At 70.4% G+C, this 56105-nt stretch carries 52 protein-coding genes and 2 tRNA genes (1 of these 54 running past the window's edge); 28 read left to right on the top strand and 26 right to left on the bottom strand.

Annotation, left to right across the window (positions count from 1 at the left end; all coding sequences use genetic code 11):
* From IEY81_RS19180 to IEY81_RS19140, 9 genes are all read left to right on the top strand, one after another.
* Window positions 1–93, top strand: partial view of a hypothetical protein gene (locus IEY81_RS19180; RefSeq protein ID WP_189120095.1) — the end only. Its footprint begins 144 nt before the window's first position; the window shows 93 of its 237 coding nt (coding positions 145–237); its start codon lies beyond the left edge, outside the window; its stop codon occupies window positions 91–93.
* Between the two features lie 66 nt (window positions 94–159).
* Window positions 160–1212, top strand: a complete 1053-nt coding sequence (locus tag IEY81_RS19175) for a YlbL family protein (protein WP_189120094.1) — start codon at window positions 160–162, stop codon at window positions 1210–1212.
* On the top strand, window positions 1209–1793 hold the full coding sequence (locus IEY81_RS19170) for a PPA1309 family protein (RefSeq protein WP_189120093.1): 585 nt from the start codon (window positions 1209–1211) through the stop codon (window positions 1791–1793). The genes IEY81_RS19175 and IEY81_RS19170 overlap by 4 nt, the downstream gene beginning before the upstream one ends.
* On the top strand, window positions 1790–4690 hold the full coding sequence (locus tag IEY81_RS19165) for a UPF0182 family membrane protein (RefSeq protein WP_189120092.1): 2901 nt from the start codon (window positions 1790–1792) through the stop codon (window positions 4688–4690). The genes IEY81_RS19170 and IEY81_RS19165 overlap by 4 nt, the downstream gene beginning before the upstream one ends.
* A gap of 220 nt (window positions 4691–4910) precedes the next feature.
* Window positions 4911–4984, top strand: a tRNA-Met gene (locus tag IEY81_RS19160).
* A gap of 143 nt (window positions 4985–5127) precedes the next feature.
* A tRNA-Met gene (locus IEY81_RS19155) sits at window positions 5128–5201 on the top strand.
* A gap of 122 nt (window positions 5202–5323) precedes the next feature.
* Window positions 5324–5797, top strand: a complete 474-nt coding sequence (locus tag IEY81_RS19150) for a nucleotidyltransferase domain-containing protein (protein WP_189120091.1) — start codon at window positions 5324–5326, stop codon at window positions 5795–5797.
* Window positions 5797–6024 (top strand): HepT-like ribonuclease domain-containing protein, encoded by a 228-nt coding sequence (locus IEY81_RS19145; protein ID WP_189120090.1) that lies wholly within the window; start codon window positions 5797–5799, stop codon window positions 6022–6024. The genes IEY81_RS19150 and IEY81_RS19145 overlap by 1 nt, the downstream gene beginning before the upstream one ends.
* Window positions 6025–6108: 84 nt before the next feature.
* Window positions 6109–6897 carry an enoyl-CoA hydratase/isomerase family protein gene (locus tag IEY81_RS19140; RefSeq protein ID WP_189120089.1) on the top strand — a complete coding sequence of 263 codons (789 nt, stop codon included), beginning with the start codon at window positions 6109–6111 and terminating at the stop codon, window positions 6895–6897.
* A gap of 306 nt (window positions 6898–7203) precedes the next feature.
* Here the strand turns inward: IEY81_RS19140 and IEY81_RS19135 are convergent, their stop codons facing one another.
* A complete protein-coding gene (locus IEY81_RS19135) occupies window positions 7204–8160 on the bottom strand; it encodes a helix-turn-helix transcriptional regulator (RefSeq protein WP_189120088.1) in 957 nt (318 codons plus the stop codon).
* A gap of 55 nt (window positions 8161–8215) precedes the next feature.
* Here IEY81_RS19135 and IEY81_RS19130 point away from each other — a divergent pair, with 55 nt between their 5' ends.
* Together IEY81_RS19130 and IEY81_RS24315 are read left to right on the top strand one after the other, a co-directional pair.
* Window positions 8216–8623, top strand: coding sequence for a VOC family protein (locus tag IEY81_RS19130; protein ID WP_189120087.1), 408 nt, complete (start codon window positions 8216–8218; stop codon window positions 8621–8623).
* 45 nt (window positions 8624–8668) lie between these two features.
* On the top strand, window positions 8669–9259 hold the full coding sequence (locus tag IEY81_RS24315) for a hypothetical protein (RefSeq protein ID WP_229788000.1): 591 nt from the start codon (window positions 8669–8671) through the stop codon (window positions 9257–9259).
* Here the strand turns inward: IEY81_RS24315 and IEY81_RS19120 are convergent.
* On the bottom strand, window positions 9256–9606 hold the full coding sequence (locus tag IEY81_RS19120; protein WP_189120086.1) for an ArsR/SmtB family transcription factor: 351 nt from the start codon (window positions 9604–9606) through the stop codon (window positions 9256–9258). The two genes, IEY81_RS24315 and IEY81_RS19120, sit on opposite strands and share 4 nt — an antisense overlap.
* An 89-nt stretch (window positions 9607–9695) precedes the next feature.
* Here IEY81_RS19120 and IEY81_RS19115 point away from each other — a divergent pair, with 89 nt between their 5' ends.
* The 3 genes from IEY81_RS19115 to IEY81_RS19105 all read left to right on the top strand — a co-directional run bounded on the left by IEY81_RS19115 (window position 9696) and on the right by IEY81_RS19105 (window position 13474).
* A complete protein-coding gene (locus IEY81_RS19115; RefSeq protein WP_189120085.1) occupies window positions 9696–11018 on the top strand; it encodes an NAD(P)-binding domain-containing protein in 1323 nt (440 codons plus the stop codon).
* A 75-nt stretch (window positions 11019–11093) separates the two neighbouring features.
* Window positions 11094–12476, top strand: coding sequence for a cytochrome ubiquinol oxidase subunit I (locus IEY81_RS19110; RefSeq protein ID WP_189120133.1), 1383 nt, complete (start codon window positions 11094–11096; stop codon window positions 12474–12476).
* Window positions 12473–13474, top strand: a complete 1002-nt coding sequence (locus IEY81_RS19105; protein ID WP_189120084.1) for a cytochrome d ubiquinol oxidase subunit II — start codon at window positions 12473–12475, stop codon at window positions 13472–13474. Before IEY81_RS19110 ends, IEY81_RS19105 begins: the two co-directional genes overlap by 4 nt.
* On the opposite strand, the gene IEY81_RS19100 is transcribed toward IEY81_RS19105, so the two are convergent.
* Genes IEY81_RS19100 through IEY81_RS19075 form a run of 6 tightly spaced genes read right to left on the bottom strand, consistent with a single transcriptional unit; the run spans window position 13468 to window position 20449 of the window.
* Window positions 13468–14322: a PaaX family transcriptional regulator gene (locus IEY81_RS19100; protein ID WP_229787999.1), complete on the bottom strand. Its 855-nt coding sequence runs from the start codon at window positions 14320–14322 to the stop codon at window positions 13468–13470. The genes IEY81_RS19105 and IEY81_RS19100 overlap by 7 nt on opposite strands.
* Window positions 14323–14342: 20 nt before the next feature.
* On the bottom strand, window positions 14343–16712 hold the full coding sequence (locus tag IEY81_RS19095; protein ID WP_189120083.1) for a bifunctional salicylyl-CoA 5-hydroxylase/oxidoreductase: 2370 nt from the start codon (window positions 16710–16712) through the stop codon (window positions 14343–14345).
* Window positions 16709–18361, bottom strand: a complete 1653-nt coding sequence (locus IEY81_RS19090) for an AMP-binding protein (RefSeq protein WP_189120082.1) — start codon at window positions 18359–18361, stop codon at window positions 16709–16711. Before IEY81_RS19090 ends, IEY81_RS19095 begins: the two co-directional genes overlap by 4 nt.
* Window positions 18358–19275: an acyl-CoA thioesterase gene (locus IEY81_RS19085; RefSeq protein ID WP_189120081.1), complete on the bottom strand. Its 918-nt coding sequence runs from the start codon at window positions 19273–19275 to the stop codon at window positions 18358–18360. Before IEY81_RS19085 ends, IEY81_RS19090 begins: the two co-directional genes overlap by 4 nt.
* Window positions 19272–19757 (bottom strand): cupin domain-containing protein, encoded by a 486-nt coding sequence (locus IEY81_RS19080; RefSeq protein ID WP_189120080.1) that lies wholly within the window; start codon window positions 19755–19757, stop codon window positions 19272–19274. Before IEY81_RS19080 ends, IEY81_RS19085 begins: the two co-directional genes overlap by 4 nt.
* A gap of 23 nt (window positions 19758–19780) precedes the next feature.
* Window positions 19781–20449 carry a fumarylacetoacetate hydrolase family protein gene (locus IEY81_RS19075; RefSeq protein WP_189120079.1) on the bottom strand — a complete coding sequence of 223 codons (669 nt, stop codon included), beginning with the start codon at window positions 20447–20449 and terminating at the stop codon, window positions 19781–19783.
* Between the two features lie 58 nt (window positions 20450–20507).
* Here IEY81_RS19075 and IEY81_RS19070 point away from each other — a divergent pair, with 58 nt between their 5' ends.
* Window positions 20508–20942 carry a RidA family protein gene (locus IEY81_RS19070; RefSeq protein WP_189120078.1) on the top strand — a complete coding sequence of 145 codons (435 nt, stop codon included), beginning with the start codon at window positions 20508–20510 and terminating at the stop codon, window positions 20940–20942.
* A gap of 186 nt (window positions 20943–21128) precedes the next feature.
* Here IEY81_RS19070 and IEY81_RS19065 read toward each other — a convergent pair whose 3' ends face one another.
* Window positions 21129–21833, bottom strand: a complete 705-nt coding sequence (locus tag IEY81_RS19065; RefSeq protein ID WP_229787998.1) for a dienelactone hydrolase family protein — start codon at window positions 21831–21833, stop codon at window positions 21129–21131.
* Window positions 21834–21987: 154 nt separating this feature from the next.
* Between IEY81_RS19065 and IEY81_RS19060 the strand changes: the two genes are divergently transcribed.
* Together IEY81_RS19060 and IEY81_RS19055 are read left to right on the top strand one after the other, a co-directional pair.
* Window positions 21988–22839: an SDR family oxidoreductase gene (locus IEY81_RS19060; protein WP_189120130.1), complete on the top strand. Its 852-nt coding sequence runs from the start codon at window positions 21988–21990 to the stop codon at window positions 22837–22839.
* Window positions 22836–23384 carry a carboxymuconolactone decarboxylase family protein gene (locus IEY81_RS19055; protein ID WP_189120077.1) on the top strand — a complete coding sequence of 183 codons (549 nt, stop codon included), beginning with the start codon at window positions 22836–22838 and terminating at the stop codon, window positions 23382–23384. The genes IEY81_RS19060 and IEY81_RS19055 overlap by 4 nt, the downstream gene beginning before the upstream one ends.
* Before the next feature lie 21 nt (window positions 23385–23405).
* Here the strand turns inward: IEY81_RS19055 and catC are convergent, their stop codons facing one another.
* The 4 genes from catC to IEY81_RS19035 are packed head-to-tail and all read right to left on the bottom strand — an operon-like array spanning window position 23406 to window position 26652.
* On the bottom strand, window positions 23406–23684 hold the full coding sequence (gene catC / locus IEY81_RS19050; RefSeq protein ID WP_189120076.1) for a muconolactone Delta-isomerase: 279 nt from the start codon (window positions 23682–23684) through the stop codon (window positions 23406–23408).
* Complete coding sequence (catA, locus tag IEY81_RS19045; RefSeq protein WP_189120075.1) at window positions 23684–24568, bottom strand: catechol 1,2-dioxygenase; 885 nt, start codon at window positions 24566–24568, stop codon at window positions 23684–23686. The genes catC and catA overlap by 1 nt, the downstream gene beginning before the upstream one ends.
* A gap of 33 nt (window positions 24569–24601) precedes the next feature.
* Entirely contained in the window at window positions 24602–25705 is a 1104-nt protein-coding gene (locus IEY81_RS19040) for a mandelate racemase/muconate lactonizing enzyme family protein (RefSeq protein WP_189120074.1), read from the bottom strand.
* The gene (locus tag IEY81_RS19035; protein ID WP_229787996.1) at window positions 25702–26652 is read right to left on the bottom strand and encodes a LysR substrate-binding domain-containing protein; all 951 of its coding nucleotides are present in this window, start codon (window positions 26650–26652) and stop codon (window positions 25702–25704) included. The genes IEY81_RS19040 and IEY81_RS19035 overlap by 4 nt, the downstream gene beginning before the upstream one ends.
* A gap of 164 nt (window positions 26653–26816) precedes the next feature.
* Here IEY81_RS19035 and benA point away from each other — a divergent pair, with 164 nt between their 5' ends.
* The 7 genes from benA to IEY81_RS19000 all read left to right on the top strand — a co-directional run bounded on the left by benA (window position 26817) and on the right by IEY81_RS19000 (window position 37071).
* A complete protein-coding gene (benA, locus tag IEY81_RS19030; protein WP_189120073.1) occupies window positions 26817–28184 on the top strand; it encodes a benzoate 1,2-dioxygenase large subunit in 1368 nt (455 codons plus the stop codon).
* A 2-nt stretch (window positions 28185–28186) separates the two neighbouring features.
* Complete coding sequence (benB, locus tag IEY81_RS19025; RefSeq protein WP_189120072.1) at window positions 28187–28714, top strand: benzoate 1,2-dioxygenase small subunit; 528 nt, start codon at window positions 28187–28189, stop codon at window positions 28712–28714.
* 8 nt (window positions 28715–28722) lie between these two features.
* Complete coding sequence (gene benC / locus IEY81_RS24540) at window positions 28723–31056, top strand: benzoate 1,2-dioxygenase electron transfer component BenC (protein WP_189120071.1); 2334 nt, start codon at window positions 28723–28725, stop codon at window positions 31054–31056.
* 72 nt (window positions 31057–31128) lie between these two features.
* Window positions 31129–32430: an MFS transporter gene (locus IEY81_RS19015; RefSeq protein ID WP_189120070.1), complete on the top strand. Its 1302-nt coding sequence runs from the start codon at window positions 31129–31131 to the stop codon at window positions 32428–32430.
* A 20-nt stretch (window positions 32431–32450) separates the two neighbouring features.
* The gene (locus tag IEY81_RS19010) at window positions 32451–35120 is read left to right on the top strand and encodes a helix-turn-helix transcriptional regulator (RefSeq protein ID WP_229787995.1); all 2670 of its coding nucleotides are present in this window, start codon (window positions 32451–32453) and stop codon (window positions 35118–35120) included.
* Entirely contained in the window at window positions 35117–36346 is a 1230-nt protein-coding gene (locus IEY81_RS19005) for a benzoate/H(+) symporter BenE family transporter (RefSeq protein WP_189120069.1), read from the top strand. Before IEY81_RS19010 ends, IEY81_RS19005 begins: the two co-directional genes overlap by 4 nt.
* Window positions 36343–37071: an alpha/beta hydrolase family protein gene (locus IEY81_RS19000; protein ID WP_189120068.1), complete on the top strand. Its 729-nt coding sequence runs from the start codon at window positions 36343–36345 to the stop codon at window positions 37069–37071. Before IEY81_RS19005 ends, IEY81_RS19000 begins: the two co-directional genes overlap by 4 nt.
* A gap of 88 nt (window positions 37072–37159) precedes the next feature.
* On the opposite strand, the gene IEY81_RS18995 is transcribed toward IEY81_RS19000, so the two are convergent.
* Window positions 37160–37612 (bottom strand): MarR family winged helix-turn-helix transcriptional regulator, encoded by a 453-nt coding sequence (locus IEY81_RS18995; protein ID WP_189120067.1) that lies wholly within the window; start codon window positions 37610–37612, stop codon window positions 37160–37162.
* An 82-nt stretch (window positions 37613–37694) separates the two neighbouring features.
* On the opposite strand from IEY81_RS18995, the gene IEY81_RS18990 reads away from it, so the two are divergent.
* The gene (locus IEY81_RS18990; RefSeq protein WP_189120066.1) at window positions 37695–38030 is read left to right on the top strand and encodes a hypothetical protein; all 336 of its coding nucleotides are present in this window, start codon (window positions 37695–37697) and stop codon (window positions 38028–38030) included.
* 49 nt (window positions 38031–38079) lie between these two features.
* On the opposite strand, the gene IEY81_RS18985 is transcribed toward IEY81_RS18990, so the two are convergent.
* Complete coding sequence (locus tag IEY81_RS18985) at window positions 38080–39663, bottom strand: 4-hydroxyphenylacetate 3-hydroxylase family protein (RefSeq protein ID WP_189120065.1); 1584 nt, start codon at window positions 39661–39663, stop codon at window positions 38080–38082.
* 42 nt (window positions 39664–39705) lie between these two features.
* Window positions 39706–40281 (bottom strand): flavin reductase family protein, encoded by a 576-nt coding sequence (locus IEY81_RS18980; protein ID WP_189120064.1) that lies wholly within the window; start codon window positions 40279–40281, stop codon window positions 39706–39708.
* Window positions 40282–40472: 191 nt separating this feature from the next.
* On the opposite strand from IEY81_RS18980, the gene IEY81_RS18975 reads away from it, so the two are divergent.
* Window positions 40473–41417, top strand: a complete 945-nt coding sequence (locus IEY81_RS18975) for an AraC family transcriptional regulator (protein WP_189120063.1) — start codon at window positions 40473–40475, stop codon at window positions 41415–41417.
* Window positions 41418–41441: 24 nt separating this feature from the next.
* Here IEY81_RS18975 and IEY81_RS18970 read toward each other — a convergent pair whose 3' ends face one another.
* The 10 genes from IEY81_RS18970 to IEY81_RS18925 form a co-directional block, all read right to left on the bottom strand.
* Complete coding sequence (locus tag IEY81_RS18970) at window positions 41442–42341, bottom strand: LysR substrate-binding domain-containing protein (protein ID WP_189120062.1); 900 nt, start codon at window positions 42339–42341, stop codon at window positions 41442–41444.
* 319 nt (window positions 42342–42660) lie between these two features.
* On the bottom strand, window positions 42661–43479 hold the full coding sequence (locus tag IEY81_RS18965; protein WP_189120061.1) for a YceI family protein: 819 nt from the start codon (window positions 43477–43479) through the stop codon (window positions 42661–42663).
* 4 nt (window positions 43480–43483) lie between these two features.
* Window positions 43484–45874: an MFS transporter gene (locus tag IEY81_RS18960; RefSeq protein WP_229787994.1), complete on the bottom strand. Its 2391-nt coding sequence runs from the start codon at window positions 45872–45874 to the stop codon at window positions 43484–43486.
* A 98-nt stretch (window positions 45875–45972) separates the two neighbouring features.
* Complete coding sequence (locus tag IEY81_RS18955; protein WP_229787993.1) at window positions 45973–46425, bottom strand: MarR family winged helix-turn-helix transcriptional regulator; 453 nt, start codon at window positions 46423–46425, stop codon at window positions 45973–45975.
* Window positions 46426–46547: 122 nt separating this feature from the next.
* Window positions 46548–47303: a class I SAM-dependent methyltransferase gene (locus IEY81_RS18950; RefSeq protein ID WP_189120058.1), complete on the bottom strand. Its 756-nt coding sequence runs from the start codon at window positions 47301–47303 to the stop codon at window positions 46548–46550.
* Between the two features lie 76 nt (window positions 47304–47379).
* Window positions 47380–48837, bottom strand: a complete 1458-nt coding sequence (gnd, locus tag IEY81_RS18945) for an NADP-dependent phosphogluconate dehydrogenase (RefSeq protein ID WP_189120057.1) — start codon at window positions 48835–48837, stop codon at window positions 47380–47382.
* Window positions 48838–48924: 87 nt separating this feature from the next.
* Window positions 48925–49980 carry an AurF N-oxygenase family protein gene (locus IEY81_RS18940; RefSeq protein WP_189120056.1) on the bottom strand — a complete coding sequence of 352 codons (1056 nt, stop codon included), beginning with the start codon at window positions 49978–49980 and terminating at the stop codon, window positions 48925–48927.
* A gap of 78 nt (window positions 49981–50058) precedes the next feature.
* A complete protein-coding gene (locus IEY81_RS18935; protein ID WP_189120055.1) occupies window positions 50059–50724 on the bottom strand; it encodes a hypothetical protein in 666 nt (221 codons plus the stop codon).
* A 28-nt stretch (window positions 50725–50752) separates the two neighbouring features.
* Entirely contained in the window at window positions 50753–51931 is a 1179-nt protein-coding gene (locus IEY81_RS18930; RefSeq protein ID WP_189120054.1) for an MFS transporter, read from the bottom strand.
* The gene (locus tag IEY81_RS18925; RefSeq protein ID WP_189120053.1) at window positions 51932–53107 is read right to left on the bottom strand and encodes a 4-hydroxybenzoate 3-monooxygenase; all 1176 of its coding nucleotides are present in this window, start codon (window positions 53105–53107) and stop codon (window positions 51932–51934) included.
* A gap of 180 nt (window positions 53108–53287) precedes the next feature.
* Between IEY81_RS18925 and IEY81_RS18920 the strand changes: the two genes are divergently transcribed.
* Both IEY81_RS18920 and IEY81_RS18915 read left to right on the top strand, forming a co-directional pair.
* On the top strand, window positions 53288–55138 hold the full coding sequence (locus tag IEY81_RS18920) for an AMP-dependent synthetase/ligase (protein WP_189120052.1): 1851 nt from the start codon (window positions 53288–53290) through the stop codon (window positions 55136–55138).
* Between the two features lie 160 nt (window positions 55139–55298).
* The coding region (locus IEY81_RS18915; protein ID WP_189120051.1) for an RNase H family protein at window positions 55299–56105 on the top strand (807 nt) is incomplete at its 3' end.

Genomic DNA, 56105 nt, shown 5'->3' with positions numbered 1-56105 from the left:
ACCCGCGAGCGCTCGAGAAGGTACGCTGCCCCGCAGCCGCCGCCCGACAGGTCGACCGGGGTCGCCGTGCGTGTCAACCGTGACGCCTCCTGACCGGAGCCCGAGCTTGTCGAGACCCGCCCCCGCTCGCCTGTTGGACCCGAATGAGAAGGTGTCGCTATGACACAGCGCACCCTGGCCGGTCTCGTCGCCCTGCCGCTCGTGGTCGCCCTGATCGTGGTCGCCTGGGTGGTGCCGCTGCCCTTCACGATCTACAGCCCCGGGCCGACGGTCAACGTCCTGGGCCAGTTCGACGGCAAGGACATCGTCCAGGTCGAGGGTCACAAGGTCTATCGCAACGGCAAGCAGGCCCAGCTGCGGATGACCACGGTCTCCGAAACCACCCGTGAGGCGCGGCTCGGGCTGTGGACCCTGCTGGGCGCCTGGATGAGCGACACCGAGGCGGTCTACCCGCGCGAGGTCGCCTACCCCGACCAGGGCACCGTCGAGGACGACCGCGCGGCCGGGCAGGTGCAGATGGCCAGCGCCCAGGACGCGGCGATCGCGGCCGCGCTGACCAAGCTCGGCGAGGACGTCGACGAGGTCTCGGTCGCCGAGGTCACCAAGGACGCGCCGGCCACGGGCAAGCTGAAGGCCGACGACGTCGTCACCAAGGTCGGCGACACCCCGGTCGACACCCCGCAGGAGGTCGTCGACGAGGTGCAGAAGGCGAAGCCCGGCGAGACGATCCAGCTGACCGTCGAGCGCAAGGGCAAGACGCTCACCGAGTCCATCAAGACCGGTGAGAAGGACGGCAAGGCCTTCATCGGCGTCTCGCTCGGCGCGACCTACGACTTCCCCTACGACATCAAGATCACCCTCGATCCGGCCATCGGCGGTCCGAGCGCCGGGCTGATGATGGCGCTCTCGGTCTACGACACCCTCACCGAGGGCCCGCTGACCGGCAACAAGAAGATCGCCGGCACCGGCACCATCGACGGCTCCGGCAACGTCGGCCCGATCGGCGGCATCCAGCAGAAGATCCCGGGCGCCGCCGCCGACGGCGCCCAGCTCTTCCTGGTGCCCGCCGGCAACTGCCAAGACGTCGAGGGTGCCGAGAACGGCGACATGCGACTGACCCGTGTGGAGACTCTCGACGATGCCATCAAGGCGATCGAGACCTGGACCAAGGACCCCGATGCCAAGCTGCCGACCTGTGGGAGCACCAAGTGAACGACAGCCCTGAGCCCGAGCTCTCCCGAGGTCTCGACCTGGAGACCGACCCCGCGCTGGCCGCGGCCGTCCTCGAGATCGAGGCCCACGTCGCGAGCGAGGGGTGGGACGGCCCGGCGCGGCTCTTCGCCCTGGTCGACACCGCCGCGCTGGTCGAGGCCGAGCCCGCGCTCGCCACGATGATGGGGCTCGACGCCCCTGACCAGGACGGGTCGCTGACCCCGATCGAGCAGGACCAGGTGCCGGTGACGACCCAGCTGGAGGAGGTCCTCCAGACCACGGCCTGGCCCGAAGGGGTCACCGGCTGTGCCGCGGTCGTCGAGCGCCTGGTGCTGCCGCCGGACGCCGACGGCAAGATCCCCGAGGACGCCGAGGCGGCCGCGGAGTTCGCCAAGGCGCACCCCGACCGTCAGGAGGTACGCATCGTGGCCGGCGCGACACGTGCTGGTGCGACGTACTGTGCTCTGCGGTTGAAGGCCCACGACGACGACCAGTCGGTCATCGGCGGGGTCGACCTGGTCCCCGAGCTCCTCGAGCTGCTGCGGATCACCCTGGACGAGAACCCGGAGGGCGACGAATGAGCCTCTTCGACGACGACGACCCGGCGCAGGCGCCGGCGCGCACCCAGAGCACCGGCCGCAACCGCTGGCTGGCGATCGCGGCCGTCTCGGTCATCGTGCTCTTCTTCGGCATCAGCGCCTTCGCGTCGATCTACACCGACGCGCTGTGGTACGACGCGGTCGACTTCAGCAGCGTCTTCGGCACGGTCTTCTGGACCCGCACGGCGCTCTTCGTCATCTTCTTCGTGCTGATGGCGGTCCTGATCGGGCTGCCCGCGGCGCTCGCCTACCGCACCCGGCCCTACTTCCACCCGGCCGACGACATCGGCGGCCTGGACCGCTATCGCGACGCGATCGCGCCGATCCGCACCTGGCTGCTGATCGGCATCGCCGGCGTCTCCGGGATCTTCGCCGGCTTCTCCGGATCGAGCCAGTGGCGTTCCTACCTGATGTGGCGCCATGGCCGTGACTTCGACAAGTCCGACCCGTTCTTCGGCAAGGACATCGGCTTCTACATCTTCGACCTGCCGTGGTGGCACTACCTGGTCAACTTCGCGCTGACCGGGCTGATCCTCGGCACCATCGGCGCGATCGTCGTGCACTACGTCTATGGCGGGATCCGGCTCACCGCGCGGCGTGACCGGTTCACCCGCTCGGCGCAGATCCAGCTCAGCGCCATGCTCGGGCTGATCCTGCTGATCAAGGGACTCGACTACTGGGTCGACCGCTACGACCTCGTCAACGGCTCCGGTCCGCGTCTCGACGGGATGACCTACACCGACGAGCACGCCGTGCTGCCGGCCAACCAGATCCTGCTCGCGATCGCGGTGATCTGCGGTGCGCTCTTCATCCTCAACATGTGGCGGCGCTCGTGGCAGCTGCCCTCGGTCGCGATCTCGCTGTTCGCGATCTCGGTGCTGCTGATCGGGATGATCTGGCCCGCCATCGTGCAGGGCTTCCAGGTCCGGCCGAGCGAGCAGGACAAGGAGAAGCCCTACCTGGCGGCCAACATCAAGGCCACCCAGGACGCCTACGGCATCTCCGAGGACGACCTCGAGGTGACCGAGTACAAGTCGCAGGCCGACGCCAGCGCGACCTCGCCCGACCAGCTCGACGCCTCGGCCTCTTCGCTGCCGATCGTCGACCCGGCGGTCGTCCACCGCGAGTTCGAGCAGGTCCAGCAGGGCCGCTCCTACTACTCGGTGCACGAGCCCCTCGACATCTCCACCTACGAGGTCGGCGGCAAGGAGCGGGCGGTCGTGCTCGGCGTACGCGAGCTCAACCAGGCCGGCATCTCCGACTCCGACCGCACCTGGACCAACCTGCACACGGTCTACACCCACTCCAACGGCGTGATCGCCTCGTACGCCAACATGCGCGGCGCCGACGACAAGTCGGAGTCCAACCAGATGCAGTGGGCCGAAGGTGACCGCACCGGTCAGCACGACCTGACCTCGGGCAAGGGCGAGTTCCAGGACAAGGTCTACTTCGGCGAGGACTCCCCGGAGTACTCGATCGTCGGCAAGGCCGGCAAGAGCGCCGCGGTCGAGCTCGACTACAACTCCGAGGACGGCGAGACCAGGACGACGTACGAAGGGGCCGGCGGCGTCCCGATCGGCTCCAACTTCCGCCAGCTGATGTACGCCATCCAGTTCGGCTCCACCAACTTCCTGCTCTCCTCGCGGGTCAACGAGAACTCCGAGATCCTCTACGACCGCACCCCGAAGGAGCGGGTGCAGAAGGTCGCGCCGTGGCTGACGCTCGACGACGACGTCTACCCGGTCGTCGTGGGCGGGCGGATCCAGTGGGTGGTCGACGGCTACACCACCACCGACCGCTACCCGCAGGCCGCGCGCGACTCGTTCGCCTCGATGACCGACGACGCCACCCAGACCTCGGCCGGGCCGCAGACGCTGCCCACCGACGAGATCAACTACATGCGCAACGCGGTGAAGGCGACCGTGGACGCCTACGACGGCACGGTCACGCTCTACGAGTGGGACGAGGAGGACCCGATCCTGCAGACGTGGGAGGCGGCCTTCCCGGGCACCGTGATGCCGAAGTCGTCGATCCCGAAGGAGCTGATGGAGCACCTTCGCTACCCCGAGGACCTCTACAAGGTGCAGCGCTACCAGCTGGCGCGCTACCACGTCTCCGACCCGGACGTCTTCTTCTCCGGCAACGAGCGCTGGGCCGTCCCCGAGGACCCGAACGACGACAACCACCAGCAGACGCCCTACCGGATGTTCCTCGATGACGGCACCGGCACCGCGCGCTGGTCGCTGACCTCGGCCTTCGTGCCCTACAACCGCCCCAACCTGGCGGCCATGATGTCGGTCGACTCCGACGCGACCTCGGACAACTACGGGAAGATCCGGATCACCACCGGCTTCCCCGACGACACCCAGGGTCCGGGCATGGTCTCCAACGAGTTCCGCACCGACAAGGCCATCGCCGACGAGGTCGCCTCGTTCAACCGGTCCGGTTCGGCGCCCGTGTGGGGCCAGGTCGTGACGTACCCGACGGCGAAGAACGGCATCCTCTACGTCGAGCCGATCTACGCCCGCCGGGCCACCGCCTCGACCTCGGGCTACGCCCAGCTGGCCTTCGTGCTGGTCTCCTACGACGGCAGAGTGGGTTACGGCACCACCCTGAGCGAGGCCCTCGAGGTCGCGCTCACCGGCGCCACCCCCTCGAGCCCGACCCCGGACGACGAGGAGGAGGGGTCGGCCGAGACCGACCCACCCGCCTCCGGCGACTCACCGGGCGAGGTCGGCCAGCTCCTCGAGGACGCCCGCACGCTCTTCGCCGACGCGGACAAGGCCGGCAAGTCCGGCGACTACGCCGAGCGCGAGCGCCTCATCGCCGAGGCCCAGGAGAAGGTCGACCAGGCCGCCAAGCTCATCTCCGGCGGCTGACCCCACCACCAGAGGCCGAGCTTGTCGAAACCCGAGCCGTCGGAGGTCGAGCTTGTCGAGACCTCGCGCCACCGGTGGTCGAGCTTGTCGAGACCCCCACTCCCTCGTACATCCCCCACGCTCCGGCCCGTGGGGAGACTCCCTGCGGGTGGGGGAACCAAGGGGGAGGACCTCCTCGATTTGGGTTCCTCCCACCCCGCGAGTAATGTTCTTCTTGCGACGCGGGGTGGAGCAGCTCGGTAGCTCGCTGGGCTCATAACCCAGAGGTCACAGGTTCAAATCCTGTCCCCGCTACTCCAAAGAAGAAGCCCGGACCATCAGGTCCGGGCTTCTTTGATTTCCGGGGCGCCCGGCGGCGGCCAGCGCCACAGCGATCCGCCCCTCGGCCGTCCCGAAACTTGGTTTCCTGTCTCGGCAAGGTATGGTTTACACAGCGACGCGGGGTGGAGCAGCTCGGTAGCTCGCTGGGCTCATAACCCAGAGGTCACAGGTTCAAATCCTGTCCCCGCTACTCCAAGACGAAGGCCCGGACCTGATGGTCCGGGCCTTCGTGATTTCCAGGAGGTCTGACCGTTGGCGAACATCGATCGCTTGTTCGCGGTGCACGCCTCTCGGTGGTGACAAGGTGTCCTTATGACAGTGGTGGCTGCATACCGCCAAGCGCGACGTGAGGAAGAGGTAGCGCGGCTTCGTCGTGTTCTTGCCCTGCGCGCGATGGTGGCCACTGGGGTGAGCCAGCGAGAGATCGCCGAGGAGCTCGGGGTGAGTCAGCCCGCCGTCAGCCAACAGCTGAAGGCGTCGCAGGACTTGGCTTCCATCCACCCGGAATCGCTGATCGAGGCTGCCGGGCCGGTTCTCAAGAGCGTGGCGGACGAGGCGGGATACAGTCGACTGGCGGTTTTCGGGTCGGTCGCTCGTGGAGAGGCGAGGTTCGACTCCGACATCGACCTGCTCGTCGAGGCTCCCGCGGGCACCTCGTCTTTCGGGTTCGTCCGGTTCAAGCGGGTGCTCGAGCAGGTGCTCGACCGCAAGGTCGATCTCGTCGAGTACGGCGGGTTGAAACCCGAATTGGACGATGACATCCGTCGGGACGCGGTGTTGCTCTGATGGATGTCGAAGAGGCTGCGAACCGGCTCTCACGGCTCGGGGTTCTCGCCCCTGAAGGCGCGGAGTGGGCAGTGGCAGTAGCCAATCGGAACTTCCTCATCCACCAGTACGACGAGATCAACCGTGAGCTCACCTGGCTGACGCTCGCTGTCGACCTGCCTGAGTGGCGGGCGTCGTTGCAGAGGCTCGTCGAGGGCGCGGAAGCGAAGCTGCAGTCGGAGGCGTGAGCGGACTGCTGGCGATGCGAGGTGTTGGCACCTAGGTTGTGCGGCGTCCGTCATGTATCCCTACCCGAAAGGACCCGCGAAGCCATGAACACCGATGAGCCAGTCCCAGCGCCCGAGGCGGGCGTACGGACGAGCGTCGACGGGGCGGTGGCGACGGTGCTGCTGGATCGTCCCGAAGTGCGCAACGCGCAGAATCCGGCGATGTGGGCGGCGATCGCGGACTTCCTGGAGTCGCTGACCGACGAGGTGCGGGTCGTGGTGGTGCGGGGTGCTGGGGGCACCTTCTCGGCGGGGCTGGACCTTGCGCTGGTGGACCCGCGGGAGGCGAACACCCCGGGCAGCCTGGTCGAGACGCTGGCGCGCAGCGACGAGGAGGTCATCGACCTGATCGGGGAGTACCAGCGGCCGTTCGTCGCGCTGGCGGACCCGCGGTTCATCTCGATCGCGGTGGTCGAGGGGTACGCGATCGGCGCGGGGTTCCAGATGGCGCTGGGATGCGACCTGCGGATCATGGCCGAGGACGCCTGGGTCTGCATGAAGGAGCCGGCGTTGGGGTTGGTCCCCGACCTGGCCGGCACGAAGCCGTTGGTCGCGGCGGTCGGTTACGCCCGGGCGCTCGAGATCTGTGCCACCGCGCGCAAGGTGGGCGCGCACGAGGCCGAGAGGATCGGCCTCGCGCAGAGTGTCGTGCCGGCGGCCGACCTGGACTCCACGCTCGAGGGTCTGGTCGGGTCGCTCACCGCCCACGACGCGACCGCGGTGCGGCGTACGCACGAGCTGTTGGCGGGCGCGAGCGCGCGCAGCCTCGATGAGCAGAGGCTCGCCGAACGGACCGCCCAGGTCGGGCAGCTCCGCGCGGTGCTGCGCGGCTGAGCGCTGTCTTCTCGGCCCTGAAAGGCGCCATCGTCACGACGATCGGCGTTCGTCTGAGGGCCTTTGCGTGGGGCACGAGGCTCATCAGGTGAGACAGCTGACAGCACTTGACGGGCACTTCATGGACTTGACGGGTGTTCCAGTGCCCGTCAAGTCCAGGGATACCCGGTCGACCGGGTATCCCACAGGCGTACCTCAGCCGACGGCGTAGACCGTCACATCAACCTCCTCGCGGTCACCTCGGCGGTGTCGCGGTCTAGCTTTTCTCGCGGGCGGGCTCAGCGGCGATCTCTACGAATCAACCGACTAACGCGTCTCGGCCGACTCGATCAGAAGACGACCGAGGGCCTCGACATGCGTGCGGAGCTCCTCGGGCTCGACGACGACGAACGGGCAGGCCAGCCCGGCGAGGAGCGACGGCACCCAGTCGAGAGACTCGGCGTGGATCGTGATGGTGACCCAGTCCGGTTCGGCAGGCTCGACGAGGGCGACGGTGGCCGGGAGACGGTCGCTGGCGTGGGCGAGAGTCGTACGTGCCCGCACCACCACTCGATGGGCGCGTGGTGTGGTCGCGACCCCGGTCACGAAGTGTGCGAGGGCGTCGAAGTCCTCCGGCTCCTCGAAGGTCTGCTCGAGGCGGCGCGGCAGGACCATCCGGTCGACCCGGAAGGTGCGGAGCTCTCCTCGACCCTGGTCGAGACCGGAGACGAGCCAACGGCCGCGGTGGGCGAGGATGCCGTAGGGCGCGAGGATGCGGGCGCTGTCGCGCCCGTCTGCGGCTCGGTAGGCGAACGAGACGAGGCGGTTGTCGCGGGCGGCTTCGGCCAGCAGCACCAGGGTGCTGGCCTCGGCGGCGACTGGCTCCCGGATCTCCGTGGACAGCTGCAGCGACGCCTGGAGCGCCTCGAGTCTCTTCGACGTGGCCTGCGGGAGCACCCGCCGGATCTTCGTCTCCGCCGCGGTCGGGGCGGTGTCGCCGCTCAACCCGGAGCGGCGGAGCAGCGCCAACCCCAGCAGCACCGCGATGGCCTCGTCGTCGGTGAGCATCAGCGGCGGCAGTCGGTATCCCGGCGCCAGCCGGTAGCCGCCGTAGCGACCGCGCACCGCCTCGACGGGTACGTCCAGCTCGAGGAGATGCTCGACGTAGCGCCGCACGGTGCGCTCGTCGACCTCGAGCCGCGTGGCGAGGTCGCGGAGCCGGTGGAGGCCGCCGGACTGGAGGATCTCGAGCAGCTGCAGGACCCGCGCCGTGGGTTTCGCCATGATCCAGAACCTATACCGGGCGGAGACTGCCCACTTTCTGCGAGACGCTCACAGCATGACGACATTCATCAGCACCCGGATCATCACCGACGACATCGAGACGCTCGTGACCTTCTACGAGCACGTCACCGGCGTGCGGGCGAACTGGGGCACGGAGGACTTCGCCGAGATCCGGACCGGGACAGCCACGCTCGCGATCGGCAGCAGGCGTACGGTCCCTCTCTTCGGAGAGGGAAGCGCCGAGCCGGCGCACAACCGCACCGCGATCCTCGAGTTCCTGGTCGACGACGTCGACGGGGAGTGGACACGTCTCCGGGACGGGCTCGACGACGTCGTCACCGAACCCACCACGATGCCGTGGGGCAACCGGGCGCTGCTCTCCCGTGACCCCGACGGGAACCTCGTCAACCTGTTCACCCCGGTCACGCCGGCGGCGCGCGAGAAGTTCGGCGTGGCCCTCTAGAGCGGAGGAGAAATGATGTTGCGAGCGGTCGATAGCATCCTCGCCATGACAGAGGTCGCGGGAACGGTGTCGCGTGGCGGCGCGCGGATGCACGATCCACGCGTGTGGGGGACCACGATCGGAGCGGTCGGCGCGACGGTGTTCGTCCACGCCAACCGCGGTCTCCTCGACGGGGCCTGGCCGACCGTGGCCGCGGTCGCGTGGGTGCTGGCCCTCGCTGCGTACGTCTGGACCGTCTTCGTGGTCCCGCGACGCTTCGCGGCGCCCGAGCCGGTGGGGCCGCTGGCCGGGCTGGTCTACCTCGGCGGCATCGTGTTCATGCTGGTCGGCATCTTCCTCGGCCGGAAGCTCCTGGCGGCCCAGGGACTCGAGGGCGCGGAGGGGGCGGTGATCGCCTTCTTCGTCGGGGCTCACTTCCTGCCGTACGCCCGGGCCTTCCACGCTCCGCTGTTCACCACGATCGGCGTGACCCTGATGGCGATCGGCGCGGCCGGCGTCGTCCTCGCGGCGGTCTGGTCGGTGACGGCGGGAGCAGCGGCCGCGGTGGTTGCGGGGCTCGCCATGCTGGCGATCATCTCGGCAGACGCCTGGCGTACGCGGGCAGCCGTCGCGCAGCGCGAGTCGGCTGCAGCCTAGGGGCGAGACGTCAGCGCGCCTGCCAGCGCGTCGAGGGCGCCGGGGACGATCGAGAAGTAGGCCCATCGACCTCGCTGCTCCCGGGCGACCAGGCCGGCGTCGACCAGCAGCTTCATGTGATGGGAGACCGTCGGCTGGGTCAGCCCGACCGGTTCGGTGAGGTCGCAGACGCATGCTTCCTGATCGTCGGCGGCCGCGATGATCGAGAGCAGCTTGACCCGGTTGGGGTCGCCGAGCGCCTTGAACGTCCGCGCCAGCGCCTCGGCCTGCTCGTCTTCGAGGACGCCGCCGGTGACCGGCGAGCAGCACGCACCGGCGGCGGACGGCAGCACGGGAAGAAGGGTCATGAGGCAGAGCATACCAATTACATTGACGATCGTCGATATGTCGCCTAGGGTCCCCCGACATATCGACGTTCTTGAATCTGAGGAGCATCATGACTGACCTTCCTGTCGCCATCATCGGCGCCGGCCCGCAGGGCCTCGCGGCTGCCGCCCACCTTCTCGAGCGAGGCCTGACCCCGCTGGTGCTCGAGCAGGGGAAGGAACCTGCCGCGGCTGTCGCCGAGTGGGGCCACGTCCGACTCTTTTCGGCGTGGCCGGAGCTCGTGGACAAGGCGGCCGCGCGACTGCTCGAGCCGACCGGCTGGCAGGCTCCGACGAACGGCTACCCCACCGGAGCAGAGTGGCGCGAGCACTATCTCGTGCCCCTGGCCGCCGCGATCGAGGACCACGTCCGTTATGGCACCACGGTCACCGGCGTCTCCCGCAGGGGCCGGGACCGTCTGGTCGATGCGGGCCGGGGCGAGCAGCCTTTCACCCTCCATGTTCGCAACGCCGACGGCACCGAGGAGCGTCTCGTGGCGCGTGCCGTGATCGACGCCTCCGGCACCTGGCGCAGGCCCAACCCGGCCGGCGCCGATGGCCTCCCCGCCCTGGGAGAGCGCGCCGCGCAGGCCGCGGGCACGCTCGACCATGCGGTCCCTGACCGAGCCGAGCCCGCAGCGTACGCCGGCCGGCACACGCTCGTGATCGGTGCCGGCGACTCCGCGTTCAACGCCGTCAACGAGCTCGCCGCCATCGCCGACGACCATCCGGGCACGAAGATCACCTGGGCGATCCGCCGCTCGATCTCGTCGAACACGTTCGGTGGCGGCGAGGCCGACGAGCTCCCGGAGCGAGGGGCCCTCGGCGTACGTGCGAAGAAGGCCGTGCAGGACGGCACCGTCGAGCTGGTCACCGGCTTCCGCACCGTCGCGATCGATGGTGGGACGGTCACGGCCGAGGACGGCCGCGCGATCGAGGCCGACCACGTCGTCGTACTGACCGGATATCGCCCCGACCTCGGTTTCCTGAGCGAGATGCGACTCGACCTCGATCCGACCCTGGAGGCCCCGCGCGACATCGCGGTGCAGATCGACCCCAACATCCACTCCTGCGGATCCGTCAGCGCCACCGGCGCCAAGGACCTCGCCCAGCCCGAGCCCGACCTCTACCTGGTCGGGATGAAGTCCTACGGCCGGGCGCCGACCTTCCTGGCGATGACCGGCTACGAGCAGGTACGCAGCGTGGTGGCCGAGCTCGCCGGCGATCATGACGCGGCGGCCCGGGTGGAGCTGGAGCTCCCGGACACCGGGGTGTGCGGCGGCGCGGGTGACTTCGACGACCCGGAGAGCATCAAGGGTGGCGGCTGCTGCGGAACGACCGCGCCGAGCGAGGAGCTGTTCACGATCACCAGGTCGCCGATCACGCTGTCCTGAACGCACGACCTGCGGTCGGGTCGCGGCTGCCGCATATCTGGGCGCTGCGGCGGTACCTTTGTGAAGGTGACCGTGATGCACGCCATCCAGGTGCTGGCCGCCGAGGACCCGGCCGGCCTGCTGGCCGCCCGCCAGCAGATGGCGCTCTCGCTGGGGTGGCACATCATCCTGGCGGCGTTCGGTGTCGCCTGGCCGGCGATGATCCTGGTGATGCACTGGCGCGGCGTCTACCGCAACGACGACGTCGCGCTGAACCTGGCGAAGCGGTGGGCCAAGGTGGCGGCGGTGCTGTTCGCCATCGGTGCCGTGTCCGGCACCGTGCTCAGCTTCGAGATGGGGCTGCTCTGGCCAGGCTTGATGGGACCGTACGGCGACGTCCTCGGCCTGCCGTTCGCGTTCGAGGGCCTCTCCTTCTTCGTGGAGGCGATCTTCCTCGGTCTCTACCTCTACGGCTGGGGCCGGATGCCACCGAAGCGCCACCTGCTGATGCTGGTGCCGATGGCGCTGGCCGGCATCGTCGGCAGCTACTGCGTCATCGCGGTCAACGCCTGGATGAACATCCCGGTCGGCTTCCGCATCGAGGACGGCCAGGTCGTCGACGTGCAGCCGTGGGCGGTGCTCTTCAACCCCGCCGCGGTCCTGCAGTTCGCGCACATGTGGGTCGCCGCCTACATGGTGGTGGGCTTCATCGTGGCAGGCGTGTACGCAGCCGGCATGCTCCGCGGCCGACGCGACCGCCACCACCGGCTGGGCTTCACCGTCCCCTTCGTCTTCGCCACCGTCGGCGCGCTGGTGCAGCCCTTCATCGGCCACATCCTCGGCCTGCGCATCGCCGAGGTGCAGCCGGCCAAGCTGGCCGCCTTCGAGCTGGCCCTGGAGACCGAGAAGCCCTCACCGCTGCGGCTCGGCGGGCTGCTCATCGACGGCGAGGTCCGCTACGCGATCGACATCCCCAGACTGGGCTCGCTCATCGCCCGCAACTCCTTCACCGAGCCCGTCCAGGGCCTGGAGACCATCCCGGTCGCCGACCGGCCACCGATCAACATCACCCATCTGGCCTTCCAGTCGATGGTCGGCATCGGCACCCTCCTCTTCCTCGCGGTGCTCCTCTTCTGGTTCGCGCGCTGGCGCCGCCGCGACCTGCTCGACAACCGCTGGGCGCTGCGCGCAGCGGTCGCCGCGGGGCCGCTCGCGGTCATCGCCATGGAGGCGGGCTGGATCGCGACCGAGGTCGGCCGTCAACCGTGGGTCGTCTACGACTACCTGCGCACCCCCGACGCGGCCAGCGACAACCCGCAGATCTGGATCCTGCTGATGGCCACCTTCGTCCTCTACACCGGCCTCACCATCGGCGCGGTGGTCGTGCTGCGCTCGATGGCGCGACGATGGCGCGCCGGCGAGGAGGACCTGCCCAGCCCCTACGGTCCGCAGGACCAGGGCTCGGTGACCACCTCATGACGCTCGAGGTGGCCGTCGCCGCGGCCCTGTTCATCGGGATCGTGGTGTACGCACTGTTCGGCGGAGCCGACTTCGGCTCCGGCTTCTACGACCTGACCGCCGGCAGCGCCCGCCGTGGCGCGGAGCTGCGCACCCTGATCGACCACAGCATCGGACCGGTGTGGGAGGCCAATCACGTCTGGCTGATCTACGTGCTGGTGATGTGGTGGACCGGCTTCCCGGAGTCGTTCGCCAGCGCGATGAACACGCTGATCCTCCCGCTCCTGCTGGCGCTGCTCGGCATCGTCCTGCGCGGCGCTGCGTTCGCCTTCCGCAAGTTCGCGCCCACCATCGGCCAGGCGGCGCTCTACGGCGCGATCTTCGCCGGCTCGTCGCTGATCACGCCGTTCTTCCTCGGCACGGTCGCCGGCGCCATCGCCTCGGGCCGGGTGCCGGCCGAGGGCCGCGGCGACCTGTGGTCGTCCTGGCTCAACCCGACCTCGATCTTCGGCGGCATCATCGCGGTGGGCACCTGCGCGTTCCTCGCCGGCGTGTTCCTCACCGCCGACGCCGACCGCACGTACCGCCCCGGGCTCGCCACGTCCCTACGGATCCGTACGCTCGGGGTCGGCGCCTTCACCGGCGTGATGGTCTTCGCCGCGCTGATCCCGATCATGCGCGACGCGCCCACGCTGGCCGACGGGCTGACCGGCCGGGCCGCCCCGCTGATCGTCGTCTCCGGGCTGACCGGAGCGGCGACGCTCGTGCTCGTCGCGATCCGCAGATACCGCCCGGCGCGGGTGACGGCGGTCGTCGCGGTGGCCTCGGTGATCAGCGGCTGGGGGATCGGGCAGTACCCCTGGATGCTCGTCGACGAGGTCACCATCGCCGACGCGGCCGGTGCGGATGCGACCCTGGTCGGCCTGCTCGTCGTGGTCGCGCTCGCCGGCCTGCTGGTGCTGCCGCCGCTGGTCTACCTCTTCCGGTTCACCCAGACGGAGGAGCCGGCGTCTCACTGACCAGAGGTCGGCCACCAGGTGCCGGCGTGGTCGAGCGCGGGCTTGCGCAGCGCGACGACGAGCTGCTCGAAGAGGGCCAGGGCGTCCGGGGCGCTCCAGTCCGGGGCGAGCACCTCGCGCGGCAGACCCGGGTCGCGGAACGGCAGCTTGCGCCACTGGTCGACCACGCCGAGGTAGGTGGTGAACGCCTCCGACCCGGTGAGCGGCTGCTGCTCCACGCGGCCGGCGAGCGCGGCGTACTCCTCGACGAAGTCGCGGTAGCTCCCGTCGATGGCGGCCAGGTCCCAGCTGTTGTAGAGCAGCTCGGTGAGGTCCTGGGTGCCCTGGTAGTCGCCGACGAAGATCGAGGCGTACGCGTCCAGGTCGAGCTCGCGCACGGCGCGCTCGGCGGGCTCGCGCATCCGCGCGGGCGCGATCCACAGCGCCGTGCCGATGTTGCCGAAGCCGAGGTGGGAGAGGTGGGCGCGCAGCTGGTGGCGCTTGGCGCGCATCGACTCCGGCACCCCGAAGTGCACGATGCACCAGCCGTCGGCGAGATCGGCCGGCTTGCGGGCATGCCAGATCACCTCGTCACCGGCCGCGAGCGTGTCGAGGGCGGTGCGGGTGAGGGCATACCCGCGAGAGCCGTCGCGGGTCTCCGAGGTGAGCCAGCCGTTCTGCTTGAGCCGGTGGATGGCGGTGCGTACGCCGGGGGCGTCGAGCCCGAACTGGGTGAGCAGGTCGATCGTGCCGGCGATCGGCATCCAGTCGCCCAGCGGGCGGACGACCGCACCGAGGAACGTCACGACCGTGGTGCGTGAGGTCCGCGCCGGTGCTTTGGCCGAGTTCGTGTTCGATTGTCTGCTCACATCTCGAATTGTGCCGGACGTCAGGGCCTCCAGCGCAGGTGCACCTGGTCGGCCTCGCCCTCCCGCAGCAGCTGGAGCCGCGGCGGGATCTTGTCGGTACGCGACGTCGGCGGCTTGCGCCGGCCGGCCTCCCACTGGACGGGCCAGGCGGCACCGGCTCCGCGGTAGTCCTGCTCGGCCGCCGCGTGCAGCGTCCAGCTCGGGTCGTAGAGGTGGGTGCGGCCGAGCGCGCAGATGTCGGCACGGCCGGCGAGCAGGATCGAGTTGACGTCGTCGTAGGACGAGATGGCGCCGACCGCGATGACCTTCGCGCCCGCCGGGCCCGCGACCCGGTGACGGATCTTGTCGGCGAACGGGGTCTGGTAGGAGCGGCCGAAGGCCGGCTTCTCGTCCTTGCTGATCTGGCCCGAGGAGACGTCGATGGCGGCCGCCCCGTGCTCGATGAACGCCCGGGCGATCTCGACCGCGTCCTCGTCGGTGTTGCCGTCCGGCATCCAGTCGGTCGCCGAGATCCGCACGGTGACCGGGATGTGGGCGGGCACCTCGGCACGTACGGCGTCGAAGACCTCGAGCGGGAACCGCAGCCGGTTGGCCAGCGGTCCGCCGTACTCGTCGGTGCGGTGGTTGGAGACGGGGGAGAGGAACGAGCTGAGCAGGTAGCCGTGGGCGGCGTGGATCTCGATCAGGTCGAAGCCCGCCTCGACCGCGCGGCGTGCGGCCGCGACGAAGTCGGCCTTCGCCTGATCGAGGTCGGCGGGGGTGGCCTCGCGAGGCACGTGGCAACCGGCGCCGTAGGGGAGGGGCGACGGAGCGATGACCTCCCAGTTGCCGTCCTCGAGCGGCTCGTCGATGCCCTCCCACATCAGCTTCGTGGAGCCCTTCCGGCCGGAGTGGCCGATCTGCATGCCGATCTTGGCGGTGGAGCGGTCGTGGACGAACTCCGTCACCCGACGCCAGCGGTCGCGCTGCTCGTCGGTCCAGATGCCCGGGCAGCCCGGGGTGATCCGGCCCTCAGGGGAGACGCAGGTCATCTCCGTCATCACCAGGCCGGCGCCGCCGAGCGCCTTCGAGCCGAGGTGGACCAGATGGAACTCGTCGGGCAGGCCGTCGGTGGCGGAGTACATGTCCATCGGCGAGAGCATGACCCGGTTCTTCAGCTCCAGCTCGCCGATGCGTACCGGCTGGAACATCGCCGGTGCGGCCTCGGCCGAGCCCTGGTGGCGGGCGAACTCGGTCTCCATCAGCGAAGCGAACTCGCGGTCGCGCTCCTTGAGGTTCTCGAAGGTGATCCGGCGCGAGCGGGTCAGCAGGTTGAAGACGAACTGCGCAGGGTCCTGTCCGGCGTACATGTCGATGTTCTCGAACCACTCCAGCGACGCCTGCGCCGCACGCTGGGTCGACTCGACCACCGGCTTCCGCTCGGTCTGGTACGCCTCGAGCGCCTCCTCGAGCGAGGCGTGCTCGTGCAGGCAGGCGGTGAGCGCGAGCGCGTCCTCCATGGCCAGCTTGGTGCCGGAGCCGATCGAGAAGTGGGCGGTGTGGGCGGCGTCGCCGAGGAGCACCACGTTGCCGTCGTACCAGCGCTCGTTGCGGACCGTGTGGAAGTTGAGCCACTTGGAGTTGTTGGTCAGGATCGCGTGGTCGCCGAGCTCGTCGGCGAAGATCTCCGCCACCCGCTCGACCGCGTAGTCGTCGGAGACTCCCGGCGGGAACTGGTCACCCCCGGTGCGGTCCAGCCCGGCGCGGCGCCAGACGTCCTCGTGCATCTCGACGATGAAGGTCGAGCCCTTGTCGGAGAAGGGGTAGCCGTGGATCTGCATCGTCCCCCACTCCGTCTGCTTGACGAAGAACTGGAACGCCTCGAAGACCAGGTCGGTGCCGAACCAGATGTACTTGTTCCGTCGCCGGTCCAGGCTCGGGCCGAAGCGGTCGGCGTACTTGGTGCGGACGGCGGAGTTGAGCCCGTCGGCGGCCAGCACCAGGTCGTACGTCGCGCGCAGCTCGTCCGGGTCGGGCGCCTCGGTGCGGTAGTGGGTGCTCACGCCCAGCTCGGCGACCCGCTCCTGCATGATCTGCAGCAGTTCCTTGCGGGACATCGCCGCGAAGCCCTGGCCGCCGACGGTGTAGGAGGAGCTGTTGCCGTCCTTGTCGGAGATGGCCACGTCGATGTCGGTCCAGCGCGCGAAACGCGACTCCATGCGGTCGTGGATGACCTGGTCGGCGCCCTCGATGCTGCCGAGGGTCTCGTCCGAGAAGACCACCCCGAAGCCGAAGGTGTCGTCGGGAGCGTTGCGCTCCCAGATGGTGATCTCGTGGCTCGGGTCGAGGGCCTTCATCAGTGTGGCGAAGTAGAGGCCACCCGGGCCGCCGCCGACGATCGCGATCTTCATGGTCGGTTCTCCGATTCGATGATCTGGCGCAGCTTGAAGTGCTGCAGCTTGCCGCTGGTGTTGCGCGGCAGAGAGGCGACGAAACGTACGTCGCGGGGATACTTGTAGGGCGCCAGCCGCTCCTTCACGTGCTGCTGGAGCTCGGCGATCTTCGCCTCGTCGGCGGTCACGCCCTCGGCCAGCACGACGAAGGCACACACGATCGAGCCACGGTCGGGATCCGGCTCGCCGACGACGCCGACCTCGACGACGTCGGGGTGGGTGCCCAGCGCCTCCTCGACCTCCGGGCCGCCGATGTTGTAGCCCGAGGAGACGATCATGTTGTCGGTGCGCGAGCGGTACCAGAAGTAGCCGTCCTCGTCGCGTACGAAGGTGTCGCCGGTGACGTTCCAGCCGTTCACGATGTAGCCGCGCTGGCGCTCGTCGTCGAGGTAGCGGCAGCCCACCGGCCCGATGACGGCGAGACGTCCCTCGACACCGGCGCCGACCTCGTTGCCCTCGGCGTCGAGGATCGTGGCGCGGTAGCCCGGCACCGGCTTGCCCGTGGCGCCGGGACGGATCTCGTCGCCGGCCGCGGAGATGAAGATGTGCAGCATCTCGGTGGCCCCGATGCCGTCGATGACCCGCAGACCGAGCTCCCGCTCGAGCTCCTCCCAGGTCGCCTGCGGCATGTGCTCGCCCGCGGTGACGGCGACGCGCAGCCCCTTGAGCCTGCCGACGGCCCCGGCCTTCAGGATCTGCTTGTACGCCGTCGGCGCGGTCGCGAGCGCCGTGACGCCGTGCTCGGCGATCAGGTCGGCGAGCTGGGCCGGCGAGGCGGCCTCGGTGAGCAGGGCGCAGGCCCCGGCCCGGAGGGTGAAGACGACGAGCATGCCGAGGCCGAAGGTGAAGGCGAACGGCGCCGTGCAGGCCACCACGTCGTCGGCCTCGAGCTTCAGCGTCTGGCGGCCGAAGGTGTTGTCGATCGAGAGGATGTCGCGGTGGAAGTGGGTGGTGATCTTCGGGACCCCGGTCGTGCCCGAGGTCGGTCCGAAGAGCGCGATGTCGTCGGCGGCGGTGTCGACCGCGGCGAAGTCACCGGGCTTGTCCTGGATCCTGCGGGACAGGTCGTCCTCGGCGTCGCCGCCGTACGCGACGATCTGGAGGTCGGGGGCGACCTGAGCCTTGACCGCCTGAATGTCGTCGACGAACCGGTGGTCGACCAGCGCGACGGTGGGCCGGGTCTTCTCCACGACCGGGCAGAGCTCGGTCGCGCGGAGCGCGGCCATGGTGGTCACCACGATGCCGCCGGCCTTCAGCACGCCGAGCCAGGCCGCGACCGTCCACGGGTTGTTGGGGGAGCGCAGCAGCACCCGGTTGCCACTGACGAGTCCGAGGTCCTCGACCAGCAGCCGGGCGATCTGGTTGGCGCGGGTGAGCAGCTCGCCGTAGGTCCAGACGGTGCCGTCGGGAGTGCGGAGCGCGGGGCGGTCGGGGCCGTGCTTCGCCACGGTCGCGTCGAGCAGCTCGCTCGCCGCGTTGAGCCGCTCGGGGTAGTCCAGCAGCGGCGTGGTGAACTCCAGCGTCGGCCACTGGTCCGCAGGCGGCAGGTGGTCGCGGGCGAAGGTGTCGGCGTGTCCGGTCGGGCTGAGCTCGGTCGGGCTGGTCATGACGCTGCTCCTGTCGCGCGGATCATGCCTTCTTGGACGACGGTCGCCACGTGCTGACCGTCGGTGGTGAAGAACCGCCCGAGACCGGTGCCGCGGCCGTCCTCGACCGAGACCGCCTCCTGCGCGTAGAGCAGCCAGCCGTCCATCGCGACGGGGCGGTGGAACCACATCGCGTGGTCGAGGCTGGCGGTGACCAGTCCTTCGTCGGCCCAGGCCAGACCGAGCACCCGCAGGGCCGGCTCGAGGATCGTGTAGTCGCAGACGTAGGCGAGCGCGGCCGTGTCGCGCTGAGCCTCGGTCAGTCCCTCGACCGGGCGGAGCGCGTCGTACGGCTTCACCCAGATCGCCTGGTGAGCGGTCTTCTCGCCCTCGACGCTCAGGTAGACCGGGCCGGGGACGTGGCGCATGTCGAAGCTGCGGCCACCGGACCAGTACGTCTTGGAGGTCTCGGTCATGGTGCCGCCGGTGCGGTCGGCGAGGTAGTCGGCCGAGGACGGCAGGTCCTCCGGTGCGGGCAGGCCGGCGGGCATGGCGGCCCGGAAGCTGCCGCCGGCCTCGCCGGCGGCGAAGCTGGCCATGCAGACGTAGACGGGCTTGCCGTTCTGGAACCCGCGGACCTGTCGGGTGCTGTAGCCGCGGCCGTCGCGCAGCACCTCGACCTCGTAGCGGACCTCGGCGCCGATGTCGACGGGGCGCATGAAGTAGGAGTGCATGGAGTGCATCTGTTTGCCGCCTGGGCCGGATGACGGGACGGTCCGGGTGGCTGCGACGAGAGCCTGGGCGACCATGTCGCCGCCGTAGGCCTTCGGCCACGGGCACGGCTGGGTGGTCGCGGTGAACGCGGCGTCGAAGACCTCGGGCTCGGTGGGTTTGAGGGTGACGGCGTCGGTGAAGATCTGCGAGGTCGCGCTCATGGCCGGCTCACCCAGTCCCTCAGGTCCGTGTCGTCGACCTGGGGGAGGTTGACGACGATGTTCTCCGGGGTGCGGGTGGTCATCCAGGTCAGCGGGTTGTTGCGGTCGAGGTTGCACTCGACGTGCGGCATGAACGGCGGCACGAAGACCCAGTCGCCCTCGGACATGTCGATGTAGTCCTCGAACTTCTCGCCGAAGTAGATCCGGGCGCGGCCGGACAGCACGTAGCCGCCGGTCTCGGCCTCACCGTGGTGGTGGGGGACGGAGCGGTAGCCGGCGAGGTTGTGCACCTTGCCGAACCACAGCTTGGTCGCAGGCGTGTGCTGCACGCTCACGCCGCTGATCCGGGTCGCGCCCTCGCTCTGCCCGGTCAGGTCGGGCTCGAAGCCGGCGCGGGTCACGACCGGGACGACGAGACCGCTCTCGGAGGCGTACGCGGTGTTGTCGCCCTCGAGCACGTAGTTGTCGGTGTTGGGGTCCATGGGTGTCCTGTCTGTTGGGGGTCTCAGGAGAGGCGGACGGTGTTGGTGAGGACGCCGATGCCGGGGATCTCGGTCTCGACGACGTCGCCGTCGGCGAGGTACGTCGGCGGCGTCATGCCCATGCCGACGCCGCCGGGCGTGCCGGTGAGCACGATGTCGCCGGGGCGGAGCACGGTGAAGGTGGAGATGTAGGCGAGCAGTGTGGGGCAGTCGAAGACCAGCGTCTCGGTGTTGCCGTGCTGGCGCTCGACGCCGTTGACCCGGCAGATCACCTCGACCCCGGCGACCGGGTCGATCTCGTCGGGGGAGACGACGACCGGCCCGATCGGGGTGGTGGCGTCCCACGCCTTGCCCTGGAACCACTGGAGCGTGCGGTTCTGCCAGTCGCGCACGGAGATGTCGTTGGCGACGGTGTAGCCGCCGATCGCCCTCTCCGCCTCGTCGCGGGTCGCGTTGCGGATCTCGGATCCGACGACCACGGTGAGCTCGGCCTCCCAGTCGACCTGCGTCCCGGCCGGCAGCACGATGTCGGCGCCGTCGGGCAGGAGGGTGTCCGCGTACTTCGCGAACAGGGTGGGGTGAGCGGGCCGCTCCCGGCCCAGCTCGGCGATGTGGTCGCCGTAGTTGAGACCGCAGCAGATGACCTTGCCAGGGCGTGGCACGGGGATGTGGGGGAGCTCGGCGGGTTCCATATTTCAATTTCCGCACGAACGTTGCGCAGTTGTCAATAGATGATCTACGGTCGGTCCCATGACCACGGACCTCACGCCGATCCCGGTGAACCCGGCATCCCTGCCCGCGCCGAGCGGCTACTCCCACGGCACTCTCAGCGGAAACACGCTTCATCTCGGCGGCCAGACCGCCCTCGACAAGGACATGAAGATCGTCCCCGGCGGCATCGTCGAGCAGTTCCGGCAGGCGTTCGGCAACGTGCTGACCACGCTCCGCGAGGCGGGCGGAGTGCCGGAGGACCTGGTCTCGATCACCATCTATCTGACCGACATCCCCGACTACCAGGCGCACGGCCGCGAGATCGGCGCCGCCTGGCGGGAGCTGGCCGGACCGGTCTATCCGGCGATGGCCGGCATCGGCACCACCGCCCTGTGGCAGCCGGAGGCGATGATCGAGATCCTCGGCGTCGCCGTCATCCCCGACTCGCGGCTCCGCCGCCCGCAGGGGGAGTGAGTGTTGCGCCGGTCATCGGGGGAGTGGGCCGGGCCGGGGTAGTCCAGCGGGGCGGGCCGGGGGTGAGGGTGGGCTCGACGGGGTAGTCCAGGGAGCTTTGGTCGGTTTACTGGCCAGTAGCGGGCAAAAACTCCCTGGAGTATCTCTCCAGCCCGGCGTGAGACCCCCGACGAGCCAACCGACGAGCTACCTCGCGAGGTGCTCGGTGAAGAAGGCCAGGATGCGGCCCCAGGCGTCCTCGGCCTCGGGCTCGGAGTAGTTGAAGCCGACGACGCGCTCCAGGACCGGCATCGGGGAGGGGAAGCCCCAGTCGTTCATGAAGCTGTGGCCGACGTCGGGATACTCCTTCACGTCGTGGGGTACGCCGCCCTCCGTCAGCACCGCCTCGACCTTGGCCGCCGCGCCGGGCAGCGTGCGGTCCTTGGCACCGTAGCTGGCGACCATCGGGCAGGACGAGCGCAGCGCGGACAGGTCCCCTGGCTTCACCCCGTAGTTCGGTGCGGCGGCGTCGAAGATGCCGCGTGGAGCCAGCAGGAGCGTGAACCCGCCACCCATGCAGAAGCCGACGACGCCCACCTTGCCGGTGCAGTGCTCATCGCCGGCGAGGTGGTCGCGGGCGGCGATCAGGTCGTTCACAGCGGCGCCCTTGCCGGTGACCAGCGACCGGATCGTACTGACGACGCAGCCGACCTTCGGGCCCCGCTGGTAGAGCGCCGGGGTCAGGGTCAGGTAGCCGTTCGCGGCGAAGCGGTCGCTGATCCGCTTGATGTCGGTGGTCATGCCGAGGATGTCCTGCACGACCACCACGCCGGGCCAGGGTCCGTCGCCTTCGGGGACGGAGAGATAGCCGTGCGCCGGGCCGGCAGGTGCCGGGTAGTCGATCATCGACATGTCATCACCTCGGCAGACATCCTCGCAGGTCGGTGCCGTCGCACCGGTCGGAATCGCGCGAGCCGATAGGTTCCCCAGATGACGTACGCCGCTTCGACGAAGGAGCCCTGATGATCGCTGCCCGCCCTGTCCCGGACCGTTCGGTGCGGTGCCGATGAGGGCCCGCGACTTCGCGGGCCGGCACGCCCTGGTGACGGGTGCGGCCAGCGGGATCGGCAGGGCGGTCGCCCAGCGGCTCGCCCGCGAAGGTGCGGTCCTGCACCTGACCGACCTGCGCGCGGACGACCTCCGGTCGGTGCGAGCCCGGATCGAGGAGTCCGGCGGCACGGTCGCCACTGCGTACGCCGCCGACATCTCCTCCATCGACGAGGTGCGTGAGCTCGCGGCCGCGGTGCACGCCGAGACGCCTGCGGTCGATGCGGTGCTCAACGTCGCCGGCATCGCCGTCTGGGGCACGGTCGAGCGGATGAGCCACGAGCAGTGGCGCTCGGTCGTCGGCGTCAACCTCATGGGCCCCATCCATGTGATCGAGAGCTTCGTGCCGGCGATGATCGAGCACGAGCGGCGCGGCCACCTGGTCAACGTCTCCTCCGCCGCCGGGCTGGTGGGGCTGCCCTGGCACGCCGCCTACAGCGCCAGCAAGTTCGGCGTGCGCGGGGTCTCCGAGGTGCTGCGGTTCGACCTCGCGCGCCACGGGATCGCCGTCACCCTGGTCACCCCTGGGGCGGTGGCCACCCCGCTGGTGCGCAGCATCCAGGTCGCCGGGATCGACACCACCACGCCGGAGTTCGAGCGGCTGCGCGGCCACTTCCAGCGTCGGGCCGTCACCCCGGAGCAGGCCGCGGACAGCATCGTCGACGGGATGCTCCGGCGTCGCTATCTGGTGCACACCTCGCGCGACATCGCCTTCCTCCACGCACTCCAGCGCCACCTGCCGCCGGTCTATGCGCTCGTCATGGACCTCGCCAACCGCGCCGTCTCCCGACTCGAGAGGAGGCTCCCATGACCGAGCCGCGCATCCGTCCCGGCCGCCTGGGCGAGGTCGGATTCCTCGCCTGGTCGATCGCCAGGCTCGGCGGTCGGACCGCCGGCACCGAGCCGCTCAACCTGTTCCTCGTCCTGGGCCGGCACAAGCGGCTCTTCCGCGGCTGGCTCTTCTTCGCCGGCCTGCTGATGCCGGGCGGCCTGCTGCCGAGGCAGGAGAGCGAGCTGGTCATCCTGCGCGTCGCCCACGTGCGTGGGTCGGCCTACGAGGAGACCCATCACCGTCGCATCGGGCGGCGAGCAGGTCTGATCCAGACCGATCTCGACCGCATCGCCCTCGGCCCCGACGCCGACGGCTGGACGCCACGCCGGCGCGCGATCCTCTCCGCCGTCGACGAGCTGCTCGCGTCCCGCGACATCGGTGACCCCACCTGGGCCGCGCTGCGCGAGCACCTCGACGAGCGGGAGGCGATCGAGCTGGTCCTCCTCATCGGGCACTACGACATGCTGGCGGCGGCGATCGCCGCCCTCGACGTACGCCGGGAAGGGCCCCGACGAGGTCGCTAGGCGCGAGCCTCGTCGGAGCCCTCAGGCGATCGCGGAGGGGTGTTTGGCCAGCGGGGTCACGTCGACGTCCATGTAGGGGAACAGCGGGAGGCCGGAGAGGATCTCGTGGAGCTCGTCGTGGGACTCGACGTCGAAGACCGAGACGTTGGCGTACTCCCCGGTGATCCGCCACAGGTGGCGCCACTTCCCGGCGCGCTGGAGATCCTGGGCGTAGGCCTTCTCGCGGGCGATCGTGTCGGCGCGGACGCCCGGATCCAGGTCGTGCGGGATCCGGACGTCCATGCGTACGTGGTAGAGCATCAGCCGCGCACCGGGTCCAGGACGAAGCCGTAGTCGACGTTCACCGAGCCGTCGCCGTTGTCGACGGGGTCGAGCACGAGCTCGGGCTTGACCGCCGAGGCGATGTCGTCGTCGTTGTGCTCGTCGCCGGGGAAGTAGAGCTGGGCGGTGAGGAGCTCGTGGCCCGGGGCCGACACCTTGACGTGCAGGTGGGCCGGGCGCCAGGCGTGCCAGCCGGCGGCGGCGATGAGCTTGCCGCAGGAGCCGTCGGTCGGGATCTGGTAGGGCGCGGGCTGGATCGTGTGGATCTCGAAGGCGCCGTCGGCGCCGACGGTGAAGGTGCCGCGGAGGTTCCACTCCGGGATGCCCGGGGCGAACTGGGAGTAGAAGCCGTCGGCGTCGGCGTGCCAGAGCTCGACCTTGGCGCCGTCGAGCGGGGTGCCGTCGGTGGAGGTGATCGTGCCCTTCCAGGTCAGCGGGGTGCCGGACTCGCCCTCGCGCATCGGGATGGTGCCGTTGGCGCCCTGCTCGGGAGCGTCGGGTACGTAGTAGGGCCCCTCGATCGTGCCCTTGTTGCCCTCGCGGTGCTCGGTGGCGACCTTCTCGACCTCGTGCTCGACCCAGACGTCGAGGAAGAGCGGCCACTCGCCGTCCTTGCCGACCTGGATCAGCCATGCCTTGAGCGCGTTGTACTCGTCGTAGGTGACCTTCTCCTCGCGGATGGTGTCGTAGACGGCTTCGAGCACGCGCCGGGCCAGCCGGTCGACCCGCTCCGGCGGGGTGTCCTTGACGGCGTCGAAGGGCGACTTGTCCGCGGCGAACCGCTCGGTGGCGGAGGCGCCGGAAGCGGCCGCGGTCGCGGCCGAGGTCTCGGCAGGTGACTCGAGGGTCTGGTCGGCGGTCATGGGTGTTTCCTTCCGTGTTGCGGTGTGAGGTCTTCAGTTGTCGGTGCGGTAGCGATCGAGCTTGTCGGGATCGATCTCCACCCCGAGACCGGCACCGGGGCGTACGGCCAGCTCGCCGTCGCGGATCTCGAGCGGCTCGGTGAGCAGGTCATCGGCCATGTCGAGGAAGTTGGAGAGCTCACCTGCGCGGCGCGAGGTGAGCCGGTGGGCGGCGCCGAACGCGATCGTGCAGGCACTGCCGAGCTGGCTGTCGATCTGGTTGCCCATCACGACCTCCAGCCCGAGGCCCTCGGCAAGATGGAGCACCTGCTGCGACGCGGTGAAGCCGGTGCGCGCGGTCTTGATGCTGATCGCGGTCGCGGAGCCGCCGAGCACCTCCCGGGTGACATCGGCCGCGGTCGGGACGGACTCGTCGGCGATGAACGGCACGTCGACCTGGCCGACCAGCCAGCGCCGGCCGAGCACGTCGTCGGCGGGGTTGAGCTCCTCGGCGAAGAGCAGGTCCAGGTCGGCCATCTGCCTCATCGCGCGGGCGGACTCGGCCGCGGTCCAGCCGCGGTTGCCGTCGACGTACAGCTCGATCTCGTCGCCGAACCGCTCGCGCAGGGCGCGGACGACGGCGGTGTCGAGCTCGACGGGGGAGCGGCCGACCTTCACCTTGAACGTCGAGATCCCGTACGCCTCGCGCATCCGCTCCGCCTCGGCGACCATCGCCTCCGGAGTGTCGAAGCCGAGCATGTGGGAGACCCGCATCCGGTCGGTGTAGGCGCCGAGCAGGTCGACGACCCGTAGGTCGAGGGTCTTGCCGAGCGCGTCCCACATCGCCATGTCGACGGCCGCCTTGGCGGTCGGGTTGCCGACGGTGCGCTCCATCAGCGCCCGGGCGGGCTCGCGCTCGAGCAGGGTCAGGCCGGTGAGCTGCGGAGCGAAGAGCTGGTCGATCACGGCGATGATCCCGGCCTGCGTCTCGCCGTAGGTGAACGGCCGCGGCGGTGCCTCGGCGACACCCACGACGCCGTCGTCGGTGTGCACCCGGACGAGCACGTGCTCGGCGGCGTGGACCTCGCCGGAGGCGAAGCGCAGCGGCTTGCGGTAGGGGATGGCGAAGGGGATCGCCTCGATCTTGGTGATCTTCATGATCGGACTCCGAGCCCGGAGGCGTCCGGGCGGGTTGCGGTGAACAGCTCGGCCGCCTCGAGGACCTCGATGACGGCGTCGACGACCGGGTTGTCGTCGTCGGTGCGCCGGGCGAGCGCGAGCTCGACGCTGCCGGCGTCGAGCAGGTCGCGGAAGACGACGCCCTCCAACGGGAGCGCGCGGACCGAGGCCGGCACGATCGCGACCCCGAGGCCGGCGGCGACCAGGGCCAGCAGGACCGCGGTGCTGGGCGCCTCGTGCTCGCGGCGCGGCACGAAGCCGGCCTCGCGGCAGCTGCGCAGCACGGCCTCGTTGACCGCCGAGTCGCGGGCGCTGTAGGCCACGAACGGCTCGGTGCGCAGGTCGGCGAGGGCGACGACCGGCTCGACGGCGAGGCGGTGGTCGGCGGGGATGGCCAGGGCGAGCGGCTCGACCTCCAGGGTGCGGAGGCTCAGCCCCTCGCCGACCGCCGGCGGCCGCAGCACCCCGAGGTCGAGCGCGCCGTTCTGCAGCCGCTCGCACTGGGCCGGGGTGAGCAGGTCGGCGTGGATCTCCAGCGCCACCTCGGGCAGCTCGCGCTTGACCACGCGGGCGATGCCCGGCAGGTGCGAGAAGGAGGCGGTGCCGGTCAGCCCCAGGCGAACGAGCCCGTGGCGGCCGGCCCCGATGCGGCGTACGCCTCGGACGCTGTCGTCGACGGCGGCCAGCACGCGGGTGGCCTCGGTGCGCAGGAACTCGCCGGCCGGGGTGAGGGACACCTGCCGGGTCGTCCGGGTGAACAGGGTGACGTCGAGTTCGGACTCGAGCTGACGGATCGCCTGGGACAGCGCCGGCTGGGCGATGTGCAGCTGCGCCGCGGCCTGGCCGAAGTGGCAGGTCTCGGCGACGGCTGCGAAGTACCGCAGGTGGCGTAGCTCCATGGTGCGCTCCTCGATGGGGTGATGCACGCCACGCTAGATCCGTGATCCATAAACAACAAGGACGAAACTGCGGCGTATTGATCGATGCCACTGATGAATGGATGCCTAGGTCGGGACTGGGCATTCGCCTGGTGTGACCGGCGCCACTCGCTGCGAGGGTCGAAGCACCGTCACCCGTTGGAGGCATCACCATGACCGCACCGCTCACCGAGAGCCTGGGCCACATCGAGAACGTCCTGTCCGACGCCGTGGTCGAGGACCCCGAGGCCGGGATCTACCGCGCCAACCGTCGGATCTTCACCGACGAAGAGGTCTTCGAGCTGGAGATGAAGCACATCTTCGAGGGCAACTGGATCTACCTCGCTCACGAGAGCCAGGTGCCGAACCCCGGCGACTACATCACCACCTACATCGGGCGGCAGCCGGTGGTGATCACGCGCGACAAGAGCGGCGAGCTGCACTGCATGATCAACGCCTGCGCACACCGCGGGGCGATGCTGTGCCGGCGCAAGACCGACAACCGGATGACCCTGACCTGCCCGTTCCACGGCTGGACGTTCCGCAACGACGGCACGCTGCTCAAGGTCAAGGACCCCGAGGACGCCGGCTACCCGGACAGCTTCGACACCGAGGGCTCCCACAACCTCACCCACGTGGCCCGCTTCGACAGCTACCGCGGCTTCCTGTTCGGCTCGCTGAACGACGACGTGCTGCCGTTGGAAGAGCACCTCGGTGACACCGTGAAGGTCATCGACATGCTCGTCGACCAGTCGCCCGACGGCCTCGAGGTGCTCCGCGGCGCCTCGACCTACACCTACGACGGCAACTGGAAGGTGCAGGCGGAGAACGGCGCCGACGGCTATCACGTCACCGCGACCCACTGGAACTACGCCGCCACCACCTCGCGCCGCAACACCGGCGAGTCGAAGAACACGACCAAGACCGTCGACGCCGGCAGCTGGGGCAAGGCCGGTGGTGGCTACTGGTCCTACCCGAACGGCCACCTGTGCCTGTGGACCTGGGCGGCGAACCCCGCCGACCGGCCGCTGTGGGACCAGATGGACCAGCTCAAGGAGAAGTTCGGCGACGCCAAGGGCGAGTTCATGGTCAAGGGCTCCCGCAACCTGCTGCTCTACCCGAACGTCTATCTGATGGACCAGTTCTCGACCCAGATCCGGCACTTCCGCCCGATCTCCGTCGACAAGACCGAGGTCACCATCTACTGCATCGCCCCGAAGGGCGAGAGCGCCGAGTCGCGGGCCTGGCGGATCCGGCAGTACGAGGACTTCTTCAACGCCTCCGGCATGGCCACGCCCGACGACCTGGAGGAGTTCCGCTCCTGCTACGTCACCTACCAGGCCTCCGCCGCGCCGTGGAACGACATCAGCCGCGGCGCCGAGCACTGGCAGACCGGGCCGGACGAGGTCGCCGAGGCGCTGGAGATGCCGGGTGTCATCTCGGCAGGCGCGAAGAACGAGGACGAGGGCCTCTACCCGGTCATGCACGCGCAGTGGGCCGAGCAGCTGCGTACGGCCATCGCGAACGAGAAGGGAGCCTGACCATGACGCTCACCCAGAACGCCGCTCCCGCCGGCGAGAAGCTGATCACGCACACGATGATCGAGCAGTTCCTCTACCGCGAGGCGCGCTTCCTCGACGACCGCGAGTTCGAGAGGTGGCTGGAGTGCTACGCCGACGACGTCGTCTACTGGATGCCCTGCTGGGACGACGCCGACCTCCTCACCGAGGACCCGCAGACCGAGATGTCGCTCGTCTACTACCCCAACAAGGGTGGTCTGGAGGACCGCGTCTTCCGGATCCGTACGGAGCGGTCCTCGGCCACCTCGCTGCCGGAGCCGCGTACGTCCCACAACATCAGCAACGTCGAGGTCATCGAGCGCCGCGGAGACCTGGTCGACGTGCGCTTCAACTGGCACACCATGTACTTCCGCTACAAGACCGTCGACCCCTACTACGGCACGTCGTTCTACACCATCGACTTCTCGGGTGAGCAGCCGCTGATCCGCCGCAAGACGGTGGTGCTGAAGAACGACTACATCCACCACGTCGTCGACATCTACCACGTCTGAGGCGCGCGATGACTGCAACCGAGACCGAGACCCAGACCGAGTCGAGCACAGGGGTCGCGACCCATCAGGTCGCGCTGTCCTTCGAGGACGGGGTGACCCGCTTCATCACCGTCCGCGAGGACCAGACCGTCGCCGACGCGTCCTATCGACAGCGCATCAACATCCCGCTGGACTGCCGCGACGGTGCCTGCGGGACCTGCAAGGCGCTGTGCGAGTCGGGCGACTTCGACGGCGGCACCTACATCGAGGACGCGCTCTCCGAGGCGGAGGCCGCCGAGGGGTACGCCCTGCCGTGCTCGATGAAGCCGCGCTCGGACCTCGCCCTGCAGATCGCGACCACCTCCGAGGTCGCCAAGACCGGCGCTGCGAGCTACACCGGCACCGTCGTCGGCCTGGACCGGCTGAGCCCGACCACGGTGCAGCTCGCCATCGACATCCCCAACCGCGGCGAGCTCGCCTTCCTGCCCGGCCAGTACGTCAACATCACCGTGCCCGGCACCGAGGTGACCCGCTCCTACTCGTTCGCCAACGCTCCCCACGAGGAGCGGCTCGTCTTCCTGGTCAAGCTCACGCCGGGTGGAGCGATGTCGACCTGGCTGACCGAGCGCGCGGCGGTCGGCGACGAGGTCACCTTCACCGGACCGAACGGCTCCTTCTTCCTCCGCGACGCCCGCTCGCCGCTGCTGATGCTGGCCGGCGGCACCGGGCTCGCGCCGGTGCTCTCGATGCTGCGCCAGCTCCACGTCGACGGCTGCGACCGCTCCGGCCGGCTCGTCTACGGAGTCAGCACCGACGACGACCTGGTCCTGCTCGACGACGTCGGTGAGCTCGTCTCCCGCCTGCCGGGCTTCACCTGGGACCACTGCGTCTCCGACCCGGCCTCGTCAGCGGTCAACAAGGGCTACGTGATGAGCCTGATCGGCGACGAGCACCTCAACGGCGGCGACGTCGCCATCTACCTCTGCGGCCCGCCGCCGATGGTCGAGGCGGTGCGTACGCATCTCGGTGATGTCGGCGTCGAGCCCGCGGGCTTCCACTACGAGAAGTTCGCGCTCGCCACGCCGGTCGGTGAGCCGAAAGCCGCCCCCGCCTCCCCGCCGGCTCCGGCCCCCGCCTCCCCGCCGGCTCCGGCCCCCGCAGCCGAGCCGACGCCGGCCCCCGCTGGTCGAGCCGCGAGCGCCAGCGAGCGTGTCGAGACCAACACGGTCGCTGTCCTGCTCGAGTCGCCCGATGCGCGGGGGATCGGCGGTCAGACGACGTTTGCTCGAGACGACTCTGTCGGTCTCACTGTGCCCGACCCGGCGGGGCCCCCGCCCAGGGGCTCCCGCGGCTCGACCGACGATGGCGACGTGATTCGCCGGATCGCCGGTCAGCTGGTCGCGCCGGCCCCCGCTGGTCGAGCCGCGAGTGCCAGCGAGCGTGTCGAGACCAACGCGGTCGCTTCGCTGGCCGAGTCTCCCGGGGCGCGGGGAGTCGGCAAGCAGGAGATCTTCGCTAGAGACGACTCTGTTCTCACTGTGCCTGACCCGGCGGAGCCGGCTCCGAGGCCACGGTTCATCACCCCGGGCCGGTTCGCCGGTCAGGTCGTGGTGGTCACCGGCGCAGCCCAGGGCATCGGCGCCCAGGTCGCCCGCCGGGTGGCCGCCGAGGGCGGGAAGGTCGTCCTCGCCGACCGCTCGCCGCTGGTCGCCGAGGTCACCGGCGAGCTCACCGGCCAGGGCGCGAGCGCCACCCCGGTGGAGTGCGACCTGGAGAGCTACGACGGAGCAGCGGCGCTCGTGGAACGGGCCCTGGCTGCGTACGCCCGCATCGACGTGCTGATCAACAACGTCGGTGGTGCGATCAACTTCAAGCCGTTCACCGAGTTCACCGCCGAGCAGATCGACGCCGAGATCACCCGGTCGCTGATGACCACGCTCTACGCCTGCCGCGCCGTGCTCCCGGGCATGGTCGAGCGGGGGAGCGGCGTGATCGTGAACGTCTCCTCGGCCGCGACCCGCGGCATCCACCGGATCCCCTACTCCGCCGCGAAGGGCGGGATCAACGCGATCACCGCGAGTCTCGCGCTGGAGTACGCCGACGCCGGGATCCGCGTCGCCGCGACCGCGCCGGGAGGAACCGAGGCGCCCCCGCGACGGATCTCGCGGGGCACCCCGACGCCCCGGACCGAGACCGAGAAGGCGTGGTTCCAGGCCCACATCGACCAGACCCTCGACACCTCCCTGATGCATCGCTACGGCACGCTCGACGAGCAGGCCGCCGCGATCTGCTTCCTCGCCTCCGAGGAGGCCTCCTACATCACCGGCACGGTCCTGCCCGTCGCCGGCGGTGACCTCGGCTGAACCATCCAGGTCCTCTCTCGGGGCCGTTCCTCCCTTTCGCGAGCGTGCTCGCGTGACCGATGGAGATCACCCATGCCCGACACCACCGAAAGCACCGACGAGATCGCCCGGGCGAAGTCCGCGCGACAGCTCACCTGGGTCGTCGCGCTCTCCGCGCTGGCCCTGATGTTCGACGGCTACGACCTCGTGGTCTACGGCACGGTGCTGCCGACCCTGATGGCAGACCCCTCCCAGATCGGACAGCTCTCCGCCGGCCAGGCCGGCACGCTCGGCAGCTACGCCCTGGTCGGCGTGCTGGTCGGCGCGCTGAGCGCGGGTGCGGTCAGCGACCGGATCGGCCGCCGCAAGGTGGTGCTCGCCAGCATCACCTGGTTCTCGCTCGGGATGGCCGCGACCGCCCTGGCGCAGTCGATCGCCGTCTTCGGCATCCTGCGCTTCCTGACCGGCATCGGGCTGGGCGCGATCCTGGCGACGGTCGGCGCGCTCGTGGCCGAGCTCGCCCCGCCGGAGCGCAAGAACCGGCTCAACGCGATCGTCTACAGCGGCATCCCGGCCGGTGGCGTGAGCGCCTCGCTGATGGCGCTGATCATCGACCCGAGCGGCGCCAACTGGCGGATCCTGATGGCGATCGGTGCCAGCCCGCTGGTGCTGCTGCTCCCGTTCGCGATCGCGAAGCTCCCCGAGTCGCAGCAGTGGCTCGACTCGCGCGGGCAGGTCGCTCCCGTCACCGGCCCGGTGGCGCAGGAAGCCGTCGGCTTCAGCGCCCTGGCTCGCCGCCCGCTCGCCTTCCCGACCCTCGTGCTCGGCCTGATGAGCTTCTCCGGGCTGCTGCTGACCTACGGCCTCAACACCTGGCTGCCGAAGATCATGGAGGACAACGGCTACGGCAAGGCGTACGCCCTGACCTTCCTGCTCGTGCTCAACGGCGGTGCCATCGTGGGCGGTCTCCTCGCCTCGTTCGTCGCCGACCGCACCGGCGCCCGGAAGGTCGTCGCGACCACCTTCGTGCTCGCCGGGCTGATGCTGGTGCTGCTGCCGCTCGGGCTGCCGCTGGCCGTGCTGTTCCCGGCGGTGGCGATTGCCGGCGTCGGCACGATCGGCACCCAGGTGCTCATCTACGGGCTCGTCGCCAACTACTACCCGACCCGGGCCCGTGGCGCGGGCGTCGCCTGGTGCGCCGGCTTCGGGCGGCTGGGCGGCATCGTCGGCCCGATCATCGGCGGCGCTCTGGTGGCCGCCGGGGTGGGCGGCACCACCGCCTTCCAGATCTTCGCCGGGGTCGCGATCGTGGGTGCCGTGGTCACCGCCGCGGTGCCGCGATCGCCCGAGGAGCCCGTCGTGGACGTCGCTCTCGACGAGGGCCTGCCCGCATGAAGGGGGCCTAGGGTGTGACCGTGCTCATCGAACGAGCTGGGTGTGTCGGTCGTGAGGACGAGCTCGTCGAGCTCACCTCGCGGCTGGCCCTCACCCGCACCTCCGGCGCCGCCGCCGTGCTGGTGCTCGGCGGTCCGGGGCTGGGGAAGACCGCGCTGCTCCGAGGCCTGGCCGAACGGGTCGCCTCGCCCCCGCTGACCGCTCGTGCCGCCGCATGGGAGCAGGGTTCGCCGGGCGCCGTGCTGCGCCAGCTGCTGGGGGAGGAGCCCCCGACGGACGCGGTCGCCGCGGCGGACGCGCTGGTGGCCCGTGTCGAGGAGGCCCGGGAGGGCGACGAGCCCGGCCTGGTGCTCCTCGACGACGCCCACGCCGCCGACCAGGTCTCGCTCCAGGCACTCGCCTCCGCGTTGCGGCGGCACCGCGACGTACCGGTCCTGCTGGTGCTGGCCGCCACCCGGAGCGCGCCGTTCCTGGGTGAGATCGCCGCCGAGACCGTACGCATCGAGGGGCTCGACGCGACCGCCGTCGGTGAGCTCGCGGCCCTGCGCGGCCGGGTGCTGCACCCGGCGATGGCCGAGGTCCTCACCCGCCACACCGGGGGCAGCCCGCGTGACGTGGTCGCGCTGCTCGACGAGCTTCCGCCCAGCCGGTGGGCGCGGCCCGACACCCAGCTGCCCGCCCCCGCCCACGTACGCGACGAGGTCGAGCTCGCGCTCGCCGGCTGTGGTGCGCGCGGGCGGGTGCTCGCCGAGGCGCTCGCGGTCCTGGGGGAGGAGGCGACGCTCGGTCAGGCCGCGACCCTGGCGGATCTCGAGGACCCGCTGGCGGCGGTCGACGCTCTGGCCTCCGCAGGGCTGGTCGAGGCCGCTCACGACCACCGCCCGCGCTGGCGTACGCCGCTGGTCGGGGTCGCCGTGCTCGACACGATGGGCGCTCGCCGCACCGCCGACCTGCACCAGCGCGCCGCCGAGGTCGTCGACGACGAGGTCCGCCGGGTCCGCCACCGCGTCGCCGCGACGCCCGTGCCGGACGTCGCCCTCGCCGACGAGGTCGCCCGGCTCGCACAGCGACGCGGTGACGACGGCGCCTGGGCGCAGGCCGCCGCGCTCTACCGCGACGCCAGCCGGCTCACCGAGGACCCGCTGCGCCGCGACGACCGGCTGATCCACGCGGTCGACGCCCTGGTCGCGGCCGGTGACGGGATGGGCGCGGCCGCGATGGTGCCCGTGGTCGAAGGCCTGCGGGAGACACCTCTGCGCGACGCGGTCCTGGCCTACCTGGCGATCCTGCGCGGTCGTGCGACCGAGGCCGAGGTGCGCCTCGGGCGCGCCTGGGACATCGTCAACGCCGACCGCGAGCCGGAGACGGCCGCCCTGATCGCGACCCGCCACGTGCTGCACTCGCTGGCGCTGTGCCGCGGCGACGAGCTCGTCACCTGGGCCGACCGCGCCATCGCGCTCGCCGGGAGCGACTCGGCGGCGGGCGTCGAGGCCGCGGCCATCCGCGGGCTCGGGCTGGCGATGGCCGGCCGGTTCGAGGAGGCCCTCGAGGCGTACGCGCTGGCCGCCCGACGCGTCGGCCACAGCGCCCAGACCCAGCGGGTCACCATGGGCCGCGGCTGGCTCGGGGTGCTCGCCGACGAGCTCGACGAGAGCCGCAGCCGCCTGGAGGGCGTCACCGACCCGCGCGTGCTCGGCGGCTCGACGCGCATCGCGATGTGGGCGCTGGCCTGGCTCGCCCGGGTGCAGTTCCTGACCGGGGAGGGCAACGCAGCGCTGCAGACCGTCGCGGCCGGCAGGGCGCTGGCCGCGGAGTCGGGCATCGCCCTGGTCACCCCGATGCTCGAGTGGACCGCCACCGAGACCCACCTGCTGCGCGGGGACTGGGACGAGGCCGCCCGTGCGGCGCGAGCCGCCGAGAGCTGCGCGCAGGGCTACGAGATCATGCGGGTCCCGACGCTCCTCGCCCGGGCCCGCATCGCCGAGGCGCGCAGCGACTTCCGCGCCGTCCTGCGCATCCTCGAGCCGCTCACCCACGCCCCGGCCGACAGTGCGCTGACCGAGCCCGCCATCTGGCCGTGGGCCGAGACGTACGCCGCGGCGCTGGTCGCCGAGGGCAGGCTCGAGGAGGCCGACGAGCTCCTCCGGCCCCACGAGGCCCGTGCCCGGGAGGAGGAGCACCGCTCCGCCGAGGCGAGGCTGGCGACCGCTCGCGGCCGCTGGCACGCCGCCCGTGGTGACCTGGTCGGGGTGCGCGACACCTTCGACCGTGCGCTCGGTCTGCTCGACGGGCTGCCGCTGCGCTACGACCGGGCCCGGATCACCTTCGCCTACGGTCAGGCGCTGCGTCGCGCGGGCCGCCGCCGCGAGGCCGAGGCGCTGCTCTCCTCGGCCCGCGACCTGTGGGACGCGCTGGGTGCGCAGACCCACGTCGACGCCGCGCAGCGCGAGCTGCGGGCCGGGGGAGTGCGCGCGCCGCGCGGTGAGCGCGGCCCGGTGGACCTGACCCCGCAGGAGGAGACCGTCGCGGAGATGGTCGCCTCCGGCCTCTCCAACCGCGAGGTGGCGGCGCAGCTGTTCGTCTCGCCCAAGACCGTGCAGTACCACCTGACCCGCATCTACGCGAAGCTCGGCGTCCGCAGCCGGACCGAGCTCGCCGCGTTGGCGGCCGAGCCGACGGAGGAGCCATGAGCACCGACCTCGACGTCCGACCACCACAGACCGCGCTCCGGCGCGACCTGGGCCGACACGAGCTGGTCAACGGCTTCGTCGGCTTCCTGTTCTCCTGCACCGGGCCGGTCGCGGTGATCCTCGCGGTCGGTCAGGGCGCCGGGCTGTCGACCGCCGTCGTCGCCTCCTGGGTCAGCGCGGTCTTCTGTCTCAACGGTGTGCTGACGATCCTCGCCTCCCGCTGGAGCCGGCAGCCGCTGGTCTACTTCTGGACCATCCCCGGCACCGTCGTGGTCGGTCAGGCGATGGCCGCGGGCACCACCTGGGCCGAGGCGGTCGGCGGGTTCGTCATGGCTGCGGTGCTGCTGCTCGCGCTGGGGCTGACCCGGCAGGTCGACCGCGTCATGCACCTGCTGCCGATGCCGGTCGTGATGGCGATGGTGGCCGGGGTCTTCCTCCGCTTCGGCACCGACCTGGTGCTCGCCGTCGACCGCGACCTGGCCATCGCCGGACCGATGGTCGCCGCCTTCGTCGCCGTCAGCGCGCTGCCCCGGCTGGCTCGCTGGCTCCCGGCCGTGCTGGCTGCGCTGGCGGTCGGCGCGGTCGCGGTGGGCCTCGCCGACCGGACCGCGGTCGAGGTCGGCGGACGCTGGGTCATCGCCCCGGTCTGGAGCGCTCCTGTCTTCACCGGGTCGGCCTTCGTCGAGCTCACCATCCCGCTGCTGATCACCGTCCTCGTCGTCCAGAACGGCCAGGGCATGGCGGTGCTGCGGGCCGTCGGTCACGACCCGCGGATGAACCAGGTGACCGGCTGGTGCGGCGCGACCTCGCTGGTCGCGGCTCCGTTCGGCGGGGTCTCCACCTGCCTCGCCGGGCCGACCAACGCTCTGGTCACCGCCACCGGGGAGCCCCGACGGCACTATGCGGCGGCGGTGTGGTGCGGCGTACTCGCCATCGGGTTCGGGCTGCTCGCCCCCGGCATGGTCCGCGTCATCACCACCATGCCCGAGGCGTACGTCGCCGCCCTGGGCGGGCTCGCCATGCTCAAGCCGCTCCAGGGCGCCTTCCAGACCGCGTTCCGCGGCCCCTACGTCACCGGCGCGCTGGTCACCTTCCTGGTGACTGTCGCCGACATCACCGTCCTCAACATCGGCTCCGCCTTCTGGGGGCTGGTGGCCGGCGTCGCGGTCAGCGCGCTGCTGGACCGCCCGGCCCGACCCGAGGGCGACGGCAAGGAGAGATCATGACCCCGACAGACACCTACCCCGACGCGACGATGCGCTACGGCGCCACCGCCCGGCAGGTCGCCGACGTCTTCGAACCGTCCGAGGCGACCGACTCGCTCGTCCTGCTGCTCCACGGCGGGCTGTGGCGCGACTCGGACCGGATGCGGACGTGGTCGGCCGGCCGGGCGCTGGCGGAGGCCGGTCATCTGACCGCGACGGTGGAGTACCGGCACGGTCCCGGCCAATGGCGCCAGGCCTTCGAGGACGTCTCGACCGCGATCGAGTCGATCCAGCTCAGCGGGCGGGAGTGGACGATCCACAACGACGCGCCCCGCCGGATCACCCTGGTCGGCCACTCCTCCGGCGGCCAGCTCGCCCTCTGGGCGGCCTCCCGCCCGGCCACCCTGGTGACCGGGGTCGTCGCGCTCGCCCCCGCCGCCGCCCTAGCCGCGATGACCGCGGAGGGTCTCACTGACGGTGCGGTCGAGGAGTTCCTCGGCGGCACCCCGGCCGAGAACCCCGAGGCGTACGCCGCCGCCGACCCCGTCGGGCTGGCCCCTCAGGTCCCGGTGCGGATCCTCCACGGCGCCGCCGACACCGTGATCCCGCTCGAGATCTCCCAGCGCTACCGCGCAGCCCACCCCGGCGTACGTCTCGATGTTCTCGAAGGTGCCAGCCACACCGACTGGGGCGACCCGACCTCGTCCGTGTGGTCGCACGTGTGCGCCGCGGTCGGGGAGGTCTGATGGTCGTTTTCGGGGTACTCCAGGGAGTTTTGGCCCGTTACTGGCGAGTAAACCGACCAGAACTCGCTGGACTATCTCGCCGACCAGCTCACTGGGTCGCCGCAGCGATGACGTCGAGCAGCCGCCGATGGAGCTCCATCAGCTCCTCGACGTCCATCCCGAGCCGCTCGACGATCGCGGGCGGGATCTTCTCGGCGTCGTCGCGGAGCGCGCGGCCCTGGTCGGTCAGGACGACGGCGAGCGAGCGTTCGTCGCTCCGGTTGCGCTCACGGCGGAGGTAGCCCTGGGCCTCGAGCCGCTTCAGCAGCGGGGAGAGGGTGCCGGGGTCGAGCTGGACCTTCCGGCCGAGCTCGGAGACGCGCAGCGACTCCTCCTCCCACAGCGCCAGCATGACCAGATACTGCGGATGGGTGAGGCCCATCGGCTCGAGGAGAGGCCGGTAGAGGGCGATGACGCTGCGGGCGGCGACCGCGAGCCCGAAGCAGACCTGCTGATCGAGGGCCAGCGGGTTCTCGATCTCCGAGAGGTCGTTCGTCGGCATGTGAGTTAGCGTACCAATAGTTGGTGCACCAATGATTTGCCTGTTAAATGTTGGTGTGCCTGCCGGAGAGATGGACAAGACCGTGAACGAGCCAGTGCGACGACCGCGACACCTGATGGACCCGGACAACCCGATCCGTCCGGTCAACGACAAGTCGCTCACGCACGTGCAGCAGTGGGTCGCGTCCGTGCTCGCCGTCTTCACCGTCGCCCACCTGGTGGTCGGGCTCGTCATCGGCGCCGTCGCGATCGACCCCGTCTACCAGCCCTCGCGCATCGGGCTGTGCGTCATCGCCGCGGCGTTCGGCGTGCTGGGCCTGGCCGGCGGGTTCCTCATCCACCGCCGCAGCCCGTTCACGCCGTGGCTGGTCCTCGGCATCGTGCCTTCGCTGGTCGGACTCTGGTTCATCCTGCGCTGAGCGGGCGACGCCCCGGTCCCGAGGCGCCGCCCGCTCAGTCGATGGCAGGTCAGAACAGGTCCGGCACGGTCCAGCCGTCGAGGTCGTACTCGGACAGGAACTCGTCGGCGAGCCCCTTCATCGCATCCGCACCGCCGCGGTTCTGAGCGGCGAAGAGGAGCTCGGCCTTCACGTTCTCGTGGTTGCCGGAGTAGTTGCGCTCGTAGAGCTCGTGGCGGCCGCCGAACTCGGAGCCGATCGAGTCCCACAGCGCCTTCATGACCTTCACCCGGTCGACCGCGGTGATGCCGTTGGAGCCACGGACGTACTTGTCCAGGTACGGCCTCACCTCGGGGCTCTTGAAGTCGGCGGCGCCGGAGGGCAGGTAGATCAGCCCGGAGGCGACGTCCTGCTCGATGATCTCCTTGACCCGCGGGTAGCCGTGGATCATGAACATCCGGTACGTCAGGCCGTACTCCAGCTTCGGGATGACCGAGTCGCCGACCCACGGCTCGGGGTCACGGGCCATCGACTCGGTCAGCGACCAGAACAGGTTGCGCCAGCCGATGACCTCACCCACCCGCGTCTGCACGCCGCGGAAGCCGCCGGAGCCGGTGGCCTCGAGCGCCTTCATCAGCAGGCCGGCGATGAAGTCGAGCTTGACGGCCAGGCGCGTGCAGCCCTGGAAGGTGAACCTCGGCAGGAACCCCGACTGCGGGAAGAAGGCGTTGATCCGCTCCACGTCGCCGTACATGAAGACGTTCTCCCAGGGCACGAGCACCTTGTCGAAGATGAAGATGGTGTCGTTCTCGTCCATCCGGCTCGACAGCGGGTAGTCGAAGGGGGCGCCGTTCTTCGCCGCCTGCTCGGTGTAGGACGAGCGGCAGATCAGCTTGATGCCGGGGGAGTCCATCGGGACGGTGCAGATCAGGGCGAACTGCTTCTTGCGGATCGGCAGGCCGTAGTGGGCGATGAAGTTGTAGTTGGTGATCGCGCTCCCGGTCGCCACCACCTTCGCGCCGGAGACGATCAGCCCGGCGTCGGTCTCCTTCTCCACCTTCATGTAGACGTCGCCGACCTCGTCTGGCGGCAGCTGCCGGTCGACCGGCGGGTTGATGATCGCGTGGTTCCAGTAGAGGACCTTCTCCTGCGACTCGCGATACCAGCGCTCCGCGTTGTCCTGGAACGGAGCGTAGAGCTCCTTGTTGGCGTGCAGGGTGCCGAGGAAACTGGCCTTGTAGTCGGGGGAGCGGCCCATCCAGCCGTAGGTCATCCTCGACCAGCGTGCGATCGCGTCGCGCTCCTTGAGCAGGTCGGCGGAGGAGGTCGGCGTCTTGAAGAACGGCATCGTGACGCCGCCGTTGCCGGTGTCGGTCGGCACGGTGAGCTCGTCGACGTGCGGACCGGTGTGCAGGGCGTCGTAGAGGCGAGCGGTCATCCGCACCGGGTTGCGGAAGGCCGGGTGCGTGGTGACGTCCTCGACCCGCTCGCCGTGCAGGTAGATCTCACGCCCGTCGCGCAGGCTCTCGATGTACTCGTCGCCGGTCATCGGCCGCGACGCGAAGTTGGTCTGCTTGTTGGCGGGCGACTCGGCGGCCGGGTTCACGGTCGGCGGGCCGTCGGTCTGGGACTCGGGTGCGAGGGTTTCGGTCATCGTGTCTCTCCTTTGTCGGGGTCGAGCTGGGTGTGGACTGGGTCAGTAGTGCGTGGATCGGGGGATCGCGGGTGCCGCGGTCGCGAGGAACGACGCCGTCGCGTCGAACCAGCCGGTGCTGGGGTCGTCCTGGCAACCGAGCCAGACCACGTCCGAGGACGGGCTGCCGATCTCGTGGAAGGCGCTGTCGTGGAACAGCAGCGGCTTGCGGTCGGTGGCGGTCACCTCGACGACCTCGCCGAGGAACAGCAGATGGTCGCCACCGTCGTCGGTACGCCACGGACGGCACACCAGCGTCGCGGCCGTCCCGCCGAGACGCGGCGCCGTCGCGCTCTCGCGCCAGGGGAGCGGGTCCCGGCACGGCCGGCCGGCGAAGTGCATGGCGACGTCGCTCTGGTCGGCCGCGAGCACGTTGACCGCGAAGGCGGCCCCCTCGAGATAGGCGGCCGCCTTCGACGTACGCGTCAGGGCGACCTGCACCAGCGGCGGGTCGAGCGAGATGGGCGTGAAGGCGGTCACCGTCGCGCCGTGGTGAGCGCCGTCGGGTGTGCGGCAGGTGATCACGGTGACGCCGGTCGCGAAGCGGCCGAAGGTCGACCGCAGAGTGCGTGGGTCCATGAGGCTCCTCCTTGATCCAGCCGCTCGTCGTGTGGCGGCAGTCACGTTGGAGGGTGACGCTAGGTCCGGATCCTGTCGTCTGCGATCCGCTCGGCGAAGGCGCTGTCCGGATTGCGCACCAGTTTTTCGGACGCTCTCGGCGGTAGCCTGATGCGCTGTTAACGTGAAGGACGTCACAAAGGGGGTGGCAGATGAACGGTCCGGGCATCCTCGCCGCGTCGTCCGGGTCATCCGGCGAGATGGAGACGTTCTCGGACGAGGTCTCCCAGGCCTATTTCCCGCATGCTCTGACCATGCGTGGCCGACCCGACCGTCCGGCGGAGCTGCGTGCGGTCGATCTCGGCCCGGTCCGGCTGACTCGGATCGGCTGGGGCGCGGAGGTGTCGGTGGAGTCCGACCACCCGGGGGCCTGGGCGGTCAACGTCCCACGTAGCGGTGTGCTCGAGGCCAACGTAGGTGGGGCCCACGTGCTGTCGCTCGACGGTCAGGCGACGGTCTGCCCTCCCGACCGGCCGACCCGGATGACCCGGTGGTCGGCCGACTGCTCGATCGTCGGGATGCGGGTCGACCGCGACTACCTGGTCGATGAGGTCGCCGCCCTGGTCGGCCTCCACACCGACCGCATGCCCGCCCAGCTGGACCTGCGTGCCGACGGCGCCCGCGCCTGGATCGGCCTGCTGGCCTCGCTCGGCACCGAGGCCATGCGCAACCCGGCGCTGGTCGGGGACGAGCGGGTACGCCGCCGGCTGGCCGGCACGCTGTCCGCGGCCTTCGTCGCGGCCTGCTTCCCCGAGGAGCCCGCGGTGGGATCCGTCCAGCCCCGCATCGTCTCCCGTGTCGTGGAGGCGATGGAGTCCGACCCGGCCAGGGAGTGGACCGTCTCCGACCTGGCCCGCGAGGCTGCCGTCGGCATCCGCCGGCTCCAGCAGGGCTTCCAGCGCTACCTCGGATGTACGCCCACCCAGAAGCTGCAGGAGATCCGGCTCGAGCGCGTCCACGCCGACCTCATCGCCAGCAACGGCGACACGGTCGCCGAGGTCGCCCACCGCTGGGGGTTCACCCACCTCGGGCGCTTCGCCGCCGCCTACCGGCAGGCCTACGGCGTGACCCCGTCCCAGACGCTGCGCTGCCGCTGATCCGTTGACGCTCCGGGGAGCGGGTCAGTGCCGAGGCGGCTGATCGGCACCGAGGTCGGCCAGCACCGCCAGGGCGCGGGTGATCAGCGGGCTCTCGTCGCCCGCACGGGTGGCCGCGACGAGCTCGATCCCGGGAGTGCCGGTCAGCGGGAGGTAGACGACTCCAGGGACGGCCAGCGCAGCGCTCGGCTCCGGAGTGATGGCGACCCCGAGACCGGCCGCCACGAAGGTGACCAGGGTGGAGGTCTCGGCGACCTCGTGGGCGATGTCGGCACGCAGGCCTGCGGAGTCGAAGAGCTCCTGGATCATCGTGTTCATCGCCGAGCGGCCGCTGCCGGCGTGGATGACGAGCGGCTCGCCGTCGAGGTCGGCGACGCGGATCCGCCGGCGGCGCGCGAACCGGTGGTCCCGCGGCAGCGCCACCAGCAGCTTCTCCTGTCGCAGCGTCGTGACGGAGAGCCCGGCGGTGTCGGCCAACGGCCTCATCAGGCCCAGGTCGAGGCTGCCGTCGAGGAGCGCGGTCGCCTGGTCGGGCGAGAGCATCTCGCCGCGGAAGCCGAACTCGACCTCGGGCAGCTCGGCCCGCAACGTACGCGCCAGGTCGGGGAGCAGCGAGTACGTAGCCGACCCGACACACCCGATCAGCAGCCGCCCCCGCCGTCCCGAGGCGATGCTCGCCGCCTCGTGCGCGGCGTCGTCGACCGCACCCAGGATCTCTCGCGCCCGGTCGAGGTACGCAGCCCCGGCGGGGGTCAGGTCCACCCGCCGCGTCGTACGCGTCAGCAGCGTCAGCCCCAGCTCGGCCTCGAGCTGTCGGATCTGCTGTGACAGCGGCGGCTGCGCCATGTGCAGCCGCGCCGCCGCCCGCCCGAAGTGCCGTTCCTCGGCGACCGCCACGAAGTAGCGAAGATGGCGCAGCTCCATGCACTCATACTCGCAGAGTCTCAGTCGCCCCGAAATGATCGTCCCGTCGAGAAGTCAGGGACGTCGGCCGAAGCGTCACGTACGCAGGTCGAGACGTCACGTACGTCGGCCGAGTTGGCACCACGGTGCCAACTCGGCCGACGTACGTGACGCCTCGACCATCCGGGGCGACGCCTCGACCCGTATCCACCGGTGGTCGAGGCCGCTACCCGAGCTCGACGGAGATCCGGGGCAGATGCGCCGACTCGGCGGCCTACGTTGGGGCAGTTGCGCCGACTCGGAGCTCTACGTTGGGGCAGATGCGCCGAGTCGGCGAACGTCAGGCTGGGAGGGTGTCGCCCTGGACGGCCTGGATGTCGAGCTCGACCTTGAGTGTCGTGCCGATGGCGGCGATGCCGGCGGCGACGGCCTGGTTGTAGTTCATCGCGAAGTCGTCGCGACGCAGCTGCGCGGTCGCGCGGAAGGCGGCGCGGGTGCCGCCCCAGGCGTCGGGGCCGGTGCCGAGGTAGGCGACGTCGAGATCGACCGAGCGGGTCTGGCCGTGCATCGAGAGCTCGCCGTGCACGGTCCAGCGGTCCGGCCCGGCGGGCGTGAGGCCGGTGGAGCGGTAGACGATCTCCGGGAACGCCTCGACGTCGAGGAAGTCCCCGGTGCGGAGGTGGTCGTCGCGCATCCGGTTGCCGGTGTCGATCGAGGCGGCCCGGATGAACGCCTCGACACGCGACTTCTCCAGGTGGTCGGGAGCGATCTCGACGACCCCGTCGAAGTCGGTGAACCGGCCACGCACGCTGGAGATGCCCAGGTGCTGCGCGACCGCGCCGACGGTGGAGTGGGCGGGGTCGATCGTCCACGGCCCCGGAGCAGGGAGCGAGGTGTCGCCCTGCCGGGTCAGCGTGACGGTGCCGAGCGCGGCGTTGCCGGAGGCGGTGACGATGGCGGTCGCCGCGGCGGGGGACCACCCGATCGCGGTGACGATCGCGACGTACGGCCCGGGGGCGAGGACGGTGTCGTCGGTGACGACACCGTCCTCGTCGGCCTCGGCGCGCAGCACCTGACCGCCTCCCGTGTCGGTGAGGGTGACGACCGCGTGCGCGACGGCCCAGCCGTCACGGGTGCGGATCTGTGCGGTCAGTGGCATGCGATCAGTCCTCGGGGTGGGAGAGGACGATCTCGTGGCCGTCGACACCATGCCCGCTGAGGGTCACGGCGCTGGCCGCGGGCGGGTAGCTGGTCGCCAGGACCGTGTACTCACCGCCGTCGAGATCGGCGAAGGCGTACGCACCGTCGGCGCCCGTGGTCGCGGTGCCGGCCACGTTTCCGGCGGCGTCGACCAGGGTGACGCGAGCGTCGGCGAGCGGGCCGAAGGCGGCCTTGACGACGCCGGTCAGGCGAGCGCCGGTGACCAGGTCGACCTCGATCCGGGTGACCCCGGTGGCACCGATCTCGATCGGCACCGCGTGCGGCCGGAAGCCGGCGGCGTTGACCGCGACCGTGGCCGGACCCGGGACCAGCTCGTCGATGAAGAAGGTGCCGTCGGCGACGGTGGTGCCGGTCGAGAGCAGGTCGCCGCGTACGTCGGTCACGATCACCATCGCGTCCTTGACGGGCTCGCCGCTCTCACCGCTGCGCACGATGCCCTTCAGGCCCGTGGTGCCGCTGAGCAGGACGTCGTACGCCACCGGGTCGCTGCCCACGACCACGGTGGAGGCCTGCGGCTGGAAGCCGTCGGCCGAGGCGATCAGGACGTAGGTGCCCGCACCGGGCGCGTCGACCGAGTAGGAGCCGTCGGCGTGGGCGACCGAGCGGCCGAGCTGACGCCCGGACAGCGAGATCAGGGTGACGGCGGCGTGCGGGATCGGGACCTCGCCCGAGCCGCGAACGAGACCATGCAGTGGGATCCCGTTGGAGGCCGGGGCAGGGGCGGCGACGGCGGCAGGGTGCTGCTCGGCCACGCCGGCGACGGCCTCGGCGACAGCCCCGGGGCCGTCGACCTGGTTGGCCTCCTCGGCCGCCTGGGCGAGACCGCCCTTGGTCTTCAGCGGCACCTCCTTGATGAACAGCACGAACAGCAGCGCGATGACCGCCACCCCGGCGGCGACCAGGAAGATGTCGGCGATGCCGTGCCCGTACGCACTCTCGAGCACGCTCCGCAGCGGCTCGGGGACCTTGTCCATGTCCGGGATCTCACCGGAGGTGCCCTGCGCGAGCGAGGCGTACTTCGGGCCGAGGTCGGCCAGGCCGTCCTCGACGTAGTCGGTGACCCGGTGGGCCATCAGCGCGCCGAGCGCGGAGACGCCCATCGCGCCGCCGAGGCTGCGGAAGAACGTCACCATGGAGCTGGCCGCGCCGAGGTCGGCGGGGGCGACCTGGTTCTGCGTGGAGAGGACCAGGTTCTGCATCGTCATGCCGACACCGAGACCGAGGATCGCCATGAAGACGGCGACGTGCCAGTACTCGGTGTCGTAGCGGATCGTGCCGAGCAGGCCGAGCCCCGCGACGATGAGGATCGCGCCGGTGACCAGCCAGGCCTTCCACTTCCCGGTGCGGGTGATGATCAGGCCGGAGATGGTCGAGGAGAGGAACAGTCCGGAGATCATCGGGATCGTCATGACACCGGCCATCGTCGGCGACTTGTCGCGAGCCAGCTGGAAGTACTGGCTGAAGAAGATGGTGCCGGCGAACATCGCCACACCGACGAAGAGCGAGGCGAGCGAGGAAAGCGTGATCGTGCGGTTGGCGAAGAGTCGCAACGGGATGATCGGCTCGGCGGCCTTCGACTCGACGAGCACGAAGATCAGCAGGAGCAGCACGGAGCCGCCGACCATGGCCGCGGTCTCCCAGGAGGCCCAGTCGTACTTGTCCCCGGCGAAGGTGACCCAGACGAGCAGCAGGCAGACGCCGGCGGCCATGAAGAACGCGCCGGCCCAGTCGACCTTGACGTTCTCACGTCGGACGACGGGGAGGTGCAGGGTCTTCTGCAGCACGATGAAGGCGATCACGGCGAACGGGATGCCGACGTAGAAGCACCAGCGCCAGCCGAGCGCCTCGGCGTCGGTGATGACGCCGCCGAGCAGCGGACCACCCACCGTGGCGACCGCGAAGACGGCACCGAGGTAGCCCGAGTAGCGGCCACGCTCACGCGGGGAGATCATCGCGGCCATGATGACCTGGGCCAGCGCGGTCAGGCCGCCCATGCCGATGCCCTGGACCGCGCGGGCGGCGATGAGCTGCCCCGGGTTCTGCGCCAGACCGGCGACGGCCGAGGCAGCCACGAAGAGGATCAGCGCGAGCTGCATGAGCAGCTTCTTGCTGAACAGGTCGGACATCTTGCCCCACAGCGGCGTGGTGGCCGTCATGGTCAGCAGCGAAGCAGTGACCACCCAGGTGTAGGCGGACTGGCCGCCGCCGATGTCGGCGATGATCTCGGGAAGAGCGTTGGACACGATCGTCGACGAGATCATCGCTACGAACATGCCCAGCAGCAGGCCGGAGAGGGCTTCCATGATCTCGCGGTGCGACATCTGGCCGTGCATGTTCGTGGGAGTGCCTGCAGGCGACCCTCCCGGACCCGAGGGAGTCCGTTCGGCAGTCGTCGTTGCCATGGACGTCCTTTCCTTGATTCGCAAGTGCGTCAGCTGTGTGCGTTGGTGAGTGAGTGCGCCGGGCAGGCGAGGCTGTCGTGGAGCTTGGCCATGAGCCGGATGAGCTCCTGCAGCTCGTCGTCGTCCCAGTCGCTGAGCCGCTCGGCGAGCAGCTCGGTGATGTGGTCTGAGAAGCCGGCGAGCAGGTCGTGCCCGGCGGCGGTCAGGCGCAGCAGGCGGGATCGCCCGTCCGCCGGGTTGGGAGAGCGCTCGATCCAGCCCTGCTCGGCGACGTACGAGACGTGCCGGCTGGTCACCGAGATGTCCACGGCGAGGCGGTCGGTGAGCTCGCTGATCGTCATCTCGCCGTGCTGGCTGAGCAGACTCAGCACACCCGCGGCGCCGGCCGGTAGGTCGGGAGGGAGAGTGCGGGCGAGGCTCTTCTTGACGGCCCCGACCTCGCTGAGTCGATGCATGAGCTCGCGGTAGGTCGTCTGCTCCATCATCGCCCTTCTGATTGGTTGACTTTTACAACCTTATAGTGAGGATAGGAGGGCGATGCAAATTGCCACGCACCGGTGAGACACCCGTTTACGTGCCGTTCACGTGTGGAACGGTGCGGTGGCTACGCGACCGTCCCGCGGGCCGCCCAGGCGGTCGCGGTGACCGTGAACGGTCCGTCGCCGAACCGGCGCCGGGCGACCGCCTCGAGGGCCGACCGGCCGGCCTCGTCGAGCGAGCTGAGATAGTCGCCGGCCGGCCCGACGCCGAAGGTGTAGGGGTCCCACCAGTCCTCGAAGGCCGGGTGGGTGACGCGTACGACGAGGCCGCTCGGCTCGACCTTGCGGAGGCCGACCTTCTTGAACATCCGCTCGAGGTCACCCATCCGGGCACCGGCCACGAACGCCTCGTCCTGCGCTTCCGGATCGATCTCGTGCACACAGGCCCAGAAGGGTGCGACGGCGCCGGTGTCGGCGTCCCAGACACAGGCGGCCACCGTCCCGCCGGGGCGGGTGACGCGGATCATCTCCTGGAGCCCGGCCTCCGGGTCGCTCATGAAGTGGATGACCAGCTGGGCGAGCGTGACGTCGAACCAGCCGTCCTTGAACGGCAGCGCCTCAGCCACCCCGGTGTGGACGTCGACCCGTGGCAGCCGCCGGGCGACCGCCTCCATGAACGGCGGCGAGGGGTCGATCGCGGCCACCAGATGGGCCTCGGTGAGCGTCACCAGATGACGGGTGAGCGTGCCGGGCCCGCAGCCGACGTCGAGCACCCGCTGCCCCATCCGGACGCGGGCGAACTCGGCGAAGTGGGGCGCGAGCGGTTCGGCGTAGCGGCCCATGAAACGGGCATACTTCTCCGCGGCGACGTCGAACCCCATGCTCCAGGCTAGGTCCGGTCTTGGTCAGCTCGACAGCCCCATCTTCGGTATGTCGGCGGTATGTCGGCCGCCGTCGTCAGTGGGTCGAGGGCGTCGTCGAGATCTCCGAGCGGTCGTCGGACCACAGGGTGTGGAAGGTGCCGTCCTTGTCGACGCGCTGGTAGGTGTGGGCGCCGAAGAAGTCGCGCTGGCCCTGGATGAGTGCGGCGGGGAGCCGCTCGGCTGCCAGGGAGTCGAAGTAGGCGAGCGCGGAGGAGAAGCCGGGGGCGGGTACGCCGGCGGCGGCCGCGATCCCGACGACCCGACGCCACGCGTCCTCGCCGGAGGCGACCGCGTCGGCGAAGTAGGGGTCGACGAGCAGCGTCTCCAGGTCGGGCTTGGTGGCGTAGGCGTCCACGATCCGGTTGAGGAAGCGGGCCCGGATGATGCAGCCGGCGCGCCAGATCTTGGCGAGCGCGCCGAGGTCGATGTCCCAGTCGTACTCCTTCGCGCCGGCCACGATCAGGTCGAAGCCCTGCGCGTAGGCGACCACCTTCGAGGCGTACAGAGCCGCGCGTACGTCGTCGACGAACGTGTCGGGCACCTCCGGCGTCTTCGGGCGGTTGGTCACCGTGGCCCGCATCGCGCCGCGCTGGGCGGGCTTGGAGGAGACCGCCCGGGCGAAGACGGCCTCGCCGATGCCGGAGACGGGGATGCCGAGGCCGAGGGCGTTCTGCACGGTCCAGACGCCGGTGCCCTTCGAGCCGGCCTCGTCGAGGATGAGGTCGACCAGCGGCTTCCCGGTCTCGGCGTCCTTCTGGGCGAGCACCTCGGCGCTGATCTCGATCAGGTAGGACTCCAGGTCACCGGTGTTCCAGTCCTTGAAGACGTCGACGAGCTGCTCCACCGAGAGGCCGCCGACCCGGCGGAGGAGGTCGTAGGCCTCCGCGATCAGCTGCATGTCGGCGTACTCGATGCCGTTGTGGACCATCTTCACGAAGTGGCCGGCGCCGTCGGTGCCGACATGGGTCACGCACGGCTCCCCCTCGGCCTCCGCGGCGATGCTCTTCAGGATCGGGCCGAGCGTCTCCCACGCTTCGGCCGAGCCGCCGGGCATGATCGAAGGACCCTTGAGAGCGCCCTCCTCGCCGCCGGAGATGCCGGTGCCGACGAAGTTGAGGCCGCGCTCGCGCAGCTCACGCTCGCGGCGGATGGTGTCGTTGAAGTTGGCGTTGCCGCCGTCGACGATGATGTCGCCGGGCTCGAACCGTTCGGCGAGCTGCTCGATCACCGCGTCGGTGCCCTTGCCGGCCTGCACCATGATGATCGCGGTGCGCGGCGTGGACAGCGTCGCGACGAAGTCGTCGATCGACTCGGAGGCGAGGAAGCCCGCCTCGGGATGCTCGGTGATCAGCTCCTCGGTGCGGGCGTAGGTGCGGTTGTAGACCGCGACCGTGTTGCCCTCGCGCGAGGCGAGGTTGCGGGCCAGGTTGGATCCCATGACGGCCAGGCCGACCACGCCGATGTTGGCGCGGCCACTGTGGTTGTTCGGCATCGTGCTCCTCGTTGGGTGGGTGATGCCATTCAACTCCGCTGGTCAAGGTTCAGCGGAGCGAACGCGCGATCTCGTCGGCCGGGAGCGTCATGCCGCGGCGGGGGCCGGCTCGGCGCGGAAGCGCGCCGGTCGGCCGTCGACCCCGAGCAGCCGCCAGGACCAGGTGGTCAGAGGCGTACGCAGCCCGAGGTCGTCGAAGAGCATGCGGACGTCGGCGAAGAGGTGCCGCCGGAAGGCGGCGGCGCCCGGGCCGGCGCCCCAGACCTCGCGGACGACCTCGTCGGGCATGCCCATGAGCTCGCGGTCCGCGCGCGAGGGGATGATGATCGCGTCGGCACCCAGGCGCATCGCAAGCGGGGTCAGCACCCCCAGCGCCAGGCGCGAGACCGGGTTGAGGCGCGGTGCGTGCTCCTCGAGCCAGGCGTGCGCGAAGCCGATGTGTCGGGCCTCCTCGGCGATGTGGATGGCCATGATCCTGGTCATCAGCGGATGGCCGTCGGTGCCGGTGCGTAGGTAGTCCTTCTGCACGTGGTCGATCGGCTCCTCGCCGGCCAGGATGATCGCGAAGAAGAGTGCTGGGTAGAGGCTGCCGAGATGCCCGACGAGGGGGATGGCGCGCATCAGCCAGCCGGGTGCTCCCGCGACGTCGGGGCAGACCCGGTTGGTGAACTCCTGGAACATCTGGATGTGGTGGGTCTCCTCGGTGAGCTCGTGCATGAAGTAGCGGAACTCGGGGTCGCCGTTGTCGACCCCCATCAGGAACTGGGTGCCGCCGAGGAGCAGCAGCTGCTCGAACTGCGAGCCGGTCTTCACCATCGCGGTGAGGCGGTGCCGACCGACCTCGATCTGGCGCGCCCTGGGCAGCGATCGGTACCACGGGTGGGCGCCGAGCAGGTCGAGCGCGGGCAGTATCCAGCGTTCGTCGTCGTCTTCGACGGCCATCTCCGGGGCGTCCCATTCGACGTCCTTGAACGCGTTGAAGTACTTCTCGACCGAAGCCTGCGACAACGTACGCAGCGTCTGGTCGTAGTCGCGGCACGGCCGGGGCCGGGGCCGGGGCCGGGCGGGCGTGATCACCCGCGCCGGGGCGCCGGCGACCGCACCCACGTAGCCACCGATCGAACGAAGCGTGTGTACGACCATCCGAGCCTCCTTGCGACGTTGGTCCGCCAACCAATGTACATGGGATTTGTGTCCCGGGAACCCCATTCGCCGCGAGTCTCAGCAGATCTCGACGGCGAGCGCCTTCCGTACGCCGGCGAGGAGGTCCTCGGGTGTTCGGGCGGGCCGGTCGAAGGTGGTCCGGGCGCTGTGCGCCCCGCGCTCGTCGACCCACTGGAACTCGAACCCGTCCGGGCCGAGGCCGCTGATCTGGGCGGCGATGATGCTCTGGACCGGGACGTACGAGCGCGTCGCGACGGCCACGCGGAGCTCGTTGCCGTGCTCGCGGTTGAGGTGGTCCTGGTTGCGGTGGAGCACGCCGTCGTTGAGGTCGAGGCCGGGATCGGTGAAGGCGTCGAGGGCGACCGGGACCGCCTCTCCGGTGGGGTGGACCAGCTGGACGCCGGAGACGTCCATGACGACCTCCTCCCACTCGGTCTCGCAGCAGGTGCAGGCGTCGGTGCGCAGCCACCTCAGCGTGCCGGTGAGCCGGACCGCCTCGTGGTCACCGAGCGTTCCCTGGAGGACGAGCACCACATGGCTGCCGCGGCGGCCCGCGTACGCCATCCGCTGCTCGGGCGGGCACAGGAAGGTCGGCCGCCCGCCGTCGTCGGCGAAGCCCTGCATCTCGAGCTCCGCCATCGAGTAGGGGACGCCGTCGATCACCACGCTGCCCCCGCGAGGGCAGGACAGGATGCTGCGGGCAGTGCGGGGAGCCGACTCCATGAGACCTCCATGTTTAGGTAAGGCTTACCTAAACATGGAGCACGCGGTCTCGTCCAGCGACGATCGCGGCGGCGGTCAGCCCGACCGCGGCGATCGCGAGCGGGATCATCGCCAGGGTCCAGGATCCGGTGGTGCCCTGGATCAGCCCGATCAGGAACGGTCCGGAGGCGCCGACGATGTAGCCGATCAGCTGCATCATCGCGGAGAGCCGGACCGCGACGTGGTCGTCGGCGCTGCGCAGCACCAGGATGGTGAAGGCGTAGGAGATGCCCATGCCCTGCACGATCCCGCCGACCACGCACCAGATCGGCCACAGGCCCGGCGCGAGGACGAGGCCGAGCACCACGACCAGCCAGGCCACGCCGATCGAGCCGCCCAGGCCCCGCTGGTCTCGCCCGAGATGGACGAGGACCGGGACCATCAGCGTCCCGGGGATGCCCAGCACCTGGAAGAGCGACATCGCGAGTCCGGCGTCGGCCAGGCTGAGCCCCGCCGTCTCGCGCAGCAGGCTCGGCATCCACGCGGTCACCGCGTAGTAGGTCACCGACTGCAGGCCGAGGAAGGCGGTGAGCGCCCATGCCACCCGGTTCGTGCGCAGCCGAGCCCCCGTCTCGTGCCGGCGCGGCCTCTCCGCGGCCGGTGCGTGGCGCGCGCGAGCGGCGGGCCGCGCCAGCGCCACCACCGCGACCACGGCCACGACCGCCCAGGCCGCCAGCGCGTGCCGCCAGCCCAGCCAGACCGCCAGCGGGGCGGTCAGCGCGGCGGCGAGCGCGGCGCCGGTCGAGAGCGAGGCGGTCGTGACGCCGGTGATCCGGCCGGCGGCCGACCCGAAGTCGCGCTTCACCGCGGCCGGCATCAAGACGTTGCCGACCGTCATCGCCAGCCCGAGGATCACGGTCGCGGCAAGGAGCAGCCCCACCCCGGCGTACGGACGGGCGAGGGTGGCCAGCGCGATGACCAGGCAGCCCACCAGCAACGCTCGGTAGATCCCCAGCCGGCGGCCGAGCCAGAGGGCGGCGGGGGAGCCGAGTGCGAAGCACAGGACCGGGAGGCTGGTCAGCAGCCCTGCGGTCGCCGAGGACATGTGCAGGTCGGCGCGGATGTCGGGGAGCACCGGCGAGACCGCGGCGATCGAGCTGCGCAGGTTGAGACCCACGAGCAGGACCGCCGCGAGCAGGCCGTAGCTGATCCTGGTCTCACCGACCATTCAGAACCCGATCGGCAGCCCGGCGTAGTTCTCCGCCAGCCCCGCGGCCGCGTGCTCGCTGGAGGTGACCCAGCGGAGCTGGGAGAGCTGGAGCTGGCTGTCGAACGGGTCCTCGGCGGTGTGCAGCATCGTGGTCATCCACCAGGAGAAGTGGGTGCACCGCCAGATCCGCCGCAGCGCGGTCTCGGAGTAGTCGTCGGCCAGCCGCGAGTCGCCCGCGAGCAGCGCGGTGAGAGCGGGGGCGAGCAGCGCGACGTCCGCGACCGCCAGGTTGAGCCCCTTGGCCCCGGTCGGCGGGACGATGTGGGCGGCGTCGCCGGCCAGGAAGAGCCGGCCGTGACGCATCGGCGTCGAGACGTGCGAGCGCATCGGCAGGACGCTGCGGTCGGTGATCGGGCCGGGGTTCAGGGCCCAGCCGTTCTGGCCGTGACCGAGCCGGGCGGCGAGCGCGTCCCAGATCTGGTCGTCGGACCAGCTCGCCGGATCGGTGCCGTTCGGCACCTGGAGGTAGAACCGGGATACCGACTCGGAGCGCATCGAGTGCAGGGCGAACCCGTCGGGGTGCCAGGCGTAGATCAGCTCGTCGGTCGAGGGGGCGACGTCGGCGAGGATGCCGAACCAGCTGTAGGGGTAGGTGCGGTCCCAGCTCTCCCGGGCGGGGATCGCCGCCCGGCTCGGCCCGAAGGACCCGTCGCAGCCGACGATCACGTCGGCGCGGATGCGCTGCGCGACCCCGTCGGCGTCGGTGAAGGTCACCGAGGGCCGGTCGGACTCGATGTCGTGCAGCGCGGTGTCGCTGATCTCGTAGTGGACGATCTGCCCGGCCTTCCGGCGTGCCTCGATGAGGTCCTTCTGCACCTCGGTCTGCCCGTAGACGTAGACCGCCCGGCCGACCAGGTCGACGAAGTCGAGGTGATGGCGCTCCTCGGGCCACTGCAGGTAGATCCCGCGGTGCCTGTCCGCCTCCAGCGCCAGCCGGTCGCCCAGGCCCACCTCGGTGAGCAGGTCGACGCTCGACTGCTCGAGGATCCCGGCCCGGATGCGGGCCGCGACGTACTCCTCCGACCGGGTCTCGACCACGACGGAGTCGACTCCGTCTGCGGCGAGAAGATGGCTGAGCAGCATGCCTGCTGGCCCGGCGCCGACGATCACAACCTGCGTACGTTCCTCTGCCATGGGGGCGAGTCAACTCCTCTCTCTGTTGCCGCCGCCAGCGAAACCTTCCGGTGAGCGGAAACCCGCTCGGCGCGCTTCCTCTCGAATAGCGCGGACGGGCTCTTGTGCCGGCTCCCGCACGTCTCTACGGTCGAGGCAACCAGCTGTGACCCGAGTCACACCTCAAGAAGGAGCGCCCTGATGCCCGACGTCCTCGCCGAACGCGCCGCCCTCGAGTCTCAGATCGGCGACGAGACCATGGTCGACATCTTCGCGAAGGTGGTCGCCGAACGCGGCGCAGAGCCCGCCTTCTCCGACCGCCACACCGCCGACGGCACCGGCTGGCGCACGCTGACCTGGGCCGACCTGCAGCAGAGGGCCCGCGAGCTCGCCGCCGCCTACATCGCAGCCGGTCTGAAGCCGGGGGAGTCGGTCGCGATCATGGCCGCCAACCGCATCGAGCACATCCTCGCCGACGTGGCCGCGGTGCTCGCCGGCGGCGTACCGATCAGCATCTACAACACCCTCGCCCCCGACCAGGTCGGCTACGTCGCCGAGCACGCGGACCCGCGGATCGTGGTGCTGGAGACCGACGACCACGTCGCCCGCTGGGCGCTCGGTCTGAAGCGCGAGGAGGTCGCCCGCGTGGTCACCATCGACGCGACCGTCGCCGACGACCCGCGGGCGGTCGCCTGGGACGACTTCGTGGCCTCGGGAGCCGCGGCGCTGGCCGAGGTCGGCGAGGAGCTGGACGCGCGGAGCGCGGCGGTGACGCCGGACGACACGGTCACGATGCTCTACACCTCGGGTACGACCGGGCAGCCCAAGGGCGTGGTGCTCACGCATCGCAACATCGTCTTCGAGACCACCAGCTCGCTGTCGACCTCGGGCATCGAGGAGCCGGGGATCCTGGTCTCCTACCTGCCCTTCGCGCACATCGCCGAGCGGGTGCTGAGCCTCTACATCCCGCAGTTCAACGGCGGCCACGTCTACCTGATCCAGGACCCGTCGCTGCTGCTCGCCACCCTGCAGGAGGTGCACCCGACCAGCTTCTTCGGGGTGCCGCGCGTGTGGGAGAAGATCCGCACCGGCGTCACCGCGCTGCTCGCCGCCGAGACCGACGAGGCCAAGCGGGAGGCCGTCGAGAAGGCCATGGCGGTGGGCCTCGCCTACGTCGAGTCGCAGCAGACCGGACAGACCACCTCGCCCGAGCTGCAGGCGCAGTACGAGCAGGCCGACGCCGCCGTCCTCTCCACCATGCGTGCCCTCCTCGGCCTCGACAAGGTCGAGTGGGCCGCCAGCGCGGCCGCGCCGATGCCTCTCGAGGTCGCCAAGTTCTTCGCCGGCCTCGGCATCAAGATCTACGACGTCTACGGGATGACCGAGACCACCGGCGCCGCGACCGCCAACGGCCCCGAGGGCTTCCGCCTCGGCACCGTCGGCCGCGCCCATCCCGGGGTCGAGGTGCGCGTCGCCGACGACGGCGAGATCCTGTTCCGCGGCCCGATCACGACCCCCGGCTACGTACGCCGTCCCGAGGCGACGGCCGAGCTCATCGACGCCGACGGCTGGCTCCACACCGGCGACATCGGCTCGCTCGACGAGGACGGTTTCCTCAACGTCGTCGACCGCAAGAAGGAGATGATCATCAGCTCCGCAGGCAAGAACATCGCGCCTTCCAACATCGAGAACCTCCTCAAGGAGAGCCCGCTGGTCGGTCACGCCATGGTCGTCGGCGACGGCCGTTCGTACGTCGTCGCCGTCCTCACCCTCGACGGCGAGATCGCCCCCGTGGTCGCCCAGAAGCTCGGCGTCGAGGCCGGATCGCTCGCCGAGCTCGCCCAGCACCCGGTCATCCGCGGCGCCGTCGCCCAGGCCGTCGACGCCGCCAACGCCCGCCTCTCCCGCCCCGAGCAGGTCAAGGCCTTCGAGCTGCTCGGCGAGGAGTGGACCGCCGAGTCCGAGGAGCTCACCCCGACCCTGAAGCTCAAGCGGCGGGTGGTGAGCAAGAAGTACGCCGACGTCATCGACGGGCTCTACGCCGAGGCGTGATGCGGTAGCCAGTCGCGAGGTCGTGAAGCCGTGCGTGGTTCATGGGCCACGCACGGCTTCACAACTCCACAGGCCTGTCCGAATCCTGACGCCTCAGCCCGGTCTCAGGGTGGGCGAGTACCGTCGAGAGCGACTTGTTCGGGCGGGTCAGGAGGTCAGTATGCGTTGCTTCATCGTCGTCAAGGAGCGCAGCGACGCCGAGAAGTGGGACTGGGTTCTGACCGGTCCGCAGCTCCAGTCGGCGGGGTCGCTGGGCGCTCGCGGCATCGAGGACGCGATCATCGCGGCGGTCGGTGCTGCGTACGACTCGCTGGAGCGGCTCGCTCCGGTGCAGGTCGTGGTCGCGCTGCCGTCCAACTCGCGGTTCTGGATGCTGACCGACGAGATCGCGGCCGCGTTCCCCGGGATCACCGTGGTGCCGTTCGTCGAGGAGCAGGACGCGGCCATCCGCGCCGATGCCGTCGAGGCGCTGGCCATCCATCGCACCGGCCCGCTGCCGCCGCTGGTGGTGGCCACCGACGGTTCCGCTCACCGTGGGTTCATCGGCTGGGGGTGGCTCGCCGGTGACGGCCAGCACGGTTTCGGCCGTCAGGCGCCCAACGCCCGCATCCGCGACCCGCACTCGCTGGTGGTGCTCGCCGAGCTCCAGGCGATCGCGGAGGCCGTACGCGCGCTGCCGCACCGCACCCTGACCATCCGCACCGACTCCCGGGTCGCGCTCGCCCTGATCGAGGACTGGCTGCGCGGCGAGCTGTCGATGCCGAAGGGCTACGAGACCGAGCACCGCGCCGAGCTCGCCGGGCTGAACCGGATGCACGACGACCTCTGCCGCGAGTCCGGTCGGTTGTCGTTCGAGTGGGTGCGCGGTCATGTCGGGGAGGCGCTCAACGAGGGCGCCGACTCGCTCGCCAAGCTCGCCCGCCGCTTCGCCGAGGGCACCTGGGGGCTGACCGCCGAGGAGATCCCC

It is taken from the genome of Nocardioides luteus, assembly GCF_014648595.1.
Classification (GTDB): Bacteria; Actinomycetota; Actinomycetes; order Propionibacteriales; family Nocardioidaceae; genus Nocardioides; species Nocardioides luteus.
Note: the sequence above shows the minus strand (reverse complement) of the source record. Positions and strands in the feature narration are given on the sequence as shown.

Bases quoted from the DNA above. Each gene is read 5' to 3' on its own strand.
- IEY81_RS19065 (WP_229787998.1), bottom strand. From the start codon at position 21,833: ATGTCGATGATCGACTACCCGGCACCTGCCGGCCCGGCGCACGGCTAT.
- IEY81_RS18965 (WP_189120061.1), bottom strand. From the start codon at position 43,479: ATGCCACTGACCGCACAGATCCGCACCCGTGACGGCTGGGCCGTCGCG.
- IEY81_RS19115 (WP_189120085.1), top strand. From the start codon at position 9,696: ATGACTGACCTTCCTGTCGCCATCATCGGCGCCGGCCCGCAGGGCCTC.
- IEY81_RS19055 (WP_189120077.1), top strand. From the start codon at position 22,836: ATGACCGAGCCGCGCATCCGTCCCGGCCGCCTGGGCGAGGTCGGATTC.
- IEY81_RS18940 (WP_189120056.1), bottom strand. From the start codon at position 49,980: ATGGTCGTACACACGCTTCGTTCGATCGGTGGCTACGTGGGTGCGGTC.
- benC (WP_189120071.1), top strand. From the start codon at position 28,723: ATGACTGCAACCGAGACCGAGACCCAGACCGAGTCGAGCACAGGGGTC.
- IEY81_RS19175 (WP_189120094.1), top strand. From the start codon at position 160: ATGACACAGCGCACCCTGGCCGGTCTCGTCGCCCTGCCGCTCGTGGTC.
- catC (WP_189120076.1), bottom strand. From the start codon at position 23,684: ATGCTCTACCACGTACGCATGGACGTCCGGATCCCGCACGACCTGGAT.
- IEY81_RS19015 (WP_189120070.1), top strand. From the start codon at position 31,129: ATGCCCGACACCACCGAAAGCACCGACGAGATCGCCCGGGCGAAGTCC.
- IEY81_RS18970 (WP_189120062.1), bottom strand. From the start codon at position 42,341: ATGGAGCTGCGCCATCTTCGCTACTTCGTGGCGGTCGCCGAGGAACGG.
- catA (WP_189120075.1), bottom strand. From the start codon at position 24,568: ATGACCGCCGACCAGACCCTCGAGTCACCTGCCGAGACCTCGGCCGCG.
- IEY81_RS19040 (WP_189120074.1), bottom strand. From the start codon at position 25,705: ATGAAGATCACCAAGATCGAGGCGATCCCCTTCGCCATCCCCTACCGC.
- IEY81_RS19120 (WP_189120086.1), bottom strand. From the start codon at position 9,606: ATGACCCTTCTTCCCGTGCTGCCGTCCGCCGCCGGTGCGTGCTGCTCG.
- IEY81_RS19145 (WP_189120090.1), top strand. From the start codon at position 5,797: ATGGATGTCGAAGAGGCTGCGAACCGGCTCTCACGGCTCGGGGTTCTC.
- benB (WP_189120072.1), top strand. From the start codon at position 28,187: ATGACGCTCACCCAGAACGCCGCTCCCGCCGGCGAGAAGCTGATCACG.
- IEY81_RS19150 (WP_189120091.1), top strand. From the start codon at position 5,324: ATGACAGTGGTGGCTGCATACCGCCAAGCGCGACGTGAGGAAGAGGTA.
- IEY81_RS19140 (WP_189120089.1), top strand. From the start codon at position 6,109: ATGAACACCGATGAGCCAGTCCCAGCGCCCGAGGCGGGCGTACGGACG.
- IEY81_RS18995 (WP_189120067.1), bottom strand. From the start codon at position 37,612: ATGCCGACGAACGACCTCTCGGAGATCGAGAACCCGCTGGCCCTCGAT.
- IEY81_RS19165 (WP_189120092.1), top strand. From the start codon at position 1,790: ATGAGCCTCTTCGACGACGACGACCCGGCGCAGGCGCCGGCGCGCACC.
- IEY81_RS19085 (WP_189120081.1), bottom strand. From the start codon at position 19,275: ATGAGCGCGACCTCGCAGATCTTCACCGACGCCGTCACCCTCAAACCC.
- IEY81_RS18930 (WP_189120054.1), bottom strand. From the start codon at position 51,931: ATGGTCGGTGAGACCAGGATCAGCTACGGCCTGCTCGCGGCGGTCCTG.
- IEY81_RS18935 (WP_189120055.1), bottom strand. From the start codon at position 50,724: ATGGAGTCGGCTCCCCGCACTGCCCGCAGCATCCTGTCCTGCCCTCGC.
- gnd (WP_189120057.1), bottom strand. From the start codon at position 48,837: ATGCCGAACAACCACAGTGGCCGCGCCAACATCGGCGTGGTCGGCCTG.
- IEY81_RS18960 (WP_229787994.1), bottom strand. From the start codon at position 45,874: ATGCACGGCCAGATGTCGCACCGCGAGATCATGGAAGCCCTCTCCGGC.
- IEY81_RS24315 (WP_229788000.1), top strand. From the start codon at position 8,669: ATGACAGAGGTCGCGGGAACGGTGTCGCGTGGCGGCGCGCGGATGCAC.
- IEY81_RS18985 (WP_189120065.1), bottom strand. From the start codon at position 39,663: ATGACCGAAACCCTCGCACCCGAGTCCCAGACCGACGGCCCGCCGACC.
- IEY81_RS18975 (WP_189120063.1), top strand. From the start codon at position 40,473: ATGAACGGTCCGGGCATCCTCGCCGCGTCGTCCGGGTCATCCGGCGAG.
- IEY81_RS19070 (WP_189120078.1), top strand. From the start codon at position 20,508: ATGACCACGGACCTCACGCCGATCCCGGTGAACCCGGCATCCCTGCCC.
- IEY81_RS18920 (WP_189120052.1), top strand. From the start codon at position 53,288: ATGCCCGACGTCCTCGCCGAACGCGCCGCCCTCGAGTCTCAGATCGGC.
- IEY81_RS18980 (WP_189120064.1), bottom strand. From the start codon at position 40,281: ATGGACCCACGCACTCTGCGGTCGACCTTCGGCCGCTTCGCGACCGGC.
- IEY81_RS19105 (WP_189120084.1), top strand. From the start codon at position 12,473: ATGACGCTCGAGGTGGCCGTCGCCGCGGCCCTGTTCATCGGGATCGTG.
- IEY81_RS18950 (WP_189120058.1), bottom strand. From the start codon at position 47,303: ATGGGGTTCGACGTCGCCGCGGAGAAGTATGCCCGTTTCATGGGCCGC.
- IEY81_RS19005 (WP_189120069.1), top strand. From the start codon at position 35,117: ATGAGCACCGACCTCGACGTCCGACCACCACAGACCGCGCTCCGGCGC.
- IEY81_RS18955 (WP_229787993.1), bottom strand. From the start codon at position 46,425: ATGGAGCAGACGACCTACCGCGAGCTCATGCATCGACTCAGCGAGGTC.
- IEY81_RS19090 (WP_189120082.1), bottom strand. From the start codon at position 18,361: ATGACCAGCCCGACCGAGCTCAGCCCGACCGGACACGCCGACACCTTC.
- benA (WP_189120073.1), top strand. From the start codon at position 26,817: ATGACCGCACCGCTCACCGAGAGCCTGGGCCACATCGAGAACGTCCTG.
- IEY81_RS18925 (WP_189120053.1), bottom strand. From the start codon at position 53,107: ATGGCAGAGGAACGTACGCAGGTTGTGATCGTCGGCGCCGGGCCAGCA.
- IEY81_RS19110 (WP_189120133.1), top strand. From the start codon at position 11,094: ATGCACGCCATCCAGGTGCTGGCCGCCGAGGACCCGGCCGGCCTGCTG.
- IEY81_RS19130 (WP_189120087.1), top strand. From the start codon at position 8,216: ATGACGACATTCATCAGCACCCGGATCATCACCGACGACATCGAGACG.
- IEY81_RS19095 (WP_189120083.1), bottom strand. From the start codon at position 16,712: ATGAAGATCGCGATCGTCGGCGGCGGCCCGGGTGGCCTCTACTTCGCC.
- IEY81_RS19135 (WP_189120088.1), bottom strand. From the start codon at position 8,160: ATGGCGAAACCCACGGCGCGGGTCCTGCAGCTGCTCGAGATCCTCCAG.
- IEY81_RS19080 (WP_189120080.1), bottom strand. From the start codon at position 19,757: ATGGACCCCAACACCGACAACTACGTGCTCGAGGGCGACAACACCGCG.
- IEY81_RS19060 (WP_189120130.1), top strand. From the start codon at position 21,988: ATGAGGGCCCGCGACTTCGCGGGCCGGCACGCCCTGGTGACGGGTGCG.
- IEY81_RS19000 (WP_189120068.1), top strand. From the start codon at position 36,343: ATGACCCCGACAGACACCTACCCCGACGCGACGATGCGCTACGGCGCC.
- IEY81_RS19075 (WP_189120079.1), bottom strand. From the start codon at position 20,449: ATGGAACCCGCCGAGCTCCCCCACATCCCCGTGCCACGCCCTGGCAAG.